51 protein-coding genes (2 of these 51 cut by a window edge) are annotated in these 57061 nt (G+C 63.9%); 31 read left to right on the top strand and 20 right to left on the bottom strand.

Annotated elements, in window-relative coordinates:
* A protein-coding gene (locus tag ACIGJE_RS35195; protein WP_311932890.1) for an MFS transporter crosses the window boundary here: on the bottom strand, positions 1-1216 show its 5' portion. It extends 92 nt beyond the left edge of the window; only the first 1216 of its 1308 coding nucleotides appear in the window; it begins with the start codon at positions 1214-1216; its stop codon lies beyond the left edge, outside the window.
* Between the two features lie 25 nt (positions 1217-1241).
* Positions 1242-2300 (bottom strand): histone deacetylase family protein, encoded by a 1059-nt coding sequence (locus ACIGJE_RS35190; protein ID WP_483681321.1) that lies wholly within the window; start codon positions 2298-2300, stop codon positions 1242-1244.
* Between the two features lie 348 nt (positions 2301-2648).
* On the opposite strand from ACIGJE_RS35190, the gene ACIGJE_RS35185 reads away from it, so the two are divergent.
* The gene (locus ACIGJE_RS35185; RefSeq protein WP_483681319.1) at positions 2649-3230 is read left to right on the top strand and encodes a dienelactone hydrolase family protein; all 582 of its coding nucleotides are present in this window, start codon (positions 2649-2651) and stop codon (positions 3228-3230) included.
* A gap of 54 nt (positions 3231-3284) precedes the next feature.
* Here ACIGJE_RS35185 and ACIGJE_RS35180 read toward each other — a convergent pair whose 3' ends face one another.
* On the bottom strand, positions 3285-3764 hold the full coding sequence (locus tag ACIGJE_RS35180) for an SRPBCC family protein (protein WP_483681317.1): 480 nt from the start codon (positions 3762-3764) through the stop codon (positions 3285-3287).
* Between the two features lie 545 nt (positions 3765-4309).
* Between ACIGJE_RS35180 and rpsU (ACIGJE_RS35175) the strand changes: the two genes are divergently transcribed.
* The 4 genes from rpsU (ACIGJE_RS35175) to rpsU (ACIGJE_RS35160) all read left to right on the top strand — a co-directional run bounded on the left by rpsU (ACIGJE_RS35175) (position 4310) and on the right by rpsU (ACIGJE_RS35160) (position 7144).
* Entirely contained in the window at positions 4310-4594 is a 285-nt protein-coding gene (gene rpsU / locus ACIGJE_RS35175) for a 30S ribosomal protein S21 (RefSeq protein WP_483681315.1), read from the top strand.
* Between the two features lie 595 nt (positions 4595-5189).
* A complete protein-coding gene (locus ACIGJE_RS35170; protein ID WP_311932896.1) occupies positions 5190-6095 on the top strand; it encodes a lysophospholipid acyltransferase family protein in 906 nt (301 codons plus the stop codon).
* Between the two features lie 152 nt (positions 6096-6247).
* Positions 6248-6733, top strand: a complete 486-nt coding sequence (locus ACIGJE_RS35165) for a hypothetical protein (RefSeq protein ID WP_311932897.1) — start codon at positions 6248-6250, stop codon at positions 6731-6733.
* Between the two features lie 120 nt (positions 6734-6853).
* Complete coding sequence (rpsU, locus tag ACIGJE_RS35160) at positions 6854-7144, top strand: 30S ribosomal protein S21 (protein ID WP_311932898.1); 291 nt, start codon at positions 6854-6856, stop codon at positions 7142-7144.
* Positions 7145-7732: 588 nt separating this feature from the next.
* On the opposite strand, the gene ACIGJE_RS35155 is transcribed toward rpsU (ACIGJE_RS35160), so the two are convergent.
* The gene (locus ACIGJE_RS35155) at positions 7733-7942 is read right to left on the bottom strand and encodes a cold-shock protein (RefSeq protein WP_311932900.1); all 210 of its coding nucleotides are present in this window, start codon (positions 7940-7942) and stop codon (positions 7733-7735) included.
* Between the two features lie 1132 nt (positions 7943-9074).
* A complete protein-coding gene (locus ACIGJE_RS35150) occupies positions 9075-9284 on the bottom strand; it encodes a cold-shock protein (protein WP_149250444.1) in 210 nt (69 codons plus the stop codon).
* 299 nt (positions 9285-9583) lie between these two features.
* Between ACIGJE_RS35150 and ACIGJE_RS35145 the strand changes: the two genes are divergently transcribed.
* Entirely contained in the window at positions 9584-10045 is a 462-nt protein-coding gene (locus tag ACIGJE_RS35145; RefSeq protein ID WP_367625048.1) for a cupin domain-containing protein, read from the top strand.
* Between the two features lie 25 nt (positions 10046-10070).
* Here ACIGJE_RS35145 and ACIGJE_RS35140 read toward each other — a convergent pair whose 3' ends face one another.
* The 4 genes from ACIGJE_RS35140 to ACIGJE_RS35125 all read right to left on the bottom strand — a co-directional run bounded on the left by ACIGJE_RS35140 (position 10071) and on the right by ACIGJE_RS35125 (position 12939).
* On the bottom strand, positions 10071-10562 hold the full coding sequence (locus ACIGJE_RS35140) for a GFA family protein (protein WP_311932903.1): 492 nt from the start codon (positions 10560-10562) through the stop codon (positions 10071-10073).
* 31 nt (positions 10563-10593) lie between these two features.
* Positions 10594-11157: a GNAT family N-acetyltransferase gene (locus ACIGJE_RS35135; protein ID WP_415083148.1), complete on the bottom strand. Its 564-nt coding sequence runs from the start codon at positions 11155-11157 to the stop codon at positions 10594-10596.
* A 64-nt stretch (positions 11158-11221) separates the two neighbouring features.
* Positions 11222-11989 (bottom strand): ABC transporter permease, encoded by a 768-nt coding sequence (locus ACIGJE_RS35130; protein WP_311932908.1) that lies wholly within the window; start codon positions 11987-11989, stop codon positions 11222-11224.
* Positions 11989-12939, bottom strand: coding sequence for an ABC transporter ATP-binding protein (locus tag ACIGJE_RS35125; protein ID WP_367625045.1), 951 nt, complete (start codon positions 12937-12939; stop codon positions 11989-11991). Before ACIGJE_RS35125 ends, ACIGJE_RS35130 begins: the two co-directional genes overlap by 1 nt.
* 99 nt (positions 12940-13038) lie before the next feature.
* Between ACIGJE_RS35125 and ACIGJE_RS35120 the strand changes: the two genes are divergently transcribed.
* From ACIGJE_RS35120 to ACIGJE_RS35070, 11 genes are all read left to right on the top strand, one after another.
* A complete protein-coding gene (locus ACIGJE_RS35120) occupies positions 13039-14844 on the top strand; it encodes an amidohydrolase (protein WP_483681311.1) in 1806 nt (601 codons plus the stop codon).
* A gap of 221 nt (positions 14845-15065) precedes the next feature.
* Positions 15066-16127, top strand: coding sequence for an ABC transporter ATP-binding protein (locus ACIGJE_RS35115; protein ID WP_311932912.1), 1062 nt, complete (start codon positions 15066-15068; stop codon positions 16125-16127).
* Between the two features lie 237 nt (positions 16128-16364).
* Positions 16365-18035 (top strand): type 2 periplasmic-binding domain-containing protein, encoded by a 1671-nt coding sequence (locus tag ACIGJE_RS35110; protein ID WP_415083142.1) that lies wholly within the window; start codon positions 16365-16367, stop codon positions 18033-18035.
* Between the two features lie 208 nt (positions 18036-18243).
* Positions 18244-19350, top strand: coding sequence for a carbohydrate ABC transporter permease (locus ACIGJE_RS35105; protein ID WP_415083140.1), 1107 nt, complete (start codon positions 18244-18246; stop codon positions 19348-19350).
* Between the two features lie 16 nt (positions 19351-19366).
* On the top strand, positions 19367-20287 hold the full coding sequence (locus ACIGJE_RS35100; protein WP_311932916.1) for a carbohydrate ABC transporter permease: 921 nt from the start codon (positions 19367-19369) through the stop codon (positions 20285-20287).
* A gap of 182 nt (positions 20288-20469) precedes the next feature.
* On the top strand, positions 20470-21636 hold the full coding sequence (locus ACIGJE_RS35095) for a phosphoserine transaminase (protein WP_311932917.1): 1167 nt from the start codon (positions 20470-20472) through the stop codon (positions 21634-21636).
* A gap of 157 nt (positions 21637-21793) precedes the next feature.
* Positions 21794-23383 carry a phosphoglycerate dehydrogenase gene (gene serA, locus ACIGJE_RS35090; protein ID WP_311932918.1) on the top strand — a complete coding sequence of 530 codons (1590 nt, stop codon included), beginning with the start codon at positions 21794-21796 and terminating at the stop codon, positions 23381-23383.
* A gap of 73 nt (positions 23384-23456) precedes the next feature.
* Positions 23457-23798, top strand: coding sequence for an ADP-ribosylation/crystallin J1 (locus ACIGJE_RS35085; RefSeq protein ID WP_311932919.1), 342 nt, complete (start codon positions 23457-23459; stop codon positions 23796-23798).
* A 172-nt stretch (positions 23799-23970) separates the two neighbouring features.
* Complete coding sequence (locus ACIGJE_RS35080) at positions 23971-24828, top strand: type 1 glutamine amidotransferase (protein WP_311932921.1); 858 nt, start codon at positions 23971-23973, stop codon at positions 24826-24828.
* Positions 24829-25013: 185 nt separating this feature from the next.
* On the top strand, positions 25014-26645 hold the full coding sequence (locus ACIGJE_RS35075; protein WP_483681307.1) for a mucoidy inhibitor MuiA family protein: 1632 nt from the start codon (positions 25014-25016) through the stop codon (positions 26643-26645).
* Positions 26646-26739: 94 nt separating this feature from the next.
* The gene (locus ACIGJE_RS35070; protein ID WP_415083163.1) at positions 26740-27471 is read left to right on the top strand and encodes a phosphotransferase enzyme family protein; all 732 of its coding nucleotides are present in this window, start codon (positions 26740-26742) and stop codon (positions 27469-27471) included.
* Positions 27472-27596: 125 nt separating this feature from the next.
* Here the strand turns inward: ACIGJE_RS35070 and ACIGJE_RS35065 are convergent, their stop codons facing one another.
* The gene (locus ACIGJE_RS35065) at positions 27597-29081 is read right to left on the bottom strand and encodes a mannitol dehydrogenase family protein (RefSeq protein WP_483681305.1); all 1485 of its coding nucleotides are present in this window, start codon (positions 29079-29081) and stop codon (positions 27597-27599) included.
* 637 nt (positions 29082-29718) lie between these two features.
* On the opposite strand from ACIGJE_RS35065, the gene ACIGJE_RS35060 reads away from it, so the two are divergent.
* The 8 genes from ACIGJE_RS35060 to ACIGJE_RS35025 all read left to right on the top strand — a co-directional run bounded on the left by ACIGJE_RS35060 (position 29719) and on the right by ACIGJE_RS35025 (position 37859).
* On the top strand, positions 29719-30492 hold the full coding sequence (locus ACIGJE_RS35060) for a ferredoxin--NADP reductase (RefSeq protein ID WP_311944756.1): 774 nt from the start codon (positions 29719-29721) through the stop codon (positions 30490-30492).
* Positions 30493-30646: 154 nt separating this feature from the next.
* Complete coding sequence (locus ACIGJE_RS35055) at positions 30647-31060, top strand: MarR family winged helix-turn-helix transcriptional regulator (protein WP_311944758.1); 414 nt, start codon at positions 30647-30649, stop codon at positions 31058-31060.
* A gap of 180 nt (positions 31061-31240) precedes the next feature.
* Positions 31241-32191: a sugar-binding transcriptional regulator gene (locus tag ACIGJE_RS35050; protein ID WP_311944759.1), complete on the top strand. Its 951-nt coding sequence runs from the start codon at positions 31241-31243 to the stop codon at positions 32189-32191.
* Positions 32192-32417: 226 nt separating this feature from the next.
* Positions 32418-33725 carry an ABC transporter substrate-binding protein gene (locus ACIGJE_RS35045; protein WP_376717795.1) on the top strand — a complete coding sequence of 436 codons (1308 nt, stop codon included), beginning with the start codon at positions 32418-32420 and terminating at the stop codon, positions 33723-33725.
* Between the two features lie 235 nt (positions 33726-33960).
* Entirely contained in the window at positions 33961-34827 is an 867-nt protein-coding gene (locus ACIGJE_RS35040; protein WP_311944760.1) for a carbohydrate ABC transporter permease, read from the top strand.
* A 3-nt stretch (positions 34828-34830) separates the two neighbouring features.
* On the top strand, positions 34831-35661 hold the full coding sequence (locus ACIGJE_RS35035; protein WP_311944762.1) for a carbohydrate ABC transporter permease: 831 nt from the start codon (positions 34831-34833) through the stop codon (positions 35659-35661).
* Positions 35662-35696: 35 nt separating this feature from the next.
* The gene (locus tag ACIGJE_RS35030; protein WP_311944764.1) at positions 35697-36698 is read left to right on the top strand and encodes an ABC transporter ATP-binding protein; all 1002 of its coding nucleotides are present in this window, start codon (positions 35697-35699) and stop codon (positions 36696-36698) included.
* Positions 36699-37076: 378 nt separating this feature from the next.
* The gene (locus ACIGJE_RS35025; protein WP_311944767.1) at positions 37077-37859 is read left to right on the top strand and encodes an SDR family NAD(P)-dependent oxidoreductase; all 783 of its coding nucleotides are present in this window, start codon (positions 37077-37079) and stop codon (positions 37857-37859) included.
* Positions 37860-38052: 193 nt separating this feature from the next.
* Here ACIGJE_RS35025 and ACIGJE_RS35020 read toward each other — a convergent pair whose 3' ends face one another.
* From ACIGJE_RS35020 to ACIGJE_RS34990, 7 genes are all read right to left on the bottom strand, one after another.
* Complete coding sequence (locus tag ACIGJE_RS35020; RefSeq protein WP_311944768.1) at positions 38053-39474, bottom strand: mannose-1-phosphate guanylyltransferase/mannose-6-phosphate isomerase; 1422 nt, start codon at positions 39472-39474, stop codon at positions 38053-38055.
* Between the two features lie 188 nt (positions 39475-39662).
* Entirely contained in the window at positions 39663-41180 is a 1518-nt protein-coding gene (locus ACIGJE_RS35015) for a helicase HerA domain-containing protein (RefSeq protein ID WP_415083130.1), read from the bottom strand.
* A 197-nt stretch (positions 41181-41377) separates the two neighbouring features.
* Positions 41378-42271 (bottom strand): SIS domain-containing protein, encoded by an 894-nt coding sequence (locus ACIGJE_RS35010; RefSeq protein WP_415083128.1) that lies wholly within the window; start codon positions 42269-42271, stop codon positions 41378-41380.
* A 41-nt stretch (positions 42272-42312) separates the two neighbouring features.
* Positions 42313-43185 (bottom strand): MBL fold metallo-hydrolase, encoded by an 873-nt coding sequence (locus ACIGJE_RS35005; RefSeq protein ID WP_415083126.1) that lies wholly within the window; start codon positions 43183-43185, stop codon positions 42313-42315.
* A gap of 4 nt (positions 43186-43189) precedes the next feature.
* Positions 43190-44122: an NAD(P)-dependent oxidoreductase gene (locus ACIGJE_RS35000; protein ID WP_311944773.1), complete on the bottom strand. Its 933-nt coding sequence runs from the start codon at positions 44120-44122 to the stop codon at positions 43190-43192.
* Between the two features lie 4 nt (positions 44123-44126).
* Complete coding sequence (locus ACIGJE_RS34995; RefSeq protein WP_415083124.1) at positions 44127-45080, bottom strand: shikimate dehydrogenase family protein; 954 nt, start codon at positions 45078-45080, stop codon at positions 44127-44129.
* Positions 45077-45733, bottom strand: a complete 657-nt coding sequence (locus ACIGJE_RS34990) for a bifunctional 4-hydroxy-2-oxoglutarate aldolase/2-dehydro-3-deoxy-phosphogluconate aldolase (RefSeq protein ID WP_311944775.1) — start codon at positions 45731-45733, stop codon at positions 45077-45079. The genes ACIGJE_RS34995 and ACIGJE_RS34990 overlap by 4 nt, the downstream gene beginning before the upstream one ends.
* 232 nt (positions 45734-45965) lie before the next feature.
* Here ACIGJE_RS34990 and ACIGJE_RS34985 point away from each other — a divergent pair, with 232 nt between their 5' ends.
* The gene (locus tag ACIGJE_RS34985) at positions 45966-47474 is read left to right on the top strand and encodes a xylulokinase (protein WP_415083121.1); all 1509 of its coding nucleotides are present in this window, start codon (positions 45966-45968) and stop codon (positions 47472-47474) included.
* Between the two features lie 42 nt (positions 47475-47516).
* Positions 47517-48275: an SDR family NAD(P)-dependent oxidoreductase gene (locus ACIGJE_RS34980; RefSeq protein WP_311944777.1), complete on the top strand. Its 759-nt coding sequence runs from the start codon at positions 47517-47519 to the stop codon at positions 48273-48275.
* Positions 48276-48344: 69 nt separating this feature from the next.
* On the opposite strand, the gene ACIGJE_RS34975 is transcribed toward ACIGJE_RS34980, so the two are convergent.
* Together ACIGJE_RS34975 and ACIGJE_RS34970 are read right to left on the bottom strand one after the other, a co-directional pair.
* Positions 48345-51245, bottom strand: coding sequence for a caspase family protein (locus ACIGJE_RS34975; RefSeq protein ID WP_415083119.1), 2901 nt, complete (start codon positions 51243-51245; stop codon positions 48345-48347).
* Between the two features lie 289 nt (positions 51246-51534).
* A complete protein-coding gene (locus ACIGJE_RS34970; RefSeq protein ID WP_311944779.1) occupies positions 51535-51897 on the bottom strand; it encodes a hypothetical protein in 363 nt (120 codons plus the stop codon).
* 100 nt (positions 51898-51997) lie between these two features.
* Here ACIGJE_RS34970 and ACIGJE_RS34965 point away from each other — a divergent pair, with 100 nt between their 5' ends.
* The 4 genes from ACIGJE_RS34965 to ACIGJE_RS34950 all read left to right on the top strand — a co-directional run bounded on the left by ACIGJE_RS34965 (position 51998) and on the right by ACIGJE_RS34950 (position 56176).
* Positions 51998-52462: a MarR family winged helix-turn-helix transcriptional regulator gene (locus ACIGJE_RS34965; RefSeq protein ID WP_311944780.1), complete on the top strand. Its 465-nt coding sequence runs from the start codon at positions 51998-52000 to the stop codon at positions 52460-52462.
* Positions 52455-53639: an HlyD family secretion protein gene (locus tag ACIGJE_RS34960; protein ID WP_415083116.1), complete on the top strand. Its 1185-nt coding sequence runs from the start codon at positions 52455-52457 to the stop codon at positions 53637-53639. Before ACIGJE_RS34965 ends, ACIGJE_RS34960 begins: the two co-directional genes overlap by 8 nt.
* Positions 53640-53735: 96 nt before the next feature.
* The gene (locus tag ACIGJE_RS34955) at positions 53736-55310 is read left to right on the top strand and encodes a DHA2 family efflux MFS transporter permease subunit (RefSeq protein ID WP_311944782.1); all 1575 of its coding nucleotides are present in this window, start codon (positions 53736-53738) and stop codon (positions 55308-55310) included.
* 113 nt (positions 55311-55423) lie between these two features.
* The gene (locus tag ACIGJE_RS34950; RefSeq protein WP_311944783.1) at positions 55424-56176 is read left to right on the top strand and encodes a helix-turn-helix transcriptional regulator; all 753 of its coding nucleotides are present in this window, start codon (positions 55424-55426) and stop codon (positions 56174-56176) included.
* 20 nt (positions 56177-56196) lie between these two features.
* On the opposite strand, the gene ACIGJE_RS34945 is transcribed toward ACIGJE_RS34950, so the two are convergent.
* Positions 56197-57061 carry the 3' portion of a polyamine ABC transporter substrate-binding protein gene (locus ACIGJE_RS34945; RefSeq protein ID WP_415083112.1) on the bottom strand. Its footprint extends 239 nt past the window's final position, so the window shows 865 of its 1104 coding nt (coding positions 240-1104); the start codon falls outside the window, past its right edge — the gene reads right to left on this strand; its stop codon occupies positions 56197-56199.

Below are 57061 nucleotides of genomic sequence, written 5' to 3'. Positions count from 1 at the left end.
GCCACTGCACGCCATAGGTCTTGACCAGCCAGACCCCGACGACGGGCGTCAGGCCGCTGAAGATGGCACCGCTCAGCGACGAACTCAGGGAAATGCCGGTATAGCGCAGATGCACCGGGAAGGCGCGTGTCAGGAAAGGCGCCATCACGGCATAATGGGCGGCGACGAAGAAGGTGCCGACCAGGATGCCGATGCGAATATTGCCGAGATCGCCGGTGACGATCAGCATCATCATCGGGATGGCGAAGACGAAGGCAGCGGCCGACATCGCCACCAGCAAAAAGCGTTCGTTGAACCGGGTGGCGATCCAGGAGCCGAACGGAAAGGCGATGAGCTCGAGCACGCCGACCCAGAAGATCACGTTCAGGATGTCGGATTTGGAGATGCCGAGCGACTCGGTGGTGAAGGTCGTCATCAGCGTGGTCAGGAAGTAGAAGCCGGCGACCCCGAGCAGGCACAGGCCCATGCCGAGCAGGAGCGTATAACCGCGCGTGCGGAAGATCTCCTTGGCCGGCACGATGTCGTCCTGCGGTGCTTCCTGCAGCCGCTTGATCAGTTCCGGGCTCTCCTTGATGCCGGCGCGGATGGCGAAGGCCACGATGATCAGCACGGCGCTGGCCAGGAAGGGAATGCGCCAGCCCCAGGCGAGAAAATCCTCGCGCGGCAGATCCGAGACCGTGCGAAAGGCGAGCGCGGCCAGCATCAGGCCGATCGGGCTGCCATATTGCGGGGCCGAGGCCAGGAAAGTCTTCCACTTCGGCGGGGCATGCTCGGCGGCGATCAGCACCGCACCGCCCCATTCGCCGCCGACCGCAACGCCCTGGATCAGGCGCAGCGCGATGAGCAGGATGGCGGCGCTGATGCCGATCGAATTATAGCCCGGCAAGAGGCCGATCAGCACGGTTGCCCCGCCCATGAGCAGGAGCGTGATGATCAGCGAGTTCTTGCGCCCGACCTTGTCGCCGAAATGGCCGAACAGCAGGGCGCCGACAGGACGGGCCACGAAGCCGATGGCGAAGGTGCCGAGCGAGGCGATGATGCCCATGAAGCGATCTTCGGACTTGAAGAAGACATCGCCGAAGACCAGCGCCGCCGCCGTGCCGTAGACGTAGAAATCGTACCATTCGATCATGGTGCCGACGAAGGCGCCGAGTGCGGCACGGATCGGCTGGCGCTCGGGCGCCTGTTGGGCGCCGGCTGTCACAGTCTGTGTCATGATGGTCCTCGTCTCGATTTCTGGATCAGCGTGACGGCCGGGCCGTGCGGAATGCCGAGACGAAGCGCGGCGCAGCTTCCGACACCGCGCTGAGCGAATAGCCGCCCTCCTGTACGATCACGACGGGAAGGGGCAGCGCACCCCAGACGGAACCGATCGCCTCATAGGCGGCGGTGGTCACGGCCAGCTTGGACAGCGGATCCTCGCGATGGGCATCCCAGCCGGCGGACACCACCAGCGCCTCGGCCCCGAACGCCGTCACGGCAGCAGCCAGCGCCCGGTTGGCTTCGACGAAGGCCTCGTCGCCGCTGCCTTCGGCCAAGGGCAGGTTGAGGTTGGTTCCCACGCCCGCGCCCTCGCCCGTCTCGTCGGCATAGCCGGTGTAATGGGGGTAGTAGCTGGATGGGTCCGTATGGGTCGAGCCGAAGAAGACGTCGCCGCGGCTGTAGAAGATCGCCTGCGTGCCATCGCCATGATGGGTATCGAAATCGATGACGGCCACGCGCTGATAGCGGGCGCGCAGCCGCTCGGCGACGATGGCGGCATTGTTGAAGAAACAGAATCCAGCCGCGCGATCGACGTAGGCGTGATGCCCCGGCGGGCGGCAAAGCGCGAAGCTGTCGAAGGCGCCGGCGATGAGATCGTCGGCGGCCGCCACGGCGCTCTGGGCCGACAGATAGGCGGAGGAGAAGGTGTGCTCCGTCATCGCATTGGACAGGCCGTTGATGTACCAGCCCGTCCGCCCGAGAATGCCCTTCGGGCGCGGGGCAGGACGCGGGCGGAAGGCCGCGTCGGCGCCCTGATAGGGGCTGACGGCCGGCAGGACTTCGGGCCCGGCATTGGGCAGTTCCTGGAAGCGCCGATAGGCCGTCTCCAGGAAGTCGACATAATGGCCGGCATGTACGGCCTCGATCGGCGCCCGACCCGCATCTTTCGGCTCCTCGAGCGTCAGACCGAGCGCCGTGAGAGACCCGACCAGGGTTTGCGCGCGCTCGGGATTTTCAAGGGCGCTGCCGATACGACCATTGATCATGTATTGGGTCGGCCGATGGGCCATCTGCCTGTCGGAAAAGAACAATTTCATCGAGCAACACTCCGGGCAACGAATGCGAGGCCCCAAAGCATTTTCCAGAAAAGCCGGCCGATCTTTCGGCTGAGAAAATGCGTCAGAACAATAAGTCAGAGGAAAAATGCGATTCGGATGAATCGAACTTTGCCCCAATCTTGCAGAAGCTGGCGAGAATGCCACCCATCCGGCTGCCGGTCCTGTGAATTGGACTGATGAAAGGAATATGCCGGAATTGCAGTCGGTGGTTCCACATTCACCGACGCCCTCGTGAATGCTGCGTGAGGGGAGCGCTTTTCTGCAGGACCTTCAATTTGCAACATTGGCGTGGTTAGCTGGCGGCGTCACAGGCAGCGGGGAACGACGATGGCCGAGATTCTGCTGTTTCACCATGCCCAGGGCCTGACCGCTGGCGTGCGGGCATTCGCCGACGCATTGCGTGCCGCCGGCCATCGCGTGCATGCACCGGACCTGTTCGGCGGGCGCATCTTCGCCAGCATCGAGGAAGGCCTCGCTCATATCAATGAGGTCGGCTTCGACGCCATGCGGGTTCGTGCCGAGCATTGCGCCGACGGCCTGCCTTCGGACCTGGTCTATGCCGGCTTTTCCTTCGGCGTGGTGCCGGCCCAGAAGCTCGCGCAGACGCGCCCGGGCGCCCGCGGCGCCCTGTTCTTCTATTCCTGCCTGCCGATCAGCGGCGAATGGGCGTTCGGCCCCTGGCCGCAGGGCGTTCCGGTACAGATCCACGGCATGGACCGGGATCCCATCTTCGTCGGCGAAGGCGACATCCAGGCGGCGCGCGAGATCGTCGGGAAAGCCGAGGATGCGGAACTGTTCCTCTATGCGGGGGACCAGCATTACTTCGCCGACAATTCGCTGCCATCCTTCGACGCGGATGCAACGCGGCTGCTCACTCGGCGGGTGCTCGATTTCCTCGACCGCATCTAGAGCAAGGCGCGCCAATGGGAACGCGCCCTGCTCCAGAACCGGCCAAACCGCATCTCAGCGGGTCAGCAGTTGCTCGCTTTCCGTGATGGCCTCGCCGACATTGGGGCGACCCGCGCCGGTGGCAATCAGGTCCCGCAGGCTGCCACTGACATAAGTGTGCCAGCCGTCCGAACAGGCGTCATAGCATTCATAGTCGGGCACGAGCCCCAGATGAGTGAAGGTGACCTCGGTCTGCTCGCCCTTCCTGGCGATCTCGAAAAGGATGTCGGTGCCTTTCCACTCGGACCTGTCCTGCGTGAAGCTGAAATAATTGTCGAGGACGTGCCAGACGACCCTGCGGTTCGGGATCAACTCTCGTATCTGGATCTCGCAGCGATGCAGATCCTCGTAGCGGTACTTGAATTTCTCGCCGATCCGGCTGGTCTCGCCTTCGATGGTCTCCGACCACCAGCCGCGCACATTGCTGATGGCGGCGAATGTCTGCGCCGGCGTCTGGTCGACCGTGAAACTGGTGGTGTAGCTGCGATCCGTCATGGCTGTCTCCCGTTGCTTGGTTCGATGACGGGATTGTAGGAAGGCCCGGCGAACGGCGTGAGTTACAAGCATGGCGGGATTCGGCGCGTTTCAGCCCACACCCCTTCCAACGCCATGCCCGCCATTCAGGATCGGCCTGTGAAGCCCGGGTCAATCCTGGACGGCCAGCGGACAAGATGTATCGAACCGTGCGGTCATCCGATCCTAGCTATCCCACAGTGAATGGTGTACAACTCCAAAAATTGGAGCGGAGCCAGTGCGTGAGATGCTGGCCTGATTGAGACACGCTCCACGATCGGCGGATTGACCGAAGCTCTTGCAGCATCCTGCCTGCAGGCTGCGATTTTTCCAGGAAACTGCAACTCTTCTCCCGGCCCCGCCGTAGCGCGCCGTGGGATGGGTAAGTCCGTGGCTGGCAATAGGGAAAGGTGCCCGCCGCCTTCAGTCCCGACCGATCAGAACGGTTGATTGGTGCAAGACGGTTACGATTCATCTTTGGGCCGGCGATGCGTTCGGCCCTTTTGTTTTTGGTATTTGGAGTTCGTATGCTGATACTCGTTCGTGAGAACAATATTGAACAGGCGCTCAAGGCCCTGAAGCGTAAGCTGGCGCGCGAAGGCGTCCTTCGTGAGCTGAAGCTGCGCAGGGCTTATGAAAAGCCGTCCGAGCGCAAGGTGCGCGAGAAGGCGGAGGCAGTCCGCCGCGCGCGCAAGCTCGCGCGCAAGCAAGCCCAGCGCGAGGGCCTTCTGCCAGCCCCCAAGCCCAGGGCTCAGTCGCGAGGACGGGGAGGCCCACCCAGGAGTGCACCCCCGACCGTCACCAGGACCTGATTGTCGCCGGCTCGACGCGTCGCGGATCGCGATATTGGCGGCACGGCGAGCGCCTCCCGACACCTCCAGAACATCCAAGGAGGAGTGAGTGATGAAGCATGCGTTTGAGGTCGGCGATATCGTCACCCTTCATTCGTCCATCTCAAGGCACGAGGAAGGCCCCTATCAAGTAACCCGGCAAATGCCCGCAGACGGCCCCGAGCCCGCTTACAGGCTCAAGGGCGTGGCGGATTCCCGCGAAAGAGTGGCTCGGGAACATGAACTGCGGGCTTCCAGGCAAGGCGCGGGTGCGATGGCGGAGCCGGGTCAAAGTTCCTTGAGGCCCACGCGGACGAGGCCGACACGGCGATCGCCATGAGGTAGGCTGGGACGGGTGCAAATCTCGGATGGTCCTCCGGGTGGAGGGCTGGCCGTCTGTGGTCTGGGCGCCGGGTCCGCGCCGAGTCCCCGAAAGAACAGGCATCGGGCGCAGATGCCGGTATAGGCAAGGTTGGTGGCCTCACAATCCTCCACAGCCGAGATTCGGGCCCACGACCTTGATGCATCGCCGCGACATTCGGTCGAACCGGCGATATCGGTTACGATGATGGTAAATTTGTCAGATATATCCAACGTGATCCCGTCGGAAACAGGGCGCAGCTGGCGCAACACCAAGCACGCCGCCGAATATATCCTGCTGCGCGGCCTTGTGGGCCTGCTTCACCTCTTGCCACTCGATTTCGGTTCCTGGGCCATGGGGTCCCTATGGCGCCTGGTCGCGCCGCGACTGCGCCGCCACGAGCGCGCCTTGCAGCACCTCGCCGCGGCGTATCCGGCAAAGAGCGCCGCCGAGATCGACGCATTGGCGCGTGCCATGTGGATGGATCTGGGACGAACATTCGCCGAAAGCCTGATGGTGGATCGCATCGTCAAGGCCGGACGGGTCGAGGATGCGAGCGGCCCGTTGATCGAGGCGGTGAAGGCCAGCGGCAAGGGCGTGGTTTTCGTCTCGCTCCATACCGGCAATTGGGAACTCGTGGTCATCCCGACGGTGACGAATGGCATCAAGGTCGCCGGCGTCTATCAGCGCATGAAAAATCCGAAAGTCGACGATTATGTCGCGCTGGTGCGCCGCGACCGCTATCCGCGCGGGCTTTTCGTCAAGGGCGCGGATACCGGCAAGAAGCTGCTGCGCATCGTGCGTGGCGGGGGTGCCATCGCATTGCTGGCCGATCTGCGCGACCGCAATGGGCTCTCCGTGCCATTCTTCGATCGGCCCGCCCCTTCGACCACCTTTCCGGCCTTGCTTGCCAGGGGAAGCGATGCGCTGCTCGTCGCGGCCCGCGTCATCCGCACGCGCGGCGTGCGCTTTCGGATCGAGGCCGAGATTCTCGACATGCCCCGCACCGCCGATCGGAATGCCGATATCGACGCGGCAACGCACCAGATTCATCGGCTCTTCGAAAAATGGGTGCGTGAATATCCCGAGCAATGGATGTGGGCGCACCGCCGCTGGGGCTAGACACCTGGCGCTCCTTCATCGAGGGCGGTCGCAATTGGTAGGATGGTGCAGACGCTCAATATTTCAAAGAAACCGTAAATTTATCCCGCCGCCATTCTATCTTAATTTTAGATATATAATGACAAATCTGGAATTTAGTGATAGTTTGCCATATGTCAAAATTGGATTTTTGCATTCCTTCTGAGCTTTTTGTAAAATCAAAGTCCGCTGGATGGACTCGAAATTCTGTAAAATATCGCCGGTTTGACAGCCTCGCCTCTGCCGTAAAATTTGCCGTGGACGAGTATGGGGCCAATCTTAACGGGGTCTCTATTCACACAGACACGAGCGAATACACAGGCTCCGCCATTCGCTCTCTCTATGACGATGAACACTATCCTCTGAAGGGAAAGCATGCCGTTCAAGCCGGTGCCAAAAACACCTCGCGTTCGGCTAGTGGGGAGCCCGGCCCGACATGTCACAAATTCGGGATCGGTGACACCGTCGTCTATTTGCGTCCCGGCCTGGTGGGGCAGAGTGGGTATTACGAGATCGTCAATATCCTTCCCGTTGAAAATGCCGAGCCGGCCTATCGCATCAGGAGCAAGAGTGAGCGGCATCTGCGCGCAGTCAAAGAGCATGAGATAGCGCGCGCCTGACGGCTTGATTCTGAACGGCCAAATCCGATCGACACAACACCGAATAGATCGAGCTTTTGGAGCAATGAACGATGTTCGAGATTGCTCCCATGTCTACCCAACCAAAAAGGAGATGACTCATTGCAGGTGCTGGTGCGGGACAACAACGTCGAACAGGCCTTACGCGTACTCAAAAAGAAGCTGCAGCGAGAGGGCCTCTTTCGCGAGATGAAGCGCCGCCGGGCCTATGAGAAACCGTCCGAAAGGAAGACTCGGGAAAAGGCCGAAGCGGTGCGCCGGGCTCGCAAGCTCGCGCGCAAACAAGCTCAGCGCGAGGGGCTTCTCCCGCCTCCGAAACCGCGTGAAAATGCGGCTAAGCGCAGCGGTCCAGCGAGAGCCCCTTCACCGGCGAAGCCCGCTCAGGTTTCCTGACATCTTTCAGTTTCCCCCTTGCGATGAACCGCGCTGTCATTGCAAGGGAATGTTTCGCAACGATTATATCGCTTTGGGCAAGTGGATCGCAGATGGCTGTTCCACTTCCCAATTCAGGCAACGCCCAGGGAAAGGCGACGGCGAGGCCTGTTACCCCCTGTCGCGTGTATTGGCCATGCCCGCCGCTATCGTGCCAACTGGAAGACTGGTCCTTTGATGGCAGCCTGATCCGGGAATCCTATCGGAGCGAAGCGATGGTGATCTTATGGGCTCTCGAGGAGAGAGACTGGCCGCCGGTCGGGCTCGTGGTGAGGAACGATGATCGCTACTCGATCCAATGCCCTTGCACGGGCAATGAAGCGAGCATGCACTTGGCCAAGCTCAAAGTACCCGTGACGACCGACATTCTGCTTGGCGTGGCTTATGACCAAACCAATGATGCTACCGGATGGCGGATGAGGCGCCGAGGGAGTTGATGGTCATTTTACTGGCCGATGCAAAAAAGGCCGGGTGTGAACCCGGCCTCTTCAGAGCGCCTCAACAGACCATGCCGGTACATCCGTGGTCAAAAGACTGCAGACGCTGGTTCTACACGGTCTGCAGGTTGTCTGCAGAGGCCTTGCCGCTGCGGCTGTCCGTGACGACGTCGAAACTGACTTTCTGGCCTTCGCGAAGGTCCGACATGCCAGCCCGCTCGACGGCGCTGATATGGACGAAAATGTCCCGGCTGCCATCTTCAGGAGCGATGAAGCCATATCCCTTCTGGGAGTTGAACCATTTGACAGTACCCGTGCTCACGACGATTTCCTTTCAATTGACATAGATAAACCTGCCGCGTTGATGCAGCAGACGCTAAATTTCTACCGAAATTGTCGGAGGGAATCGTCAAAGGCAATTTGAAATTGCCTGGGAATTCATCAGCAAGATCGATAATTCTCTATATATATTGTAAATTTTCAAAAAAATATAGGCGTAAATTTATTTTTTTATTGAAAGGCCGCATGAAGGAATTATCTTGCTTTTTCGGCATGATCATCTGATTGCGGTGATCGGGCGCCCTCGCGCTATTCACCTGCCCTGCGGAAGGCAGCAAAGGCCGGCAGCCCTGCGATGTCCTTGCCAGGATTACCGCGCATGTTCGCGATAAAGCCCCAAGCACTTTTGGCATTGAAACTGGAAGGCCGATACAGGGAATGACCGCCATACAAGGGTAGCTCCGGCCAGAGGCTCAGTGGTTCGCATCCCCCTGGCCGGCTCCCACCGGGAGAGAGCGAATCCCTGCGACCAGTCCGAGTACATCCATCGGATATGCGGCAGCGCGTCCGATAAATCGAGGGATTCGCTGAATGGCATTGAAATGCCCCCAGCCGGTCTATTTGGCGCGGCTGGCCCAATGGATCAGGGGGACGGCAATACGCTGAGTCGATTGACGATCTTCATGGCGCTCAATTCGGACTCCCGGACCCTCCGCTCAAAAGGCTCCCCTATGCTCTTGATCCTGTAGATGGGCTCCGATCCATCAGCTGGTAACAGCCGGATAATTTCATAAGCCTTGTCTTGCTGACGGATGGGAGCAAGCTTCAAGATAACAAGATCGCCAATTCCGAAAGTGTGTATACCCATCCCCTGTCCTTTGTTTCGGTCGTGTTCTGGAATGGATTCGACGCTGACGCCCCATCTTCTCTTGAATCGGATTTCGGCGTGCGACGAAGTAGGTCAGGAAAGTGGAATGCCTTGAGTTTTGGGGTAGAAAGACTTGCGGACGAGCTTAAGGCCCGCCGCATCATGTCTGCCTCTATTTTGATACTTTCATGCGGCCGACATTCCTCGTCGCCAATGACGATGAGCAAGAATTCTCACTTGGGATGCTAGGCCTGATGAGCAATTGTCGAAGGCAATGTCATCAAGCACCCGCAGCAACCTACCGGGTTCAGCCTACCCTGAGGTCGCCGGCCGAAGATTTTCCCGTCTTGCGGTCACGAACCAACTCGAAGCTAATCTTTTGGCCTTCCGCCAATTCCCGCAAACCCGCACGCTCCACAGCGCTCACATGTACGAAAACGTCTGGTGTTCCGTCGTCCGGCTGGATAAATCCATATCCCTTGGTGGAATTGAACCACTTCACAGTACCTGTGCTCATATCGTGCCCTTCTTAACTTCCTTCGCACCTTCCAGGTGGAAGACCATGCCAAATCACGTCGGTGAAAGGCTGGCTGATTCAAGGGCTTATTGGCCGCTGAAGATCGAGGTCACCGGCCATAATCGACTTCATCAGTGTGCGCCGCACGTCGGAGCCCGTCAAGCCGCAAGTGACAATGGCTTCTCACCGCGCCTGAACCTGCGGCATCCATGCCCCCTTTGATCAAGAGCCTGGAAAAGGCAAGATGGCCGCCCTGCTGCCGTCGTCGCCCCGACGGCCGTGACACCCGGGAGTTTGCCATGCCCAAGGTCGACCTTGCCACCGTCCCCAAGCACCAAGGCTCAGGCTATCCGTCGCCCTTCGATGCTCCCTGCGCGGAACGGGTCCGCCAACGCCTCGGCAATGCCGGCGGTCTCCAGGACTTCGGCATCAACCTCATGCAGCTGCCGCCGGGCAACTGGTCGAGCCAGCGCCACTGGCACACGGCCGAGGACGAATTCGTCTATGTGCTGCAAGGCGAGTTGACTCTCGTCGAGGATGGCGGCGAGACGATCCTGCGTGCCGGCGATTGCGCCGCCTTTCCCAAGGACTCGGGCAATGGCCATCACATGATCAACAGATCCGGTGCCATGGCGCACTATCTCGAAATCGGCTCCCGCTCGCCCGCCGACGTGATCCATTGCTCCGACATCGACATGACGAGCCCCAGTTCGGACGGTCGCTTCCTGCACAAGGACGGCACGCCCTATGCTGAGACCTGAAAGCAATCCCAGCCGCCGGTATCGATCAACGCCCTGTGGCGGGCGCCTCATCCGCCTGACGCAAGGCGATATGCTCGGCAAATTCGGCGATCAGGGGTTGGTACATCTCGGGCGCCGGATAGTGCTCGAAACTATGACGGGCCGGCGTCGAGGCCCAGGACAGCTTCTCCGCAGTGAAGGTTTCGATGAACGGCTCCGTCCATACCGCTTCGGCCAGCATGGTCGGGCGGACATTGACGAAGAAATCCATGCCCTCGGGCCTGGTGAACAACCAGCTCTTGCAGTGGCCGCAGTAGAAATGCCTCGTCGGTCCATGCAGGGCGCCGATCACGGGCTCGCCGCGGGTGACCCGAAAGCCTTCAGAAGGAATTGCCGCGCTGAGGGAATAGGCGCTCCCGGTCATCTTCTGGCAGCCGCGGCAATGGCAGGCCATGGTCATCAAAGGCGCAGCAGCAACCTCGAACTCGACCTGCCCGCAGCGGCAGCTTCCCGTCATCGGTGTCGGTTGATTCGGCATGCTTGCACCTTCCCGGCCGTGGCTGTGATCGTTACGCCCCTGCTACTGCGCCGCCGTTGGAATGTCGAGCCGGGGTATCGGTCTCACCCAGCCAGCCCTCGAACAGCGTAACGACGGAATTATGATAGGTGACGTCCGGGCCGGCCTCGAGACCGAGCTTTTGGGCGATCCGGATCGAAGCAGTGTTCTCAGGCGCAATGATCGCCGTGACCCTGCGGCCGGGATGCATGCCGCGCGCCCAGTCGAAGGCGGCCTGGCCTGCCTCGAAAGCGATGCCCCGGCCATGGGCGTGGGAGGCGAACACCCAGCCCGCCTCCAGCGAGCCTACCAGGCTTGGCTCGATGTCGCGCATGGCATCCTGGAAGCCGGTCATGCCGAGATAGCGCCCGCTCGCCTTCTCGATCACCGAGAAATAGCCGAAGCCGAAGAAATGCCAGGTGCCATGGGCCTGGAGAAAACGCTGCCACATGTCCTCGCGGCTGCGCCTACTGCCCGAGATGTGCCTGTAGACTTCCGGCTCCGCCCACATCGCGGCATGGGGCTCGAAATCGTCGAGAATGGGTTTGCGCAGGAGAAGGCGCGGTGTTTCGATCATTATTTCAAATCTCGCTTTGCCATGAAATCGCCGCCCGCTGCGAGACGGCTCCTGGAAGCTTCGCTTACACCTTGATCCGCCAACCCGTGCGGAAGATCAGCGCGATCACGGCCAGGCACAGCAGCATGAAGACCAGCGTCATGCCCAGGCTCTGCCCGAAATCGACATCGGAAGCGGAGGCCCCATAGAAGGCCCAGCGAAAGCCGCTCACCAGATAGAGAACCGGGTTGACGTAGCTGACGCCCTGCCAGAAGTCGGGCAGCATCTTGATCGAATAGAAGCTGCCGCCCAGGAAGGTCAGCGGCGTGATGATCAGGGTCGGCACGATCTGCAGTTTTTCCCAGCCATCGGCCCAGATGCCGATCAGAAACCCGAACAGGCTGAAGGTCACCGAAGTGAGTACCAGGAAAGCCAGCATCCAGAACGGATGCTCGATGGAATAATGCGAAAAGGGCCAGGCGGTGATGAGGATGATGAACCCGAGCAATATGGATTTGGAGGCGGCCGCGCCGACATAGCCGATGACGATCTCCACCACCGAGACCGGAGCCGACAGCACTTCGTAGATGGTGCCGATGAATTTCGGCATGTAGATGCCGAAGGAGGCATTGGAAATGCTCTCGGTCAGGATCGCCAGCATGACCAGGCCGGGCACGATGAAGGCGCCGTAGTTCACGCCGCCGACCGTGGGCATGTGGTTGCCGATGGCCGAGCCGAACACGATGAAATAGAGCGAGGTCGAGATCACCGGCGAGGCGATCGACTGCAGGAGCGTGCGGAAGGTCCGCGACATCTCGAAGACGTAGATCGCGCGAATGGCGTGGATGTTCATCAATGCGCCCCTACCAGGCTGACGAAGATGTCCTCGAGCGAGGATTGGCTGGTCTGCAGGTCCTTGAAGCCGATACCGGCTTCGCCGACATCGTGGAGCAGGCGCGAGAGCACTTCCGGATCGTCCTTGGCATCGAAGGTGTAGACGAGCTGGTTGCCGTTGTCGGCGATATCCAGCCGATAAGCGGCAAGCGCCGTCGGCACCGCTTCGAGGGGCTGCTGCAGGCTGAGCGTGAGCTGCTTCTTGCCGAGCTTGCGCATCAGCTCGGTCTTGTCCTCGACCAGGATGATCTCACCCTTGTTGATCACGCCGATGCGGTCGGCCATCTCCTCGGCTTCCTCGATATAGTGGGTGGTGAGGATAATGGTCACGCCGTTCTCGCGCAGCCCGCGCACCATCTCCCACATGTCGCGACGCAATTCGACGTCGACGCCCGCCGTCGGCTCGTCGAGGAAGAGAATGGTCGGCTCGTGCGACAAGGCCTTGGCGATCATCACGCGGCGCTTCATGCCGCCCGACAGCGCCATGATCTTCGAGTCCCGCTTCTCCCAAAGCGAGAGGTCGCGCAGGATCTTTTCGAGAAAGGCCGGATTGGGCGGCTTGCCGAACAGGCCGCGCGAGAAATTCACCGTCGCCCATACCGTCTCGAAGGCATCGGTCGACAATTCCTGCGGCACCAGCCCGATCTTGGTGCGGGCGGCCCGGTAATCCCTGACGATGTCGGAGCCGTCGGCACGGATCGTACCGCTGGAGGGATTGACGATGCCGCAGATGATCGAGATCAGCGTGGTCTTGCCGGCCCCGTTCGGCCCGAGCAAAGCGAAGATCTCGCCGCGACGCAGGGTGAGATCGATCTGTTTCAGGGCCTGGAAGCCCGTCTTGTAGGTCTTGCTGACGCCGGACACCGCGACGATGACGTCCTCGGCGGACGGTGAATTGTTGGCTTTCATGCGTGCCTCCCTGCGGGGAAATGGCGTCTTTCCAAACCAAGTGCAACCATGTTTCTTCAAAGACGCTGGAGACCGGGAGGGGTCTTAGGGGGAATGAAGATGATTAGCCACAGCCTGAAGGCAGGCTTGTTCTGTATGGCCTTCACCGCAATCTCGGCACTCGGTTCAGCCGGCACCAATGCCCAGGAGAGCGGACCTGCCGATACGGTTTACCTCAACGGCCCGATCTATACGGCCGACAGCAAGGACAGCATGGCCGAAGCCCTGGCCGTGCGCGAAGGACGGATCGTCTTCGTCGGTACGGGCGCGGATGCCAAGTCCCATATCGGCCCCAAGACCAAGGTGGTCGATCTCGGCGGCCGCATGGCCATGCCCGGCCTCATCGACGGCCATATGCACCCCCTCGGCGGCGGCAAGAGCCTGACGGGATGCAATCTCAACTATGCGGCCCTGACCCTCGACCAAACCCTGGCCGCCATCCAGGCCTGTCTCGACGCGGAGCCGAACGCCTCCGCCGACGCCTTCCTGATCGTGAACAACTGGTTCCGCCAGAAGATGCTGCCGGCGGGCACCGACATGGCCCGCGGCGAGCTCGACAAGCTCAAGACCAAGCGCCCCATCCTGGTGATCAATTTCGACTACCACTCCAAGCTCGCCAACAGCCGGGCCCTGGCACTCGCGGGTGTCACCAGGGACACGTCCGATCCCAAGGACGGCAAGATCGTGCGCGACACCGCTGGCGAGCCGACCGGCATGCTGGAGGATGGCGGTGACGCACTGGTGATGGCGGCGATGCCCAAGCTCTCGCCCGAACAGGAGGCCGAGCAGAACCTCACCTTCGGGCGCACTGCGCTGGAGGCGCTGCGCAAGGGCGGCATCACCAGCTTCCTCGAAGCGGCCGCCGACGAGGGCGAGATGACCGCCTGGGCGACCCTGCAAAAGCGAGGCGAGTTGACGGCGCGTGCCCATCTGGCGCCGAAGCTGGCCACCGACACCGACCAGAGTGCCGACGCCCACGTCCAGCGGGTCCGTACGCTCGCCGCCCGCTTCGATCAGGGGCCGCTGCGGGCCGAACCCGGCATCACGCTGCGCAACGCCAAGATCTTCATGGACGGCGTCATCCAGGCGCCGGCGCAGACCGGCTATACGCTGGCTCCCTATTTCGTCAACAAGGGCAGTGTCGACAAGCCGGACTGGCAGCCGGGCACGGAGCGCGGCGCGCTCTACGTCCAGCCCGACCGCCTCGCCCCGCTGCTGATCGGGCTCGCCGAGGCGGGCATCGATCCCCATCTGCACACGGATGGCGACGGTGCCGTCCATGTCACGCTCGATGCGATCGAGGCCATGCGCTCAAAGGTACCGGGCAAGGACATCCGGCCCGCGCTGGCGCATAACGAGATGGTGGATCCGGCCGACCTGCCGCGCTTCGCCAAGCTTGGCGCCATTCCCGTGCTCTCCTTCCAATGGGGCGCGGCCTCGCCCGACCAGGTGGCGGCCATCAAGGAGCAGGCCGGACCGAAGCGCCTGCCCTTCGTCGAGCCCTATGGCCAGATCTTCAAGGCTGGCGCGCGAGTGGCTTTCGGCAGCGACTGGCCGGTGGATCCGCTCAACGAATGGTATGCCTTCCAGATCGCCGTCACCCGCAGCGACCCGAGCAATCCGGGCAAGCTCAACGCCGATCCCGGCCTGACCATCAGCCAGGCGCTCAGGGCCGCCACAATCGACGCCGCCTATGAGCTGCATCAGGACGAGGTCACCGGTTCGCTGGAGCCCGGCAAATTCGCCGATCTGATCGTGCTGGACCGCAACCCGCTCAAGATCCCCGTGGAGGAGGTTTCCAAGACCGAGGTGCTGCTGACGGTGGTGGGCGGCAAGGAGGTCTACCGCGCCGAAGGGTTCAAATAGGAGAAGTCATCCCGCACGCATTGCAGCGCGAAGCGATGTGATGCAGATGCGGGACCGCCCTCAAGAGAAGGCGCCTTTCTCCTCTCGCGGTCCCGTGTCTGCGCCGCACCGCTTCGCTCTGCAGCGCGCACGGGATGACCATAGCCCTACCCTTGCCGAACAGCGAAGCATTCGGCTACCAATCCTCGTCCGACAAATCCAGTCAGAGGGAACCTCGCCGCATGGCCTCAGTCGATGTCGTCGACGTCAAGAAATCCTATGGCGCCCAGAAGGTGATTCATGGCGTGTCGATCAATATCGAGGATGGCGAGTTCGTCACGCTGGTCGGGCCTTCGGGCTGCGGCAAGTCCACACTGCTACGCATGATCGCCGGTCTGGAACCGATCACCGAGGGAACCCTCAAGATCGGCGACCGCCTCGTCAACGACCTGCCGCCGCGCGATCGCGACATCGCCATGGTGTTCCAGAGCTACGCGCTCTATCCGCACAAGACCGTGGCCGAGAACATGGGCTTCGCGCTCAAGATCCGGAAGACGCCGAAGGCCGAGATCGACGAGCGGGTAAAGCGGGCGGCCGAGATCCTCGACCTCGGCCCCTATCTGGCGCGCTATCCCCGCCAGCTTTCCGGTGGCCAGCGCCAGCGCGTCGCCATGGGCCGGGCCATCGTGCGGGCGCCGCAGGTGTTCCTGTTCGACGAACCGCTCTCCAATCTCGACGCCAAGCTGCGCGTGCAGATGCGTGCCGAGATCAAGGAACTGCATCAGCGCCTGAAGACCACCACCATCTATGTCACCCACGACCAGATCGAGGCCATGACCATGGCCGATCGCATCGTGGTGCTGCATGACGGCATCATCGAGCAGATCGGCTCGCCGCTGCAGCTCTACGACCGCCCGGCCAATCTGTTCGTCGCGGGCTTCATCGGTTCGCCGGCCATGAATTTCATCAAGGGCCGGCTGGAAACCAGCCCCGCGCCGCGTTTCGTCACCGATGACGGCGTGGAATTGCCTGTCCCTTCAGCGCCGGCCGGCAGCGAGGGCCGGCGCGTCGTCTACGGTATCCGCCCCGAGCACTTTTCCCTCGGCGGCAACCTGCAGGCCAGGATCACCGTGGTGGAACCCACCGGGGCCGAAACCCAGGTCTTCGCCCAGCTCGGCGAGCAGAGGGTGCTGGGCGTCTTCCGCGAGCGGGTTACCGCCGGCTCGGGCGAGACCCTGGCGCTTCAGCCCGATCTTGCCGCCGTGCATCTTTTCGATGCCGAGACGGGTTTGCGGTTGAACTGAGATTTCCGGATGCACGGACGTCCCGTTCGTTCTTGGAATCATCGCGCGCGTTGCAAAAAGAACCGCCAGGATGCCCGTGCACCGGAATGGTCTGACCTTTTTGTTGACGGGAAAACAAGGCCTTCCTAGCATCCTGCCGCTCCGCCACAACCACGCGTTGTCGGAGCGGTTCGAAGAAACATCCCTGCTGCCAGACAGCCAAGAACAAGACGAGCCATCCAGACCGGGAGAATCGACGTGAAAACGGAAGACTACAACCATCTTCTCGCCCTGCAGGCGAGCCGCCGCGGGCTGCTCAAGAGCGCCGCAAGCGTCGGTGCATTGGCCGCGATGGGCAGCCTGGGCGTCACCGCCACCATCGAGCCGGCCATGGCGGACGAAGCCAGCGACCTCAGGGCCAAAATCCTGCAGATCCCCGGCGTCGGCAAGGGTTCGCCCACCGATGCGGACTGGCAGAAGGTCGGCGAACTCTGCCTCGGCGCCACCAAGGCCTCCATCAAGGAAGGCGAGTTCAAGGGCGTCGAACTCTCCTTCATGGGGCTCAACAACCAGAACCTGCACAACCTGCTGTTCCGCGGCTTCCTCAAACCCTGGGAGGCCTATACCGGCGCCAAGATCAACTGGATCGATCTCGCCCAGGCCGACTACAATCCCCGCCTGCAGCAAGCCATCGCCACCGGCACGGTCGATTTCGACCTGCTCGAGATGGGCGCCCCCTTCGAGGGCGACGTCTGCGGCAAGGGTCTGGCGTCGGAAATGCCGGACTGGGTCAAGAAGCAGATCGACATGGACGATCTGGTCTCCTACCTCAAGCCGCCCGTCGGCACCTGGGACGGCAAGCAGTATCGCGTCACCATCGACGGCGACACCCACAATTTCAACTACCGCACCGACTATTTCAAGGACGAGGTCCTGGCCAAAGCCTGGAAGGAAGCCGGCAACAGCACCGAATGGGCGGTGCCGCGCACCTGGCAGCAGGTGCAGGCGGTGACCAAATTCCTCAAGGGCAAGCAGGTCGACGGCCAGGACGCCTATGGCTATCTCGACGCCTGCAAGGCCTGGGGCGGTTTCGGCTTCTACTTCCTCGGCAGCCGCGCCACCGCCTATGCCAAGCATCCCGACGACAAGGCCTGGCTGTTCGACGTCGACACCATGAAGCCGCGCATCAACAACCCGGCCTGGGTGCGCGCCATCCAGGACGTGCTCGACGCCCTGCCCTCCGAGCCCGCCGACCAGCTCAACGCCGACCCCAACACCACCGGCTTCCAGCAATTCCTCGGCGGCACCGGCTCGATGTGCGTGTGGTGGGGCGACATCGGTTCCAACGCCAAGACCAACGACTCCTCGGTCATCGGCGACAAATGCGGCTTCGACATCCTGCCCGGCTCCGACGACGTCTACAATTCGAAGACCGGCAAGTGGGACAAGCTCGCCAGCGGCCCGAACTTCGCGCCGAATCTGGCCTATCTCGGCTGGGGCGTCTATGTGATGGCCCGCGTCGACAAGGACGAGAAGAAACACAAAGCCGCCTGGAGTGCCGCCGCCCATCTCGGTGGCAAGGACCTGGCGCTGTGGACGGCGGTCTATCCCTCAGGCTTCCAGTGCTATCGCAACAGCCAGCACAATATCGACGAGTGGGTGGCGGCCGGCTACGACAAGGCCTTCATCTCCAACTATCTCGACTCGCAGTTCAACTCCTACAACCACCCCAACGGAGCGATCGAGCCGCGTATCCCCGGCATCTTCCAATATTACAGCCTGGCCGAGGACATCCTCGCCAAGATCTATGCGGGCCAGCTCAAGGCCCAGGAAGGCGCCGACCAGATCGCCGCCGCCTGGGAGAAGCTGACCGACCAGATCGGCCGCGAGAAGCAGATCAAGCTCTACAAGGCCTCGCTGGGGCTGTAGTCTAGTCCAGTCGAAAACACGTTCCCTTGCTAGGAGAATCTCCTTCTCCCCTTGCGGGAGAAGGTCCCGGCAGGGGGATGAGGGGTCTTGCGACCTATCCTGAGTCTGCCGCAGCCACCCCTCATCCGGCGCTTCGCGCCACCTTCTCCCACAAGGGGAGAAGGCGGGCGCCGCGCTTTTCAATCCTGTTTCGCGTCCTGGGGACCAGATGCCGCCGACCTCGTCTGCAACCGCTACACACATCCCAAGCTCCGTCCCGAGCGGCCGCATCCTCCTGGGCCGCGTCCTGATCGGCCTGGCCTCCGTACTCCTCGTCGTTGCCGCCCTGGTGCAGTTCCTGCACGAGAACCAGGGCCTGGCCCTCGGCTTCGACAATTGGCGTCCCGTGCTCTACGCCTTCGTGCTGTGGTCGGTGGCGCTCGGCGTCGGGCAGGTGCTGATGCGCGGGGAAGCGGGCGAGCGGGCGCTGTTCATCCTGCCGGCCGTGCTGTTCACCGTGGCGATGGTGATCTTCCCCACCATTTTCGGCTTCTATATCGCCCTGACCGACTGGAATCTCTCCTCCTTCGCCGGCCAGCGCTTCAACGGGCTCGACAACCTCGTCGCGCTCTTCCACGACCCCGATTTCTGGAACGCCCTCGCCAACATGGTGTTCTACGTGCTGATGGTGCTGGTGGAATACGCCATCGCCTTCGGCCTCGCCCTCCTGCTCAACGCCGAGATCAGGGCCCGCAAATTCTTCCGCGTCGCCTTCCTCCTGCCCTTCATGCTCAGCCCCGTGGCGGTGAGCTGGATGGTCGGCAAATCGATGATGGAATATCGCTACGGGCCGGTGGCGCGGCTGATGCGGGAGCTGGGCTGGTCGCAGCCGACCTTCTTTACCCAGCCCTGGATCGCCCGCCTCTCGATCGAAGCGATGGATGCCTGGGTCTCGATCCCCTTCCTGATGATCCTGCTGCTCGCCGGCCTGCAAGCTTTGCCCAAGGAGGTGATGGAAGCCTCCAAGATCGACGGCGCCTCGGGCTGGCAGCAGTTCAAGGAGATGATCTTCCCCCTGATGCTGCCCGTCTCGATCACGGCGATCGTGCTGCGCATCATCTTCAAGCTCAAGCTCGCAGACATCGTGATCAACACCACCTCCGGCGGCCCGGGCGGGGCGACGGACACCGTGTCGAGCTTCATCTATCGCGAGTATAGGGACCGCTCGAATGTCGGCTACGGCACCATGCTGGCGATGTTCTATCTGGTGGCGATCATCGTCTTCGTCACAGTGCTCCTGAACATCGCCAACCGCTTCATGCAGCGCAGCAGCTGATCGGGAAGGGATCGACATGACGACGACAACCATCCCGACCGCCGTGCCCCGCGACACCGCCTTTCGCCTGACCACCGTGCTGAGCCGCGTGCTGATCTATGGCGCGCTGGTCGCCTGGGCCTTCATCTGCCTGTTTCCGATCTACTGGACACTGACCACCTCGATGAAATCGGCGGTCGACGTCACCCAGGGCCATCTCATTCCGTGGCTCGACTTCCAGCCCGACTGGAAGGGCTGGCGCTCGCTCGGCCTGTCGCCCGATACGCTCGGCTCGACCTCGACGGTGCGCTCGGAATTCCTGTCGCGCTTCCTGAACAGCGTGATCACCTCGCTCGGTTCCTCGCTGCTCGCCGTGGTGATCGGCTCGCTCGCCGCCTATGGCCTCAGCCGCTTCCAGTACAAATTCGGCTGGATGCGCAACCGCGACATCTCCTTCTTCTTCCTGTCGCAGTTGATCCTGCCACCGGTGGTGCTGGCTTTGCCCTTCCTGGTGCTCTACCGCGAGCTCGCTTTGCTCGACACCCGCATCGGCCTGATCCTACTCTACACCCTCACCGTGCTGCCGATCGTGATCTGGATCATGCGCGACCAGTTCGACACCATCCCCACCGAGCTCGACGAGGCCGCTTTGGTCGACGGATTGTCACTCTGGGGCGCCTTCTGGCACATCATCCTGCCGATCGCCCTGCCCGGCATGGTCGCGGCCTTCATCCTGGCGCTGGTGCTGACCTGGAACGAATATTTCTTCGCTGCCCTGCTGACCTCCTCGGATGCCAAGACGTTGCCGGTGATGGTGGCCAGCCAGACCGGCTCGCAGGGCATCAACTGGTGGTCGATGGCGGCGCTCGCCACCACGGCGATCGCCCCGCTCGCTCTGATCGGCATCTTCCTGGAGCGCTACATCGTCAAGGGCCTGACGGCCGGCTCGGTGAAGTGACGGGGAGTACCAGGGTGGCCGTGGCGTTTCTGCCACGGCCGCGCGATCGAAAGGCTTACGCCAAAGTTTCCTCTATCCGACCATCAAAAGTCTCTTGACGCCATCCCCGCCGCAGCGCATACGGGCTGCGGGACATTCCTCCCCAACGAGGAACGCCCATCTGCGAGGATGGAGACATCGCGATGACACTGCCAATGCCAGCGGCCAAGCCCGCTGTTGTCAACTTTTCGTCCGGCCCCTGCGCCAAGCGCCCCGGATGGACCCCCGAAGCCCTGAAATCCGCCGCCCTCGGCCGCTCGCATCGTGCGAAGCTTGGCAAGACCAAGCTTGAGCAGGCAATCGAGCTGACCCGTGACGTGCTGGGCGTGCCGGCGGACTACCGCATCGGCATCGTGCCGGCTTCCGACACGGGCGCCGTCGAGATGGCGCTGTGGTCGCTGCTCGGCGCCCGCGGCGTCGACGTGCTGGCCTGGGAATCCTTCGGCGCCGAATGGGTCACCGACGTCGTCAAGCAGCTGAAGCTCACCGATGCCCGCATCTTCAAGGCCGGCTATGGCGACATCGTCGATATCAGCGAGATCGACGCCAAGAACCGCGACATCGTCTTCACCTGGAACGGCACCACTTCCGGCGTGCGCGTGCCCAACGCCGACTGGATCCCGGCCGATCGCGAAGGCCTGACCATCTGCGATGCCACCTCGGCCGCCTTCGCCCAGCGTCTCGACTGGGCCAAGCTCGACGTCACGACCTTCTCCTGGCAGAAGGCCCTCGGCGGCGAAGCGGCCCATGGCATGCTCGTCCTTTCCCCTCGCGCCGTCGCCCGGCTGGAAAGCTATACGCCGGCCTGGCCGTTGCCCAAGATCTTCCGTCTGACCAAGGGCGGCAAGCTGATCGAAGGCATCTTCAAGGGCGAGACCATCAACACGCCGTCGATGCTCTGCGTGGAGGACTATCTCGACGCGCTGAACTGGGCCAAGGCCACGGGCAGCCTCGACGGGCTGATCGCCCGCGCCGACGCCAATCTCGCCGCCATCGAGCGCTTCGTCGAGAAGACGCCCTGGATCGACTTCCTGGCCAAGGATCCGGCGACCCGCTCCAACACCTCGGTCTGCCTGAAGGTGGTGGACGAGAGGGTGGCGGCCCTTGCTCCCGACGGGCAGGCTGCCTTCGCCAAGGCGCTCTCCTCCGCCATCGAGGCTGAGAAGGCGGGGCTCGACATCGGTTCCTATCGCGATGCCCCTCCGGGCCTGCGCATCTGGTGCGGCGCCACGGTGGAGACCGCCGATGTCGAGGCCCTGATGCCCTGGCTCGACTGGTCGTTCCACAAGGCGATCGCCACGCTCGGCTGAATTCTTCCCTGGGACCGCCGGCATCCTGCCGGCTCTTCGGAAACACGACGTTTCCGGAATGAGGCCGACAAGAGATCGGCGGCCCCAGCAGCATCATCTTCTGCAAAGAATCCCGTTTCCATAAGCGGGCAGATGCCCGCGCTCCAGGAGAGCTTCCATGACTGCTCCCAAAGTCCTGATTTCCGACGCCCTCTCCCCCGCCGCCGTCCAGATCTTCAAGGATCGCGGCATCGAGGTCGATTTCCAGCCTGCCCTCGGCAAGGACAAGGACAAGCTCGCCGAGATCATCGGCAATTATGACGGCCTTGCCATCCGCTCGGCCACCAAAGTCACCTCTGCCATCCTCGCCAAGGCCACCAACCTCAAGGTGATCGGCCGTGCCGGCATCGGCGTCGACAATGTCGACATCCCGGCCGCCACCGCCCGCGGCGTGATCGTGATGAACACGCCCTTCGGCAATTCCATCACCACGGCCGAGCACGCCATCGCCATGATGTTCGCGCTGGCCCGCGAGATCCCCGCCGCCGACGCCTCCACCCAGGCCGGCAAGTGGGAGAAGAACCGCTTCATGGGCGTCGAGATCACCGGCAAGGTGCTCGGCATCATCGGCTGCGGCAATATCGGCTCGATCGTCGCCGACCGCGCGGTGGGGCTGAAGATGCGCGTCATCGCCTTCGACCCGTTCCTGAGCGCCGAACGCGCGCTGGAACTCGGCGTCGAGAAGGTCGAACTCGACGATTTGCTCGCCCGGGCCGAGATCATCACCCTGCACACGCCGATGACGCCGCAGACCCGCAACATCCTGTCGCGCGAGGCGCTGGCCAAGACGCGCCCGGGCGTGCGCATCATCAACTGCGCCCGCGGCGGCCTGGTCGACGAGGAAGCCCTCGCCGAGCTCCTGAGATCCGGACATGTCGCCGGCGCCGCCCTCGATGTCTTCGTCGAGGAGCCGGCGACGGCGAACCCGCTATTCGGCCTGCCCAATGTCGTCTGCACGCCGCATCTGGGTGCCTCGACCACGGAAGCCCAGGAGAACGTCGCCCTGCAGGTCGCCGAGCAGATGTCGGACTACCTCCTGCGCGGCGCCATCTCCAATGCCGTCAACTTCCCCTCGATCACGGCGGAAGAGGCCCCGCGCCTCAAGCCCTATATCTCGCTTGCCGAGAAGCTCGGCTCCTTTGCCGGCCAGCTCACCGAGACCGACATCAAGACCATCCGCATCGTCTATGAGGGCGATGTCGCCCACATGAAGATCAAGGCACTGACGTCGGCCGCGGTGGCGGGCCTGCTGCGCCCGGCCCTGGCCGACATCAACATCGTGGCCGCCCCCAGCGTCGCGCGCGAGCGCGGCATCGTCATCGAGGAGACCACGCGCGAGAAGACGGGCGACCACGACAGCCTGATCACGCTGGAGGTCGAGACCGAGAACCTGACCCGGGCCGTGGCCGGCACCATCATCGCCGGCACCAAGCCGCGTATCGTGCAGATCAAGGGCATCAATGTGGAGGCGGACCTGCTGCCACGCATGCTCTACATCACCAACCACGATCGCCCCGGCTTCATCGGCCGCATCGGCACGCTGCTCGGCGAGAACGGCATCAACATCGCCCATATGCAGTTCGGCCGCGATTTCGAAGGCGGCAATGCCATCGCCCTGGTCGGCATCGACCAGGTGGTGGGCGAAACCCTGCTCAAGGAAATCAACACCATCCCGAACGTGGTGCAGGTGAAGGCGCTGACTTTCTGAGACAGCGATCATCATTGACAAGGCGCCGGTGCCTGCTGTCGTCGACAGGGCGCCGGCAAAGGGAGGATGTGATATGGACGGCGTAACACTCTGGCGTCCAGTCGGTCCGGCGGAGTTGGCGCTGATCCAAGCGAGCGGAATGAAGGCGTTTCCGCCACGCCTGCCGGACCAGCCCATCTTCTACCCCGTCACGACGCACGCTTACGCGGTGAAGATTGCGCGAGACTGGAATGTACCGGCCAGCGGCTCCGGTTTCGTGACCCGTTTTGACGTCGATCAGGCCTTCCTTGAGCGCTATGCGGTCCAGGATGCCGGTGGCAAGGATCACCAGGAATACTGGATCCCGGCCGAAGATCTTCCCGCCTTCAATGCCGCGATCATCGGCGAGATAAAGATCGTCGATTCATTTCCCTGAGCGGAACCTTGCTCCGGCGGGTTTGCGCCGAAAAATCTCCCAAGGGCGCATACCAAACGCTTCATTTTGCCGCCCCGGCCCCCATCTTGTACGGATCGTTACTCTTCACCCTTTCCCGCCGGCTCGCGGACTGCTAAACCCGGTCGCGGCAAAATGTGATCACAGGTGAGCAATGCGTCTCCTCGTCGTCGAAGGCAATGTCCGTGCAGCGCGTGAACGTCACCGCGCGACCTACGGCCTCACGCCGTCGGAATCCTATGCGGCGGTACTGAAGAGCCTGGCGCCGGATGCGATCTGCGACATCGCCCTGCCCGCCGACGAAGGTGCCAACCTGCCGGATGCCGCCGGCCTCGAAAGCTATGACGGTGTCGTCATCACCGGCTCCGGCCTCAACATCTGGAAGGCCGAGCCCGAATCGATGCGCCAGGTCGAGCTGGCCCGCGAGGTCTACAAGTCCGGCACGCCCTTCTTCGGTTCCTGCTGGGGCCTGCAGGTGGCGACCGTGGCCGCCGGCGGCTCGGTACGATCAAATCCCAAGGGCCGCGAAGTTGGCATCGCGCGCGACATCACGCTGACGGCCGAGGGACGCGACCACCCGCTCTACGCTGGCAAGGCGCCCATCTTCACCAGCCCTTGCGTGCATGGCGACGAGGTCGAGGCGCTGCCGGAAGGTGCCATCGTGCTTGCCAGCAACACGGTGAGCGACGTACAGGCGGTCGATATCAGCCATGATGGCGGACGTTTCTGGGGCATCCAGTACCATCCCGAATTCTCGCTCAACGAGTTGACGGTGATCATGCGGCGCTACAAGCCGACCTTGCTCGCCGAAGGCTTCTTCCGCGAAGAAAGGGCTGCCGATGGCTGGATTGCCGACCTCGAGGCGCTGGTCGCCGACGTCAGGCGCACCGACATCTCCTGGCGCTACGGCATCGGTCCCGACATCCTCGACGCCCGCCGCCGGCTGAGGGAAATCGAGAATTTCATCGAGCTGCGCGTGAAGCCGGTGATTTCCGAACGCGGGCGCGGCTGATCCCAAATTGCCCCATGCGATCGGCGCCACCCCGCCGGTCGCAATGCGGTTTTGACGTGCCGATCTTCCGGCCCCCTCGCCGGCAAGGCCGGCGCTCTCTGTTCCCCCCGATACAGCTCGAGGTTGCGGTCGCCATCACGCCGCAATCCTGCCTTCCCATGGCGGTCCCGCAACGGAGATCCGTCATGTCCCCCGTCCCTCGCCTCGCTCTTACTGCCTTTCTGCTCCTGGGTACCACGCCGGTCTTTGCAGCGGATCTGGGGGTGCAGTCGAAGATCGATGCCGTTTCTGTCTATCCCGACGGCGCCACGGTCACCCGGGTGATCGAATTCGACATACCGGCGGGCGAGAATGTGCTGGTCGCCAAGGATCTGCCCGCAGGTCTCGACGCAGCCTCGATCCGGGTCGACATGCGTGAGGCCTCTGGCGTCTCCCTGGCGGGAACCGACATCGCCAATGCCCTGAGCGACGGCCCCGTACCCGATGCTGCGGCGAACAAGACCCTGCAGGATCTCAAGGATCAGCGCGACGGCCTGGCCGGGATCGGCAAGGCCCTGCTCGCCAAGCGCGGTCTGATCGAACGCTTCGCCAATGGCGCCACCTTCAACGCGGCCAAGGAGGGCAGCAACGTCGCCGCCCTGCGCGGCGCCTGGAACGCCGTCGGCGACGACATGGCAGAGGTCAATGAGGCACTGCGCCAGAATGCGCTCAAGATTCGCGATCTCGACGAGGACATCGCCAGGCTGCAGAGCCAGCGCGATGGTCGGCCCGAGGGCCAGAAGCGCACGCAGCTCCGCCTCTCCGTCAATGCCGAGCAGGCCGTGAAAGGCCGCATCGCCGTCTCCTACCTGATCGGCAATGCCGGCTGGTCACCGCTCTACGATGCCCGCCTCGACAGCGAGAAGGGTGAACTCGAACTCGTACGGCGGGCCAAGATCACGCAAGCGACCGGCGAGGACTGGAGCGACGTCGCCCTCACCATCTCGACCGCCCGCGCCACCACGGGCGCCGCGCCTCCCAAGCTTGCCAGCTATGTCCTCAATTTCCAGCCCGACTATGACGTGCTGCCGGCCGATGCTCTGGCGCGCAGCCGTGCCGAAGAGAGCGCAGCGCCCCCGGCACCGAAAGCTTCCGCAGCGGCGCAGGCCCAGCCAAGGCCGGGGCGAGAGACCGAGGCAAAGCTCAACACGGCCGGCTACCAGAGCGTGTGGGCCCTTCCGGCCCGCGCCAGCGTGCCCTCGGGGCCGGGTTCCAAGGCATTGCGCCTCGCCTCGGCCACGCTCACGCCGGAAATCGTGGCGCGTGCCGTCCCCTCCCTGCAGCAGACGGCCTTCCTCGAGGCCAGCTTCAGCAATGGCGGGGATACGCCGCTTTTTCCGGGTTCCGTCTCGATCTATCGTGACGGCCTCTATGCCGGCCAGACCGCCATGCCGCTCGCCACCAGGGGAGAACCCGTGCGCCTCGGCTTCGGCGCCGATGATCGCATCAAGGTGGAACGGGCAGTGACGCGCAAGCTGGAAAGCAACACCGGCATCGCTCGCCCCACCACCAGCGAAAGGCGCGACTACAAGATCAGCCTGCGCAATGGCCGCGCCAATGCCATCAAGCTGTCGATCGAGGAAGCCCTGCCGGTCGCCGAGAACAAGGACATCAAAGTGGAATCCTCCGCCCAGATGACCCCACCGACCCAGCGCGACGCCGACAATCGCCGTGGCGTGCTGGTCTGGACGGTGGATCTCGCCCCCGGCGCCAGCAAGGACATCAATTTCGGCTACAAGGTCACCTGGCCGGGCGCCGAGACGATCAACCTGGATTGAGGCTTGTCAGGATGGAGGGCGACGGCCTTCTCCCTTGCGGTGCCACGCGCCTGAGCTAGAGTTGGGAACCGGTGGTTGGTCGAAAGGGTCGCCAGTGGGATGGGAGGCACTCAGCCAGTGGGGTGCGGACGTCGCTCGCATCGAACCGCTTTCCGGCGGCGTTGCCAATGATGTGTGGAGCGTACGTGTCCGCGGGCACCTTGCAGTCGGTCGTTTGGGTACCAGGAGCGATGCCGATCTGGCTTGGGAGACCGAACTCCTCTGCTACCTCGACCGTGAAGGTCTGACCGTGCCGGTGCCGATTCCCACGACAGACGGCCGTCTGTTCGCAGATGGTCTGGTGGTGATGACCCATGTGGAAGGCGGACCGCCGGAGACGCAGGCCGAGTGGCGTCGCGTCGCCGACGTGCTTCGCCGGTTGCATCGGGTGACACAGGGGTGGCCGCAGCGTCCAGGCTGGCGATCGTCGATCGACCTCCTGAGCGCCGAGACCGGGACGAGGATCGATCTCACCGCGATGCCGTCGGAGGGCGTTGCCCGATGCCGGGCTGCATGGGCACGGCTGATCGGGTGTGGGACCTGCGTCGTCCATGGTGATCCCAATCCGCGCAACATCCGCATGACCGCGGATCGGGTCGCGCTGATCGACTGGGACGAGTCGCATGTCGACGTCCCCGACCTCGACCTGGCTCTGCCTCACAACGCCGCCGGCCTCGACGGCAACGCCTATGACATCGCTGCGCAGGCGTCCGCCGCATGGGAAGCCGCCGTCTGCTGGGATGACGAGCATGCCGTCAGGCGGCTTACCGAAGTTCGGGCAGTCTGAGCAACGGCCATGAAACGGGAGGCCGATCGAATGCCGGATTCTCCGGCGCTACTACTCCATCGGCTCATGCCGCCCGCAAGGTGACCTCCCCCCGAGGGGAAGGGAGCGCGCTGCACCCCCGCTCCTCACGCCGTCTCGACCAGCAGCGCCGCCAGGGTCTGGCCCGCCGAGGTCGCCTGGATGGAGGCGACATAGCCGGCATAGAACTTGGCGAATTCCATATGCTCGGCGAGGCCGAGCTTGGCGAAGGGGCTGGTGCGCAGCAGGTCGAGTGGATTGCCGCCGCGGACGAGCTCCCAGTCTTGCTCGCTGAGGCGCGGCTCGACCACATCGAACGCCTCGCCCCTGTCGTCCTTGCCGGTCAGATAGGCGCCGAAACAGGCGAGGAAGAAGGCCTCGCGCCGAAGATCCCCACCGTCCGCCAGCAGCATTTCCAGGGTCTTGGAGTGGAAGACCGGGATCTTGGCCGTGGTGTCGAAGGCGATGCGCAGCAGCTGGTCGTTGATGGCCGGGTTCGAGAAGCGCTCGAGCACCGCGTTCTTGTACTCTTCCAGCGAAACACCCTTCGGCCCCTCGATGCGCGGAATGGCGTCGCGGTCGAGAAAGGTTTCCAGGAGCCGATGCAGGCGGGTGTCGGCGAGCGCCTCGTGCACGATGCGGTAGCCCATGAGAATACCGGGCATGGCCAGCAGGATGTGGGAGGCATTGAGCATGCGCCCCTTCATGAACTCGAAGGCCGGCACGTCGTCGCGCATCTCGACCCCGACCTCTTCGAAGGGCGGGCGCCCGGTCCGGAAATCGTCCTCCAGCACCCATTGGCTGAAGGTTTCGCCCAAAGCGGGCACGGCGTCATCGACGTCGCTGCGCTTGTTGAGGCGCTCCTTCACCTCGGGCGGAATCTGCGGCGCGATGCGGTCGACCATTGAATTGGGGAAATCGACCTCGGCTTCGATCCAGGCCGCAAGCCCCGCGTCGCGGGCGCGGGCAAAGGAGACGATGGCCTTGCGCGCCGTGCCGCCATTGTGACGGAGATTGTCGCAGGACATCACCGTGAACGGTTTCGTGCCCTGTTCGCGTCGGCGCCGCAGCGCCTCGACGATGTAGCCGAAGGCCGTGCGCGGCGGACCGCCGGCCAGATCGAGCGCCACCTCCGGCGTATCGAGCTTGAACACGCCAGTGGTCTCGTCGAGATTGTAGCCGCCTTCGGTGATCGTCAGGGAGACGATGCGGGTATCGGCGTGGCTGAGGCGGGCCAGCACGGCTTCCGGATCGTCGGGCGCATGCAGATAATCCACCATGGCGCCGATCACCCGCGTGCTGGCCGCACCATCCGGCGCATATTCGGTGACGGTGTAGAGGCAATCCTGGGCGCGGTAGGCCTGGGCCTTGGCCCGGGTGGCGGGGACGTCGATCAGTTCGACGCCGCAGATGCCCCAGCCTTCGTTACCGGGCTTGTGCAGGCAGCGATCGACATAGACGGCCTGGTGAACGCGATGGAAATTGCCGAGGCCGAAATGCACGATGCCAGGGCGCACGGCGGAACGATCATACCCGGGAACGGCGATGGCAGCGCCGAGGCTTCCGAGGGTCTTCGAGGAAAGCTTCTTCAAGATCGTCTCCATGATGGTAGCGGCAGCGGCGATCCGGCGCCGTCGGTCGCGAAAGCGTTTTGCAATCTGACGCATCATCAAGAATCGCAAAGACGCGTCAAAACAAGGAGTTAGAGCAATCGAGCGTTTACGTTCAAACGCGTTTTGCTCTAGCTCGAGCCGGCAGAACGGGCCTGCCCGAGCCTCCATGCCTGGGTGATGGATGCCGGACCGGGAACGGGGCTGCCCCTCCTGTTCTCGTCCGGCTGAAAGCGGCGACGCCTGACCGCAATTCGAAGGCGTGCCTGCAATAGCTGCATACTTGGCCCTGCTTCCGACATTTTGGCAAGGACTTGTTGCAGAGGGTCATTTTTTGGCAGGCAAAATTCGTTTGCACACTAACGAATTTTGCCTAAAATCAGGACGTCCACCGTGGATCGGTTCTAATTCACGCAATTCCTTGTTTATTTATTTGATTGCCAGATTATTTGCGGATATCTCCTCGGTGAGAATGAGTGACGACCTGAACGGAGTGTCCTGGCGAGGCTCATGGACGAGCCTCGCCAGGACACTCTGGAAAGTTTGATATCCTGCAGGTTCCTCCTGATCGGACCGCGGCCCGATCAGGAGGAACCTGCCTAGTGGCAAGGCGGCCAGCATGAGCAATTTCAACGAGGAACGGGTTCTGAGCGTCCATCATTGGACCGACAGGCTGTTCAGTTTCACCACCACGCGTGATCCGGGCTTCCGCTTCGAGAACGGCCAGTTCACCATGATCGGCCTGCCGGTCAATGGCCGCCCCCTGCTGCGTGCCTACAGCCTAGTCAGCGCCAATCACGAAGAGACGCTCGAATTCTTCTCCATCAAGGTGCAGGATGGGCCGCTGACCTCGCGGCTGCAGCATCTGAAGGAAGGCGATGCCATCATCGTCGGGCGCAAGGCCACCGGCACGCTGCTGCTCGACAACCTCAAGCCCGGCCGCTACCTCTACCTGGTCGGTACCGGTACGGGCCTGGCTCCCTTCCTCAGCCTGATCAAGGATCCGGAGACCTATGCCCGCTTCGAGAAGATCGTGCTGATCCATGGTTGCCGCCAGGTCCAGGAACTGGCCTATGGCGAGCGCATCACCCACGAGCTTCCCGCCCATGAATTCCTGGGCGAGGCCGTGCGCGAGCAGCTCATCTATTATCCGACGGTGACGCGCGAGGCCTTCCGCAACACCGGCCGCATCACTGACCTGATCAAGTCCGAGAAGCTGTTCGAGGATATCGGCCTGCCGCCGCTCGACATCGAGCAGGATCGCGTGATGATCTGCGGCAGCCCCGAAATGCTGCGCGACCTCAAGGCCCTTTTGGAGGAACGTGGGGCCGTCGAGGGCAATCATGGTGAGCCGGGCGATTTCGTGATCGAAAAGGCCTTCGTGGACAAGTAGGCTCGGCGTCCACGTCTCGATTCGCCTCCAGGCAGATTCCTCCCGATCGAACCACGGGCTCGATCGGGAGGAATCTGCAGAATTTCAAACGCTTGCAGAATTTCTCGATATCGCCCATTCGTGGGCAATATCGAGAAATCCTGCTTGGAATGCCATGACCGATTACAGACTGGACGATCAGATTGGCTTCATTCTGAGGCAGGTCTATCAGCGGCATGCCGTCCTGTTCTCCGACGGGCTCGGCGAGGACCTGACGCCGATGCAATGGGCGGTGCTGGCCAAGCTTGCCGAACTCGGCACCTCCTCCCAGAATCTCTTGGGCCGGCTCACGGCCATGGACGTCGCCACCGTCAAGGGCGTGGTCGAGCGGCTGTCGCGCCGCGGCCTGATCGAAACCCGGCCCGATGCCGAGGATCGTCGCCGCCTCGTCGTCTCCCTCTCCGCCTCGGGCGAAGCGCTTTACGTCCAATTGGTGGCCAAGGCTTCCGCCGTCACGGACCTGACCCTGGCGCCGCTGAGCGAGACAGAGCGCGGCACGCTGCGGGCGCTGCTGGACAAGCTGCGCTGACGCCGTCCTGACAACAATGCCGGAATTGTCCCCAACGAGGCCTGTCCCGAGCGCCGCAAGACTAAAATCGTACCGTCGCTCGATGCTGAGGCTTGCGCCGCTACCCGATGAATGCATTCTAGGTTATAAAACTGGGCGTTCGCAACCAGCCTGGGCAAATACTCAGAGGGATGGGATATCATGAGCGACCTCGCAGACCTGCAGAACCGCAAGCTCGATCTCGCCACCCGCGCCGCCTGGCTCTACTACATCGACGGGGCGACCCAGGATGAGATCGCCGCCCAGTTCGATATTTCGCGCCAGAGCGTGCAGCGCCTGGTCGCTCTGGCCGTCTCGGAACGCGTGATCGAGTTCCGCATCCAGAGCCCCATCGCCGAATGCACGGCCCTGGCCAAGCAATTGCGCGACAGCTACGGCCTGACCATCTGCGAAGTCGTACCGAACGGCCTGCACGACCCGCTCGCAGCCGTGGGACTGGCCGCCGCGCAGATCCTCGAGACCCAGTTCGGCCAGCGTGGCTCGGGCGTGTTCGGCTTTTCGACCGGACGCACCCTGCTGCGCATGGTCCGCGAGATCTCGGCCAAGCCGCGCCCCGACCTCAAGATGGTCTCGATCGTCGGCAATGCCGCACGCGACGGCTGCGTCAGCCCCTTCGAGATCGCGATGCGCCTGGCCGACAAGCTCGACGCCAAATGCTACCCGCTGCAAATGCCGGTGCTCGCCGACACCGTCGAGCATTGCCAGGCTCTGAGAAGCCAGCCGGTACACACTTTGCTGCAGGATCTGGTGGAGACGGCACGGGCCGTCTATGTCGGCGTCAGCGACGTCAGCTACGGCTCTCCGATCCACCAGGACGGCTTCGTGCTGGAGCAGGAAATGCATTATCTCATCGAGAATGGCGCCATCGGCGAGATCGCCGCCTGGCCCTTCGACCGCAACGGCCGCATCCTGCAGAACGATTATACCGAGCGCCTGCCCGGCTTCCGCCCGGACCGGCTGGCGCGTCTCGTGCCTGTGGTCGGCGTCGCCGCCGGCCAGCGCAAGATCGCCCCGATCCGCGCCGCCCTGAAGGGCGACCTGCTTTCCGGTCTGATCACCGACGAACAGACGGCCATCGCTCTGCTCGAATAGACCCACCCCTGCCCAGAACCGAAAATCGCCCGACGCGCGGCCCCTCTTCCGCGCGCGCTGGTGCTTGCCTGCCCAGCAGGCGCAATCCCGGCGCATGACTCAGCTTGACATTAAGCCGCGCCGCTGAGAATATGCTCTCGTATTGGGCGTCTGCCCACGCCCACAAGCCGTGACAAGCGGTGCGCATTTTTGACGGGAGGTTCTGGTGCAAACGGCAAAATCACTGATTTCGCTTGCAGGCGCGCTTGCCTGCGGCGTTTCCCTCGCCTGGTCTACGGTGGCCGGAGCCGCCGAGACACTGACGATCGCCACGGTGAACAATGGCGACATGGTCCGGATGCAGAAGCTTTCGGAGGATTTCACCAAGGCCAATCCGGACATCACGCTGAACTGGGTCACCCTCGAGGAGAATGCCCTGCGCGAGAAGGTGACGACCGACATCGCCACCAAGGCCGGCCAGTTCGACATCCTCACCATCGGTACCTATGAAGTGCCGATCTGGGCCAAGAAGGGTTGGCTGGTCTCGCTCGACAAGCTCGGCGACAACTATGACACCAATGACCTGATCAAGCCGATCCGCGACGGCCTGACCTATGAAGGCAAGCTCTACGCCGCTCCGTTCTACGGCGAGTCCTCGATGATCATGTATCGCAAGGACCTGTTCGAGAAGGCCGGGCTGAAGATGCCCGACAGCCCGACCTGGGACTTCGTGGCGGATGCCGCCAAGAAGCTGAAGACCGCCGACACCTATGGCATCTGCCTGCGCGGCAAGGCCGGCTGGGGCGAGAACATGGCCTTCCTCACCGCCATGTCGAACTCGTTCGGCGCCCGCTGGTTCGACGAAAGCTGGAAGCCCCAGTTCGACCAGCCCGAATGGAAGGCCACGCTCACCTTCTATGTGAACCTGCTCAAGGAAGCCGGCCCGCCGGATGCTTCCTCCAACGGCTTCAACGAGAACCTCACCCTGTTCAACCAGGGCAAATGCGCCATGTGGATCGACGCTACGGTAGCGGCCGGCTTCGTGACCGACCCCAAGCAGTCGACTGTGTCCGACAAGGTCGGCTTCGCCCTCGCCCCCAATACCGGCCAGGGCAAGAACGCCAACTGGCTGTGGGCCTGGTCGCTCGCGGTCCCCGCCGGCTCGCAGAAGGTGGAAGCCGCCGAGAAGTTCATCGCCTGGGCCACCAGCAAGGACTATTCGGCCCTGGTGGCCAAGACCGAGGGCAACTGGGCTGCGGCACCTCCCGGGACCCGCACCTCGCTCTACAACAATCCCGACTACCAGAAGGCTGCGCCCTTCGCCAAGCTGACGCTGGATTCGATCATGTCAGCTGATCCGACCCATCCCACCGTCAAGCCGGTGCCCTATGTCGGCGTGCAGTTCGTCGCCATTCCCGAGTTCCAGGGCATGGGCACCTCGGTGGGCCAGCAATTCTCCTCGGCCCTGGCCGGCTCGGCTTCGATCGACGATGCCCTGGCCGCATCGCAGAAGCTGGTGACCCGCACCATGACCAAGGCCGGCTACATCAAGTGACCCCTTCCTCCCGGGACGGGGCTCATCGCCCCTCCTGAAACTTGGCTGTCCCGGCTCTTCATCACCGGGGCAGCCCCCTTTCGAAGACTTGAACGAACGCTTTTTGGGGATTCGAAGGGGTCGTCAAAGAAGCCAAGACGCGTCGAAGCAAAGATTGGGCTCACATACGGGGTTCGAGCCTGAACGCGCTTTGCTCGGAAACATTCAAGATTTGGTCTGTGGGGAGGACCTCAAGATGGCAACGCAGCAGACGCGTGTGCTCGCCAGGGTGGCCGTCGCGCCCTCGGTCATCATGCTCTTCATCTGGATGATCGTTCCGCTCGTTCTGACGATCTATTATTCGTTGAACAACTATACGCTCGACGATCCGACGAATTTCTACTGGAACAGCTTCGGGAACTATACCTACTTTCTGACGGACCCCACCTTCTTCAAGTCGCTGGGCGTCTCGCTGCTGATCGTGGGCTCCGTGCTTGCCATCACCATCGTCGGGGGCATCCTGATCGCCCTGCTGATGGATCAGCCCTTCGCCGGCCAGGGCATCGTGCGCCTGATGGTGTTGGCGCCGTTCTTCGTGATGCCGACAGTGGCCGCGCTGATCTGGAAGAACCTGTTCATGAATGCCGACGGCGGCATGCTGACCTGGGTCTCGCAGGTGCTCCACCTGCCGGTGGTCGTCTGGTTCACCAACTGGCCGCTGCTGTCGATCATCATCATCGTAGCCTGGCAATGGCTGCCCTTCGCCACCCTGATCCTGCTCACCGCCATCCAGTCGCTGGACGAGGAACAGAAGGAAGCCTCCCAGCTCGACGGCGCCAAGCCGATCTCCTACTTCTTCTACATCGTGCTGCCGCATCTCTCGCGCGCCATCACGGTGGTGATCCTGATCGAGACCATCTTCCTCCTCAACATCTTCGCCGAGATCAAGGTCACGACCAATGGCAGCTTGAACACGGCCAATCTGCCCTTCCTGGTCTATCTCACCGAAGCGGGCGACCACGATATCGGAGCGGCCTCGGCCGGCGCGCTGGTCGCCGTGGTGCTGGCCAATATCGTCGCCTTCTTCCTCGTCCGCATGATCGGCAAGAATCTGGAGGCCTGAGCCATGGCACGCGCAGTTTCCACCCGGCGCAAGGTCGTCGTGACAGCCGCCGCCTGGATCGTCGGCTTCCTGATCTTCTTCCCGATCCTCTGGATGGTGATCACCAGCTTCAAGACGGAAGGCGAGGCAGGCATCCTGCCGCCAAAATTCGTCTTCTTCGAATGGACGCTGGAGAACTATCGCAACATCTTTACGGAATCCAACTATGGCAGGGCCGCGCTCAACTCGATCTTCCTGTCGGTCGGCTCCACCCTGCTCGGCCTGATCTTCGCGGTTCCGGCCGCCTGGGCCATGGCCTTCGCGCCCGGCAAGCGCACCAAGGATCTCTTGATGTGGATGCTCTCCACCAAGATGATGCCGGCGGTGGGCGCCCTGATGCCGATCTTCCTGCTCTTCAACCGCTGGGGCCTGCTCGACAGCCGCTGGAGCGTGATGGTCGTCCTGTTCCTACTGAACCTGCCGATCGTGGTGTGGATGCTCTACACCTATTTCAAGGAGATCCCCGGCGAGATCCTGGAAGCGGCCCGCATGGACGGCGCCTCGCTCTGGCGCGAGATCGTCTATGTGCTGACGCCGATGGCCGTCCCCGGCATCGCCTCCACGCTTTTGCTCAACACGATCCTGGCCTGGAACGAGGCGTTCTGGACCCTGAACCTGACCACTTTCGACGCCGCGCCGCTGCCGCAGTTCATCGCGGGCTACTCGGCCAAGATGGGGTTGTTCTGGGCCACGTTGTCGGCCGCCTCGACCCTCGCCATCCTGCCGATCGTGGTGCTCGGCTGGTTCTCGCAAAAACAACTCGTCCGCGGCCTGACCTTCGGCGCCGTGAAATGACGAACAACAACATGTCAGAATGGGGAGCTGCGTAAATGGGCCGCTTCAATCTTCGCAATGTGCGCAAGGCCTTCGGTGAAGTCGTGATCATTCCCGATCTCGACCTCGACATCGAGGATGGCGAGTTCGTGGTCTTCGTCGGTCCGTCGGGCTGCGGCAAGTCCACTTTGCTGCGCCTGATCGCCGGCCTGGAGGACACCACCTCGGGCGAGATCAAGATCGACGGCGTCGACATGGCACAGGCCCCGCCGTCCAAGCGAGGGCTGGCCATGGTGTTCCAGTCCTACGCGCTCTACCCGCATATGAGCGTGCGCAACAACATCGCCTTCGCCTTGAAGATGGCGGGCGAGAGCAAGGACGTCATCGACCAGAAGGTCGCCAAGGCCGCCGCCTCGCTCAACCTCACCAATTATCTCGACCGCAAGCCGCGCCAGCTCTCGGGCGGCCAGCGCCAGCGCGTCGCCATCGGCCGCGCCATCGTGCGTTCGCCCAAGGCCTTCCTGTTCGACGAGCCCTTGTCGAACCTCGACGCGGCGCTGCGCGTCAACATGCGCATCGAGATCTCGCAGCTCCACAAGGATCTGAAGACCACGATGATCTACGTCACCCACGACCAGGTCGAGGCCATGACCATGGCCGACAAGATCGTGGTGCTCAATGCCGGCAATGTCGAGCAGGTCGGCTCGCCGCTCCAGCTCTACAACAAGCCCAGGAACCTGTTCGTCGCCGGCTTCATCGGTTCGCCCAAGATGAACTTCCTCAAGGATGGCGCGGCGGCAAACTACAACGCCACCACCATCGGCATCCGTCCCGAGCATCTCAACCTGTCCCCGAGCGAGGGGCAATGGAAGGGCAAGATCTCGATCTCCGAGCATCTGGGCTCGGACACCTTCTTCTATGTCGATCTCGACGAGGGCACCCGCGTCACCGCGCGAGCACCCGGCGAGTTCAGCCTCACCACCGGCGATACCATCTATCTCACGCCGCAGCCCGACCGCCTGCATCGCTTCGACGACAAGGGCCTGTCCCTCGCCTGATTCTGGAGGGCAGGTCTCCAGAGACGGACTCAAAATTCGCGACGGAACCGGAAAGGGCTCCAACTTTTGTCATGCCCGGGGCTTGTCCCGGGCATCCGGCTTGGCGCAACCCGTCGAGATTGTGGCCCCTGGATCTACACCGGACACCTCGTCCGGTGGAGGACGAGATGTCCGGTGATGACGAAGGTCGAGCTTCCTGTGACGTTCGATTCGGCTTTGAAGACAGCCCACGAAATGCCCGTCCAATTGTAGGGCCAATGCAGGATTGACTTCGTCGAATCGGCATGCCGCATTAGATTGATCCGTAGCTGCACGGGCTTTTGTCCCGTTTGCAAAATCGATGCAGCAAACGGGAGCGACGCATGGAAAGGATCCGCGATGTATAAGAAGAAACTCGATCTCACTGGCCGGCATGCCCTCGTCACGGGCGGCGGGCGTGGCATAGGCCTGGCCTGCGCCGAAGCCCTGGCCGAGTTCGGGGCCGAAGTGGTCATCGCCGATTTCGACATGAAGGTCGCGGCAGAGGGGCAGGCCGCCCTCGCAGCCAAGGGCTACAAGGCCGAGACGGTGAAGATGGACGTCACCAATTCGGCGGAAGTGACCGCCGTGGCCGACGACCTCGCCGCCAAGGGCCGCACCGTCGAGATCCTGGTCAACAATGCCGGCATCGCCCGCTCGATGACCCCGGCCGAGGACGTCGCCGACGAGCATTGGCTCAACGTGCTCGACGTCAATCTGAATGGCGTGTTCTGGTGCTGCCGCGCCTTCGGCAAGCACATGCTGGCCGCCAGAAAGGGCTCGATCATCAATATCGGCTCGATGTCCGGCATCATCGTCAACAAACCGCAGGAGCAGTCCTACTACAACGCCTCCAAGGCCGGTGTGCATCACCTCACCAAGTCCCTGGCGGCGGAATGGGGCCTGCGCGGCGTACGCGTCAACTCGGTGGCGCCGACCTATATCAACACGCCGCTGACTGCCTATGCCGCGACGGACCCGGCCAATGCGGCAATGTTCAAGACCTGGTTGGAGATGACACCGCAGGGGCGGATGGGCGAGCCGGAGGAAATCGCCTCCGCCGTGCAGTTCCTGGCTTCCGATGCCGCCAGCCTGATGACCGGCTCGATCGTCACCGTCGATGGCGGCTACACCTGCTGGTAGGGGCAGCACGCAAAGGCGCTACCCTAACCTTCTCCCCTTGCGGGAGAAGGTGTCCCGAAGGGACGGATGAGGGGTTTTGCGACCCATCTAGGTCACCTCCGGAGAGGTCACCAAGAATTGTTAGGTTCCATCAACCCCTCATCCGGCGCTGCGCGCCACCTTCTCCCACAAGGGGAGAAGGTTTATTGGCGCCTCAGGACGCGGCGCGATTGTAGATGTCCTCGATGCGGATGATGTCGTCCTCGCCGAGATAGGAACCGGTCTGCACTTCGATCAGTTCGAGCTCGATCTTGCCGGGATTCTCCAGCCGATGGGTCGAGCCGATCGGGATATAGATCGACTCGTTCTCATGCAGCGTCTTGATCTGGCCGTTGATGCTGACATTGGCGACGCCGCGCACCACGATCCAGTGCTCGGAACGGTGATGGTGCTTCTGCAGGGAGAGCTGGCCGCCGGGCTTGACCACGATGCGCTTGACCTGGTGGCGCGCACCGAGATCGAGCGACTTGTAGTGCCCCCACGGACGGTAGGACTGCAGATGGTCCTGGGTCAGGCCGTTATGGCTCTGCTTGAGCTTCTCGACCAGCGCCTTGATGCCGGCGGCATCGTCGCGGCGGGCCACCAGCACGGCATCGCCGGTGGTGATGACGGCAAGGTCGTCCAGGCCGACGACGCAGACGAGCTGGCGCTCCGAAGACACCAGATTGTTGCGGGCATTGACGAACAGCGCTTCGCCCAGCTTGGCGTTGCCGGCCTCGTCCTGCGGCGAGAGCTCGCGCACCGCCCCCCAGGAGCCGACATCCGACCAGTCGAAGCTCGCCGGCACCACGGCGGCGGCCTGGGTCTTCTCCATCACGGCATAGTCGACCGAGCGCTTGCCGCAACGGGCAAAGGCCTCGGCATCGAGGCGCAGGAAGCCGAGGTCGAGCTTGGCCTTGGCGACCGCCTCGTTCACCGCCTCGATGGTATCGGGCTCGCAGCGGGCATATTCAGAGAGGAAGAAACCGGCCTCGAACAGGAAATTGCCGGAGTTCCACAGATAGCCTTCGCGCACATAGCGCGTGGCGGTCTCGGCATCGGGCTTTTCGACGAAGCGGCGCACCTTCATGACGCCGTCGACCAGGGGCTCGCCGGCCTCGATATAGCCATAGCCGGTGGCGGGCTGGTTGGGCACCACGCCGAAAGTGACGATGCTCTTCTTGGCAGCACCACGACGCGCCGCCACGCAGGCGGCGCGGAAGCCTTCGATATCGCGCACGCGGTGGTCGGCGGCCAGCGTCAGAACCGGGGTCTTGGCGCCGTCGCGCGCAGCGATGAAAGCCGCGCCGGCAGCAATGGCCGGGCCGGAATCGCGCGCCTCGGGCTCGAGCACGATATCGGCCTCGACGCCGATGGACAGCAACTGGTCGGCCACCAGGAAGCGGTGGTCCTGGTTGGTGACGATGACGGGCCGGCCGAACAGCTCGGCGCCGCTTACACGCCGCATCGTTTCCTGGAAGGTCGAGAGATCACCGAATAAAGGCAGGAACTGCTTGGGTCGGCTGGCCCGCGAGGCCGGCCACAACCGCGTTCCGGAGCCGCCGCAAACGATCAGGGGAACGATCTGGGTAGACATCATCCGCTCATATTTGAATTGGAGGAGCCATCAACCGATTAGCTCTATGCCACGATTATATCGACAGAGTCAGATGAATTTCAGGCCTGCTTTGGTTTATTACGCTCATCCTAGGGGGCTTTTGGTCATCGCCACACTAATGCTTCCGGATAGTACGAGGTCTCCTGCGGCTGATGCAGGAGCCGTCGTCACTCGGCGGCGGCTAGGCCATCCCTGTCGAGCGCAGGGCCATTGGGATCGCCGGGCGCAGTCTCCCAGCCAAGATCGGGAATCACGGCGATGCGCGCGCCACGCATGTCGACGCGAGTCATCACGAAGTCCGCATTCTGCAGATGGCGGATCTGGCTGCGGGCACGGCCCGCCGAATGGCTGCCGCAGCGCCTGGCGATTTCGGCGTCCGGAGGGCATGGCAGCCCCGTCATCGCCGCCGCCGCGAGAATCAGGAACACGGCCTGGAGGTCAGCCGGCACAAGGCGGGCGTGATCGAGCGCACGCTGCCATTGCTCCTGGTCGATACCGTCGGGATCGAGACCGGCGCGGGCTGCGCTGAGCAGGAATTTGAACTCGGCCATGGCGGGCGGCGAGCCGCCAAGCCGCTCGATGCGGCAGCGCACGATGAAATCCTGATAGAGCACGGCATCGGTGCGGAAACTCGCATCCGGCTCCTGCATGATCGCAAAGGCGATGCGGGCATGGGCCTGCTGCAGCTCGGCAGGCAGCATGGCAGGCAAGGCTTCCTCGCCGATGGCTTCCGCAGGCCTCTCGCGCACGAGCTGCTCGAGGATCTCGGTGGTCGACATCGGCGGCGGTGTCACCACGCGGCGCTCGGGGCGCGGACGCGGCGCCGCCATCGGCACGGGCGCCAGGATGAGATCGCGCGCCGCCTCGCCCCCTTCCGGCAGCGGCGTCAGCTTGGGCGTCGCCACCTTGGGGCGCGTCTCCACCGGGCCGACCTTGATGGGAAGCGGACGGCGTGACAAGGCCGGGCCGAGCGCCACGAACTGGCCGCGCTGCAGTTCCCGGAAAGTCTCGGCCTGGCGCCGATCGAGGCCGAGCAGGTCGGCGGCGCGCGCCATGTCGATGTCGAGAAAGGTGCGCCCCATCAGGAAGTTGGACGCCTCGGCGGCGACGTTCTTGGCCAGCTTGGCTAGGCGCTGGGTGGCGATGATGCCGGCAAGGCCGCGCTTGCGGCCGCGGCACATCAGGTTGGTCATGGCGCCGAGCGAGACCTTGCGCGCCTCCTCCCCGACATCGCCGGAAGCGGCGGGCGCAAAAAGCTGGGCCTCGTCGACGACCACCAGCATCGGGAACCAGAAGTCGCGCTCGGCGTCGAACAGGGCGTTGAGGAAGGCGGCGGCCGCCTTCATCTGCATCTCGGCGTCGAGGCTCTCCAAGACCAGCACCGCCGAGACCCGGTGCTGGCGCACGCGCTGGGCGATGTGCTCGAGTTCGGCCAGGCTGCGTTCGCCGTCGATGACGACATGGCCGTAGCGATCCGACAGGCTGGCGAACTCGCCCTCGGGGTCGATGATGACCTGCTGGACATGCGGAGCGCTCTGCTCGAGCAGCCGGCGCAGGAGATGCGATTTGCCGGAACCCGAATTGCCCTGCACGAGCAGGCGCGTGGCCAGCAATTCCTCGATGTCGAGCATTGCAGGCGCACTGCCGGCGGCAGACGCGACGCCCATCTCGATTTCGATCTTCATCTCAAGCAGTGATTCCGGTTTCGTCCTAGAGCAAAGCGCGTTTACACGTAACCGCCGCTTTACTCTAACTCATTGTTTTGACGCGTCTTTGCGATTCTTGGTGATTCCGTCAAATCGCAAAACGCCATAGCCATAGCGCCCCTGAGGGGCTGCTCACAACCCCCGGCCGCCTTCGTCCGCCGGTTTCCACATCTCCCTTATTCACCGATGCGGTATTCGGCGAGCTTGCGCTTCATCGCCTGGAAGCGCCGGACATGGGCCTCGTCGCGGCGTAGTGCCACCGCGGTCGACAGCACGTCGATCACCACCAGGGCGGCGATGCGCGAGGTGGTGGGGGTGTAGATGTTCGTGTTGTCGAGCGTCTCCACCAGCAAGGCCACGTCGCAATGGCTGGCGAGCGAGGTCTCGAACCCGGTCAGGCCGATGACCTTGGCCCCGTTCTCGCGCGCAGTGCGGGCTACCTCGATGATCGAGCGCGAACGCCCGGTGTGGGAGATCACCACCGCCACATCGCCCGGCTTCATCATCGAGGCGACCATGATCTGCTGGTGGGTATCGTGCTGGGCCCCGCAGGGCACACCGAACAGCGGGAATTTCTGCTGGGCATCGCGCGCCACCACGCCCGAAGCGCCCAGGCCGAAGAATTCGATGGCCGTCGCCTTCTCCAGGATGTCGATCGCCCGGGCCAAAGCCGCCTTGTCGAGATGATGGCGCGCCCAATCCAGGCTGGTGATGGTGTAGTCGAAGATCTTCTCGACCACGGTTTCCGGCGTATCGGTGCCGAGCAGCACCGAATGGGTGGCCGGCGTGCCCAACGCCAGGCTCTGGGCCAGGCGCAGCTTGAAATCCTGGAAGCCGTTGCAGCCGATGGCGGCACAGAAACGGATGACCGTGGGCTCGCTCACCCCGGCGGCGAGCGCCGTCTCCGCCACCGTGGCGTTGAGGATGCGCTGGGGATCGGCCAGGATGAGGTCGGCGACCTTGCGGTCGGACTTGCGCAGTTCGCCCAAGGTCAGCCGGATCACCTCCAGCACGTTCTGGATCGTGGTCCGGGGTCCGGGCTGCGATGAGGTCTGATCCGGCAAGGTCATGAACGGCTTCCCTTTCTGGCTCCCTCTTCGGATCGGAGGGCTCAATCCGTCGTCTCGGACGGAGCTGTCAGCCTATACTCGATTCCAATCCCGGCTCGAAGCAGCCGGGGCGGCCCCGTCATCGCGGCGGCCTTCGCGTCGATCCGCTCTGGCGCAAGCGTATTGAAGGCAAAGAGGCCGTAATGATGGGCGAGCACGGCCCCGATGCCTCCGGACGAGGCCAGTTCGACCGCCTCATCCAGGGTAAGATTGCCGGCGATGCCGGCAGCGGCAAGCTCCGGTGAGCGGCCGTTCACCGGCAGCAGCGCCAGGTCGGGCGCCAGGGCCCTCACCTCATCCACCTGCCCGGCAAAGGGGATCGTATCGCCGGAATGGAAGACACACACACCGTTCAGCGCGAGGCCATAGCCCAGAAACAGGTGATGGCCCTGCTCGTCCCGCTGCAGCGCTTCATGGGCAGCCCGCACCGCGCGCACCTCGATGTCCTGGTCGAGCATGAGGGTTTCGCCGGCATCCAGGCCGATGAAGCGCTCCGCATCGAGCCCGGTTCTCTCCTGCGCCAGTTTCAGCGAGGCCTTGGGCACCACCAGGCGCAGCCGCGGAAAGCGCCGGGCGAGCGGGGTCAATGTCGCCGCATCGAGGTGATCGGTGTGGTGGTGAGTGCAGAGGATGAAATCGAGCGGCGGCATGTCCTCGATCTCGATCGGTGCCGGCATCATGCGTTCATGCGAGGGGCCGCGATCGCGATATTTCTGCGCCAGCGAATCCGAGAGATAGGGGTCGATCAGCAGGCGGCGCCGGCCGCTGTCGAGAAGGAAACCGGCCTGCCCGAGCCAGTAGAGCGAGAGGCCGGCCTGCGGACGGTTCGCGAGCTGTCCGGCCAGCGGGCCGGCAAAGGGCAGGACTTCCAGCATTCCCTCACGCCCTCCCCTGCAGCGCATCCATCAGATTGGCGATGGCGACCTCGGTGGCCCTGTCGACGCTCTCCTGGGTGAAGCCGCCGATATGGCTGGTGGCGATCACTCCGGCGTGGCCGGCGAGAGCGAGGCTCGCCGGCGGCTCCTCTTCGAAAACATCGGTGGCGTAACAGCCGAGACGCCCGTCTTCGAGGGCCTCCAGCAGAGCCGCTTCATCGACCAGCGACGACCGCGCCGTGTTGATCACCACCGCGCCACGCCGCATGGCCGCGAATTCGGTCGCGCCCAGCAGGGGACGACCATCGGCCGGCGCCGGACAATGAAGCGTGACGACATCGGCTTCCGCCAGCATGCCTGAAATCTCCACCCAGCGCAGGCTGCTTGCCTCGACATTGACGGCAGGACGTTGCGGATCATAGGCGAGAATCTCGGCCCCGAGCGCGGCAGCCAGGCGCGCGACCTCGGCGCCAATGGCGCCACAGCCGACCACGCCGACCTTGCGGCCCCGGATCTCGGCACCGATCCGGCGCGGCCAGCTCCCCTGCTTGATGCCGGCATCACAAAGGGGAATCTGGCGGAGCGCCGCGAAGATCAGGCCGATGGCAAGCTCCGCCACACCCGCCGCATTAGCGCCTGCGGCGATGCGCACGGCGATCTTGCGCGCGAGCAGCGTATCGACCGGCAGATTGTCGGTCCCGGTGCCGTTGCGGCTGATCGCCCGCAGCGAGCTCGCCGCGGCGATGACACGCGGCGAGATCTTCTCCACCCCCGCCAGCCAGCCGGTCACGCCCGGCACGAGTGCGAGCAGGTCCGCCTCATCCGGCAATTTGCCGGGCGCCGGCATGACGATCTCGTGGCCCTCGGCCCGGAGGCGTTCGACCAGGGGATGGGTCGCCGATGTCAGCGAGCGCGGCGTGACCAGGATACGTTCCACGGCATCACCCCTTGGAAGCGGCGATGGCGATCTCGCCCAGCCGCTCGAAGGAGGGGCCGGCGGTTGGGATCTCGATGTCGAAGACCTCGGCGATCACCTGAGTCCAGCCATGCAGGAAATAGGTCCAGCCATCCTCGATCTGCAGATGACGTGCCGCCTGCTGGCGCCGGGCCTGGTCGAGGAAGACGAGGTCGCCGCGATAGTTGAGATCCCACACGATCGCCTGTTCCGGAAAGACCACCGCATCGGTGAGCGGCGAACCGGGCGCATCCTTGCCGAGCCCGGTGGCATTGATCACCACAGAACCTGGCTTCAGGGCAGCGGTGACCGCGTCATTGTCCGTCGGGTGGGGTGCGAGCACGTAATCGACCGGCACCGGCATGCCGATCTCTTCGTGAATGCGCCGGATCTCGTCGAGGCGGGGCTGGCTGCGATTGGAGACCACGATGCGCGACGGCCGGTCGGCGCCGCGTGCCTCTCGCACCATGTGCCAGGTCAGGGCAATGGTGGAACCGCCTGCCCCCATCGAAAAGAGCTCGGCGCCGGTCCGTTCGAAATGGCCCCTGGGAATGAAATTGTCGAGGGCGAGCCCGGAGGAGATCGGGTCCTTGGCGTGGCAGATCAGGCGTCCGTCCCGCTTGGACAGGCAGCTGGTCTCCTCCATGCGCAGGGCGAAATCGTCGACCTCGTCGAACAGGTCCCGGCAGGCCTTGTAGAGGTCGATCTTGTGGGTGGTGACCAGTGCCCCCAACGAGAGGGGATCGGCCTTGATGAAGGCGACCGCCTCGCGATAGGCGGCCGGATCGGCATGGAGAGGAAAGTCGATGCCCTTGATCACCGCATCCTTCAGGCCCAGATGTTCGGCCCAGGCTGGGAAGACCCGCATGATCGAGCTTTTGGTGGTGGTCACACCGATGAAATAGAGAGTCGGCCGGGTCGCCGGCTGATAGTTGCTCATGCCGCGCCCGCCCGGATCGCCTTGACACGCTCGACGGCGGCCTTTGCCTTGGCGGTGATCTCGGCGAACTTGCCGCCGCTGATATCTTCGGGCTTGGCGATCCAGGTGCCGCCGACAGCCGCGACGAAGCGATGCTTGAGCCAGTCGCCCATCGTCTCCAGCGTGACGCCACCGGTCGGGATGAAGCGAACGCCCAGGTGATTGAAGGGCGCGGCGATGCCTTCCAGGGCCTTCGGCCCACCGGCGACACCGGCCGGGAAGAACTTGCACAGGCGCAGGCCGGCGCGCGTGGCCGCGGTAAGGTCCGTCGGCGTCATGATGCCCGGCGCGAAGGGCAGTCCGATCGCCTTGGCGGCAGCGACGATCTCCGCATCGAAACCGGGGGAGAGGGCGAAGCTCGCGCCATTGTCCTTGCAGGCCTGCACCGATTCCAGATCCAGTACCGTTCCGGCACCGGCCAGGAACTCCGGCCTCTGGTCGTGCAGGATGGCCAGGACTTCGGCGGCCGCCTTGGTGCGGAAGGTGATCTCGGCGATCGGCAGGCCGCCGGCCGTCAAGGCATCGGCCAACGCGACTGCGTCCGCGGGATTGTCGATCGCGATGACCGGCACCACGCCAATCGCCTCGATCCGCTCAATGGGGTTGATGGCCATGTCTGCGCTCTCCTCAGGGCTTGCCGATGATATCGGCCTGGGCGTCAATTTTGTAGCAATGCTACATATTCCATGTCGCCCCGGCAAGATAGTTCGGTGATTTTATTGCGATGCAGCATGAATATGTCGGAATTTTCAGTTGACCGCCTGGAAAACGTGTAGCATCACTCCCAAAAATGCAGAGGCAATGGCTGCACGCCCATTCTTCAAAGAGCGAGCCGAGGACACACCCATGACGCAGGATCTCATCCTGGCCATCGATGTCGGAACCGGCAGCGCCCGGGCAGCCCTGGTCGAGGCCGGCAAAGGCGCCATTCTGGAGATTGCCGCCAGCGAATATGACCAGATCGTACCTGCTTTCGGCTGGGCCGAACAGCGCCCGAGCGACTGGTGGTCCGGCACCGTGGCGGCCATCCGCACCGTGCTCGCCCGGCAGGAGAATGCCGCCGCCCGGATCCAGGCCGTCGCCGCCTGCGGCCAGATGCACGGCACCGTGCTGGTCGATGGTCACGGCAATCCCACCCGCGATACCGCCCCCCTGTGGAACGATAAGCGCACGGCGGGCCTGGTGGCGGCCTTCGAGCGCGACAACCCGCCTGGCTCCTACCTTTCCGAGAGCGGCAACCCGCCGACGCCCGCCTGGCCCGGCTTCAAGCTCGCCTGGCTGCGTGACAACGACCCCGAGGCCTATCGAGCCGCCAGCACGGTGCTGATGCCGAAGGACTACATCAACCTGCGGCTGACCGGCGAGATCGCCATGGACGAGGGCGATGCCTCCTGCAGCTTCCTGATGAATCCGGCGAGCGGAACCTGGTCTACCGCGATGATCGATCGTCTCGGCCTCGATGCCGCCAAACTGCCGCCGATCCGCTCGCCGCTCGACATTCTCGGCTATGTCACCGCAGGCGCCGCCCTGGAGACCGGCCTTGCCCAGGGCACGCCCGTCCTGGTGGGCGGAGCCGACTATCCGGTGGCGGTGCTCGGATCGGGCGTCGTCCACCCCGGGACGGCCTCGGATGTGATGGGCACCTCCTCCATCATCACCCTGGTGACGAACGAACCGCTGCTCGATCCCGAGATCTGCAACGTGCGCACCGTCGAGGGGCACTGGGGCCCGTTCACCCTGCTGGAAACCGGGGGCGACGCCATGCGCTGGGCCCGCCGCGCCTTCCATGAGAAGGCGCTCTCCTATGGCGACATCGTCGCCAAGGCCGCCGAGGCCCCGGCCGGCGCCGAAGGCCTGTTCTTCCTGCCCTTCCTGGCCGGCGAGCGGCTCGGCGCCCATCGCAATGCCCGCGCCCAGTTCTTCGGCATCGGCGCCAAGCATGGCCTCGCCCATCTCCATCGCGCCACGCTGGAAGGGGTGGCCTTCGCGGTCAACCGCCATATCCGCGTGATGGAAGCCTCCACCGGCCAGAAGCTCGAGCGTGTGGTCGCCTCCGGCGGCGGCGCCAAGACCGAGCTCTGGCTCAAGATCAAGGCCAGCGCCTACAACGTGCCCATCCTGGTGCCCGAGGAGACCGAATGCGGCCTTGTCGGCTGCGCCGCGATGGCGGCAACGGCCCTGGGGCGTTTCGGCAAGGTCGAGGATGCCGTCCGCCATTTCGTGCGCTATGGCGCCGAGATCCTGCCCGACTCGGCCTGGGCCGAGACCTATGCCCGCATGCAGCCGGTGTTCGACCGGCTCTACCGCCATTCCCAGGCGCTCTACGACGATCTCGACCGGCTGCAGCAAGGCTGAACCGCCGTCTGGTCCTCTCTCATCCAATCGAAGGAAATCTCCATGCAGGACGTCCTATCCGCCTTTCGCCCCGGCCTGTTCGAAGGCAAGACCGTCGTGGTCTCCGGCGGTTCCAGCGGCATCGGCCTCGCCATCGCCCAGGGTTTTGCCGATCTCGGCGCCGATGTCATCGCAACGGGCTCCACCGAAGCGCGCCTGGCCGCAGCCAAGGCCGCCAATGGTGGCCGGTCCATCCGTTTCGAGCAGCTCGACGTTCGCGACAAGGCAGCAGTCGAGCGCTTCTTTGCGGCCTTGCCGGCCCTCGACGTGCTGGTCAACGCCCAGGGCATCGCCCGGCCCGATGCCGAATGGACCGAGGAAACCTATCTCGAAGTCGTCGACGTCAACATGAACAGCGCCATGCGCCTTGCCATGGCGGCCCACCCCCTGCTGGTGAAATCGCAAGGGTCCATCATCAACTTCGCCTCGATGTTGAGCTATCTCGCCGATGACAGCGTGCCGGCCTATTGCGCCAGCAAAACCGGCATCATGGGGCTCACCCGGGCCCTTGCCCACAAATTCGGGCCCGAGGGAATCCGCGTCAACGCGATCGCGCCCGGCTATCACCGCACCGACATGACCAAGCCCCTGTGGTCGGATCCGGTACCGGCCGGCAAGATCGCCAACAAGGCGGCGCTCAAGCGCTGGGGCAGCGTCGATGATCTCGTCGGCACCGCCCTGTTCTTCGCTTCGCCCGCCTCGATCTTCGTGACCGCCACCACGCTGCCCGTCGATGGCGGCTATGTCGTCAGCGGCTTCTGACCCGAAAAACTCCGGTAGAAGGCCTGAAGCAACACCGCCCGGCAAGCCGGGCGGTGTTTTCGTCACGTCTCATTCACAAGGCGGTGCGCCCTGGCCGCCACAGCGGCGCTGACGTCCGCCACCACCCGCGGCCGGACCACCCTCTTGCGCCGGCGGCCGCAGGCGTTGCATCGGCCGGGACGCCCCACCCTCGAGCTCTGGCTGCGCGCGCGGCTGCCGATTCTGACGCGGTGCATTCACGGCCGGTTCCATGTCCGGCGCGGGGGCCTGGTTCAAACGCTTCTGGCGCGGCGGGGGTGCCCCACCCTCGTCAGATCCACCACCCGGCTGGCCCTGCTGGACGCGCGGCCGGCGAGCGGACGGCTGGGCCGGCTCGTCCGGCTGAGCAAAACCGGCATCGGGCTGGCGCGGGCGACGACGGCCCGGCTGGGGCTGCGGCTGCCCGCTGCCGTCCGGAAGAGCTCGCCCGGCTGGTGGCAAGGGTTCGCCAAGGCCTTGCCCGTCCTGGGCCGGGCGACGCTTGCGGCCTGCCGGCTGCGACGGTGCTCCGGCATCAGGCAAGGCCTGTTCCTCAGGGGTAGCGCCAGGCCGCGGAGCCTGGATACCACCATCCTGGGGCTGACGGCCCTTTGGCCGTTTGCGGCCGGGAAGCGGCTGCGCCTCGTCGGCTCCCGGCAATGGCTTGCCGAGCTGCTGGCCGTTCTCGGCCGGAGGCTGAGTGGTGCCGTCCGGCTGCGGCTGCCCCGGCCTCAGGCGACCTTGGCCCTTCTGCCCCGGAAGGGGTTTTTGAGGCTGGGTCTGATCCGGCTGCCCCTCAGGCTGTGCTCCTGGCAGTGGCTGGCCGAGCTGACCCGGCTTGGCGGCTTTGCCACCAGGCTGCTTGCGTCCGGGAAGCGGGGTGTCACCCAATGGCGGCTTGCCGTTATCGAGCGGCAGAGCCTCGCCATTCATGCCCGGCAAGGCCTTGCCCGGCTGGCCTTGACCGGGCTTCAGGCCGGGTTGGCGCTGTCCCGGCTTGGCTTCATCAGGCTGGGCCGCCTGGCCCGGCGGGAGTTGTCCGGGCTGGGCTCGTCCCGGCTTGGTTTCATCCGGCTGGGCGGCCTGGCCTGGCTGGACCCGTCCCGGCAGCAGCCGACCGGGCTGACCCGGCTGAGCCTGCCCCGGTTTCAGCGTACCGGGCTGCACGGCCTGTCCTGGTTGACCTTCCTGCCCCGGCAGCAATCGGCCGGGCTGGCCTTCCTGACCGGGAAGAGCCTGGCCAGGAACAGCCTGTCCTGGCAGAAGGCGCCCCGGCTTTTGTGGTGCGCCGGGAGCCGGAGCCAGACCGGGCTCACCCGGCTGCGGCGCCACAGCCGGCTGCGTCATGCCGGGTTGGCCACCGCGCCCGCCGCGATTGCGCAGGAAGGGCGGCAAGGCGACGCGAGCGGCTGCAGCCGCCGCACCAACGGCAATCGCCGCACCGGCCGCCTTCTCTCCGGTCGTCAGGCCGCCCTCGCCTTCCTGGCGCGGCATGCGCTCGGGCGGGGCTTCCAGCGTCTCGTTGATGACGGTGGCGTTGTGGATGTTGTTGAAGATGAAGTTCTGCGGCGGCGGCTCGACGTAACGCGGCGGCCGCACCCATTCGGGCATCGCCACATAGCGCGGCGACGGCAGCACATACTCATCGACCGGCGGCGGCGGCGGCGGAAGTTCCACGAATTCCCGCGGCGGCGGCGGCAGGAAGATCACCGGCGGCGGCGGCGGCGGCGGCAGGTCGAATTCGGGATCGGAGAAGACGATTACCGGACGTTCGACATAGACGACCTCGACTTCCGGTGGCGGCGGCACGTCATATTCGATCACGTCGAAACGCGCCGGCGGCTCGATCTCGGCCGACAGATATCTCAGGCGGCGGCGGGCGTCCCAGGCATGGGGACCGCGCGGATAGCGCTTGAGATAGGACCAGTAGGCATTGGGCGTATCGCGCTTCCAGGTCTCGTGCCAGGTGATGGCCTCGCGCCGGGCAGCCACGATAGCGCGCACGCGCTTGGCCATGGGATCGCGCGGAAAGGCAGTCAGGAAGTCCTGATAGCCCTGCATGGTGTCCCGATCCACGGCGGCGACATAGGCATCACGCGCGTCGAAATCGGCGATGCGCTTGGATTGCATCGCCTTGTCTTCTTCCAGGGAAACCTGCGGAGCGGGCGCATCGGCGGCACGGTCGAAGAAGGCGAAGGGCTCGCCGAGCTTCGATGCGCTCCAGGGCAGCACCGCGCCATTGGTCCTCTCGCTCACCCGCAACCGGGTACGGTCGAACACATCGGCGATCGGCAACCCGCCCGTCCGCATCATTTCGGCGAGGGCCTGGGCATAGGCGCCATAAGGCCCCTGCTCGGCCGGCCCCACCGTACCGGGTGCCGCGTTGAAGGCGATCAGGGAGTTGGGCTCGGCATCGACGAGTGCCAGGCCGCCGGCGAGGGGCTGGTCGCCGCGGGCGAACTGGTTGGCGCGCGCGCCGTCGATCACCACGATGCTGGCCTTCAACTGCAAGGCGCCGAGCGGCCGAATGAAATCGGAGAGCCGTATCGCCTCTGCCGGCACGGCGGCTGGCGTCTGAATGGCGGCGTCGACGGGCACGAAGTAATTCTGCCCTTCCGATTGCAGGCCATAACCGGCCAGATAGACGAAAGCCACCGTGTCGGGTCCCGATGCGGAGGCCTTGTCGAGGAATTCACGGAACGCCTTGCGCAGCGAATCCTGATCCAGGTCGCGAGCGCCGGTGACGTCGAAACCGGCAGCCTGCAGGGTCTGGGCGATAAGGCCCGCATCATTGGCGCTGGTCGCCAATGGTCCGGCCTTGTAGTCGGCATTGCCGATGACGAGGGCAATGCGCTTTTCGCCCTGGCTCTGTGCCCGAGCTGGTTGCAGCGGCAAACTCGCCGCGATGAGGATGAACAAAAGCGCAAACGCGCTGCGAAAGGTCGCGGACATTGATCTGGCCCTCTTGGTTTCCACCCGGGGTGGGCCGAGCTCGAACGGCTCATGGCCTGTGAGTACAACCTAAGCGATAGCTTGGCCGACTTGTATGGCGTGTGAACCAAAAGGGGCTGTTTTGGGGCGTTGTAGCGGCAATAGAGAGGCTGGCCGCCGAAAGCGGACCGTGACGGTCATCCCGAGCTTCATCGAAAACGACTCCTGGCTCCGTCCGACGATACTCGCCAAACCCTTGATTTGGTGTCGAAAATCGTTGGGTTTTGAAGCCCCGGATGCGAGACTGGTCTTAATTCTGGTCCTGGCAGAGGATGATCGGTGACGCCAGGGCGGCGACATAGCCGGCCCCCTGATAGACCTGGGCGTTGTTGGCGCCCGGCGGCAGCAGGAAGGAACCGCTCACCACCTGCGGGACGTTACCGACCTGCAAGAGGCTCCAGCTGAAATTGCACAGCTGCGCCGGCTTGGTCGGTGCTAGGTGGGAGCAATTGAGCAGTGCAGCCCCCAGCATGGCGGCGCCGCCGCAACTGACGAAGCGCGGCGCGGCGACCGCAGGTTGCGTGCCAAGCGCCAGCCCGAACCAGGCCGCACACAGCAAGCCGGCCCCCGTCAGGACCGAACCCCGATCAAATCTCGCGTGATCAGCAGCCATTTTGCGGTCCGCACCATCTGGGCGATTGCATTTGAGGCATCCTTGTTATAATCATGGATAAAGATAAGCAAGCTTATAATTAGAACGGCATGTTCTAGATATGCTCAACCAGCCCACTCTCGGCTTCATCCTGCATGACGTCGCCCGCCTGATGCGGAAGCGCTTCGAGCAGCGCGCCGGTGATATCGGCTTGACGCGTTCGCAATGGCAGGCGCTCGCCTTCCTCTCGCGCAGCGAGGGGATCCATCAGAGCGGGCTGGCCGAACTGCTCGAAATCGAACCGATCACCCTGGTGCGCATTCTCGACAAGCTCGAAGCGCGCGGGCTGATCGAACGGCGCCAGCATGCGAGCGACCGTCGGGTCTGGCTGCTCTTCCTGACGCCGGCCGCCCATCCCATTCTCGCCGAGATGCGCGTTCTCGGCGACCGGACGCGGGCGGAGGCCCTGGCATCCATCCCGGACGAAGACCGCGTGAAACTACTCGACACCCTGACGCAGATGAAGGCCAACCTTCTCGAAGCCTGCCGCCAGCCGGTCGACGACAAGGAGGCAAAACATGGCTGATGGCAGCAACCAGGCCCAGAAACTCGAAAACCCCATCGAGATCGAGCGGCTTTCCGACGACAAGGCCGGTCAGGACGCGGTCACGCCGCAGCCGGCCAGGATGCGCAAGCGCTCGCTGACCCGCCCCCTGCTCTTTGCCCTGCTCCCCGTCGCCCTCGTTGCCGGCGGCTATTTCTATGTCACCGGCGGGCAGGTGATGGAGACGGACAACGCCTATGTGCAGGCGGCGATGGTCGGCATATCCACCGATGTCGCCGGCACGGTGGTGGAAATCGACGTCGTCGAGAACCAGACCGTCAAGAAGGGAGACGTGCTCTATCGCATCCGTCCCGGCAGCTACCGCACGGCCCTTGAAGGGGCGGAAGCGCAGCTCGGCACCGTGCGCAACCAGGTTCTGACCCTGCAGGCGAGTTACGCCCAGGCCGAAGCCCAGATCGAACAGGCCAAGGCGGACATTCCCTATTACGAGGCCCAGTTCAAGCGCCAGCAGGACCTGCAATCCTCCAGCGCCGCCTCCAAGCAGAGCTTCGACCAGGCCAAGCATGATCTCGATGCGGCGCGCCAGAAGGTCATCGTGGCCCAGGCCAATGCCCAGGCCATGCTGGCCCAGCTCGGCGGCGACGCCTCCCTGCCGGTGGAAAAGAACCCCTTCTACCTCCAGGCCCAATCGGCCGTCGACAATGCCAAGCGCGACCTCGGCGACACCGTGGTGCGGGCGCCCTTCGACGGCATCGTCACCAATGTCGATACCCTGCAGCGCGGCGCCTATCTCAACGCCTCCCAGCGCGCTTTCAACCTGGTCTCCACCACCAATATCTGGGTGGACGCGACCCCGAAGGAAACCGAGCTCACCTATGTCAAACCCGGCCAGCCGGTTGAGATTTCGGTCGACACCTATCCGGGCGTGACCTGGACCGGCAAGGTCGAGACCATCAGCCCGGCCTCCGCCTCGAGCTTCTCCCTGCTTCCGGCGCAGAACAGCTCGGGCAATTGGGTGAAGGTGGTCCAGCGCATTCCCATGCGCATCAGCATCGATCCCGCGCCCGACAAGCCGAACCTGCGGGTCGGCATGAGCGCGGTGGTCGGTGTCGATACCGGCCATGCCCGCGGCCTGCCCAGCTTCGTGACGAGCTGGTTCGGACAAGACAAGCCCCAAGGCAACCACCAGGCCGGCTGACGCCGTCGCCGTCGCGCTCCCGTGCGCCGGCCCGCTTTTTGAGCACCTGATTATTTCATCACCTATAGTCCCAGATCGTTGCGAACGAGGCCTGCCATGAGCGCATCCGCCACCGCGAGCGCCGGCCAAATCTCCAGCCCCGCCCTGCCCGCCCCCAAGGTCGCCAATCGCGGCGCCATCACCGCCTGCGTCATCCTGGCGGTGATCATGCAGGCGCTGGACACCACCATCGCCAATATCGCGCTGCCCCATATCCAGGGCAGCGTCGCCGCCAGCCAGGACCAGATCAACTGGGTGCTGACCTCCTATATCGTGGCGGCGGCGATCATGACCCCGCCTTCGGGCTTCCTGGCCGCGCGTTTCGGCCGCAAGCGCCTGCTGCTGGTCTCCATCATCGGCTTCGTGGTCGCCTCCATGCTGTGCGGCATGGCGCAATCCCTGGTGCAGATCGTCGGCTTTCGCCTGATGCAGGGCGTGTTCGGTGCCGCCTTGGTGCCGCTGGCCCAGGCGATCATGCTCGACATCTACACGCCCGAGGAACGCGGCGGGGCCATGGCCGTATTCGGGGTCGCCGTGATGGTCGGGCCGGTGCTTGGTCCCGTCATCGGCGGCTGGCTCACCGACCACATTTCCTGGCGCTGGATCTTCTACATCAACCTGCCGATCGGCCTCGTCGCCATGCTCGGCGTGATGGCCTTCGTCACCGAGACCCGCAGCAGCACGGCCGTGAAGCTCGACTGGCTTGGTTTCGGCATGCTCTCCATCGCCATCGGCGCGCTGCAGGTCTTCCTCGACCGGGGCGAGCAGCTCGACTGGTTCTCCTCCGGCGAGATCCAGCTCGAGGCGCTGATCTGCGCCGCCGCCTTCTACATCTTCCTGGTCCATACCTTCACGGGCAAGGATACCTTCGTGAAGCCGCGCCTGTTCGTGGACCGCAACTTCGCCGTCGGCGTGGTGCTGATATCAGCAGTCGGCCTGACCTATTACGCTGCTATGGCGCTGATGACGCCCTATCTGCAATCGCTGATGGGCTATCCGGTGGTGACCGCCGGCCTGGTAATGGGGCCGCGCGGCATCGGCACCATGGTCTGCATGTTCATCGTCGGCCGCATGGTCGGAAAGCTCGACACCCGCCTGCTCCTGCTGATCGGCTTCGGCCTGACGGCCTGGTCGCTCTACGACATGACCGGCTGGACCCCCGACATCTCGCAATGGCAGATCATCGTCACCGGCTTCGTGCAGGGGGCGGGCCTCGGCTTCCTGTTCGTGCCGCTGACCACGGTGACCTTCCAGACCCTCGATGCCAGCCTGCGCGGCGACGGCACCGGCCTCTACAACCTGTCGCGCAACATCGGCTCCAGCGTCGGCATCTCCATGACCTCGGCCCTGCTGATCGAGAGCACCCAGGCCAACCACGCCGATCTCGTCACCCACATCACGCCCTACAACCAGGCCCTGCAGGACATGACCCGGGCCAAGCTCATCGACCCGCTGAGCGCAGCGGGCCAGACCATGCTCGACGGCATGGTCGGCCAGCAGGCGACCATCATCGCCTATATCAATGATTTCAAGCTGATGATGCTGCTGACACTCGCTGCGATGCCGCTGGTCTTCTTCCTGCGAAAGGCCGCCAAGCCCCCGGAAATGGACCACAGCATGGCGATGGAGTGAGGGTCTGGCGGTTCGTTTGAGGGTGAAAGCACCGATTTGAGCCTCCCGGACTTTATGCCATGTTGTTCGAAAGCGGTGTCTGCCGCGCTCGAACAACATGCGATGGCCGTCCCATGGAACCAGGGCTCCCTTTGTCCCGCTTTGCGCAGTGGAATCGCGGCCTTGCCGAGGCGTTCGCCGCAACGTCCCCGGCGCAACTGGCGGAACGCTTTGCACCGAGCGCCCGCAACCTCCTGGCAGCGGACAGCTGCCATGTCGGCCTCTATCTGCGGGAAGGCGCCTGCGTCACCATCGACGGCGGGCGGCCCGATCGCTGGAACCGCCAATATGACGGGGGCCTCTTTCGCCAGGATCCCTTCTTCCAGAAATTCGCCGCCACGCGGCAGGATTTCCTGCTGCCCCTGTCCAGCTTCGACACCTTCCATTTCGAGAAGACGCCCTATTATCGGGACTTCTACCAGCCGTCGCAGACCATCGACGAAATCACCGGCGTGTTCAATCTTTCACCCGGCACCGCCGGCTACGTGACCTTCTTCCGCCATCGGGGAAGCCCCGGCTTCATCCATGCCGACCTCGTCCTCGCCGAAGGGGCCGGCGACGCCATCCGGCTGGTGCTGGAACGGCTGTGGCGACTGTGGCAGACGGGCCGCCAGGCTGGCCGTATCGGCGGCAAGACCGGGCTGAGCGCCCGGGAACGGCAGATCCTGGACCTCATGCTGGAGGGTGGCTGCGCCAAATCCATCGCCCGCAGGCTCGCCATATCGCCCGGCACCGTGCGCAACCACATCAAGAGCATCTATGCCAAGCTGGGCGTGCACTCCCAGGTCGAATTGCTCGCCGGCGGACGCGACGGGCGCTCGCTCTGAGGCGTCTTCTCACGGCAGGCTCACTGCCCCGTCAGGATCCGCGTCCAGGCCCTGGTCTGGCGGCGGAGGACCGCCACGTCGGAATTGGTCACCACGAACAGCCGTGCCTTCACGTCGTCCGGCGGATAGATGCCGGGGTCCTTGGCAATCGCCTCGGTGAGCAAAGGCCGCGCCGCCGGCACCGCATTGGCATAGGATATGAAATTGGAATTGGCCGCCGCGATGTCCGGCCGCAGATTGAAGTCGATCCAGCGCATGGCATTGTCGGGATGCGGCGCGTCCTTGGGCACGGCCATGGTGTCGAAATTCACCAGCGTGCCCTCCCGCGGGATGGCGTAGGCCACCTCGACCGGCTTGGCTGCCGCCGCTCCACGCGTCTTGGCCTGGAGGATGTCGCCCGACCAGCCCAGCGCCAGGCAGATGTCGCCATTGGCCAGATCGTTGATGTAGCGCGAGGAATGGAAATAGCGAATGGAGGGCCGCACCTTCTTCAGCAGGGCTTCGGCCTTGGCGAGATCGCCTGGGGCGGTCGAATGCGGATCGAGCTTGAGATAGGCCAGCGCCATGGGGATCACCTCGGTCGGCGCATCGATCATCGCAACGCCGCAATCGGCGAAGCGTTGGACGATCACCGGATCGAAGATCATGGCGAAGGAATCGACGGGCGCATCCGGCATGCGGCGCTTGATGGCCTCGACATTGTAACCGATGCCATCGGTCACGCCCATGTAAGGCATGGCGTGCTGGTTGCCGGGGTCTGCCTGAGCAATCAGGGCCAGCACCTGAGGGTCGACCTTGGCGGCATTGGGCATGGCATCGCGCCGCAAGGGCTGCAGGGTCTCGGCCTTGACCTGGTTCCTGAGGAAGGGAAAGGCGGAAGGATAC

The sequence above is a fragment of the Labrys sp. E2SS-1L genome, assembly GCF_057073705.1.
Note: the sequence above shows the minus strand (reverse complement) of the source record. Positions and strands in the feature narration are given on the sequence as shown.

What these genes read in the sequence shown, in the direction of transcription:
- ACIGJE_RS35145 (WP_367625048.1), top strand. Translation starts at nt 9,584, where the DNA reads ATGCCCAAGGTCGACCTTGCCACCGTCCCCAAGCACCAAGGCTCAGGC.
- serA (WP_311932918.1), top strand. Translation starts at nt 21,794, where the DNA reads ATGACTGCTCCCAAAGTCCTGATTTCCGACGCCCTCTCCCCCGCCGCC.
- ACIGJE_RS35115 (WP_311932912.1), top strand. Translation starts at nt 15,066, where the DNA reads ATGGCCTCAGTCGATGTCGTCGACGTCAAGAAATCCTATGGCGCCCAG.
- rpsU (WP_483681315.1), top strand. Translation starts at nt 4,310, where the DNA reads ATGCTGATACTCGTTCGTGAGAACAATATTGAACAGGCGCTCAAGGCC.
- ACIGJE_RS35180 (WP_483681317.1), bottom strand. Translation starts at nt 3,764, where the DNA reads ATGACGGATCGCAGCTACACCACCAGTTTCACGGTCGACCAGACGCCG.
- ACIGJE_RS35100 (WP_311932916.1), top strand. Translation starts at nt 19,367, where the DNA reads ATGACGACGACAACCATCCCGACCGCCGTGCCCCGCGACACCGCCTTT.
- ACIGJE_RS35140 (WP_311932903.1), bottom strand. Translation starts at nt 10,562, where the DNA reads ATGCCGAATCAACCGACACCGATGACGGGAAGCTGCCGCTGCGGGCAG.
- ACIGJE_RS35040 (WP_311944760.1), top strand. Translation starts at nt 33,961, where the DNA reads ATGGCAACGCAGCAGACGCGTGTGCTCGCCAGGGTGGCCGTCGCGCCC.
- ACIGJE_RS35080 (WP_311932921.1), top strand. Translation starts at nt 23,971, where the DNA reads ATGCGTCTCCTCGTCGTCGAAGGCAATGTCCGTGCAGCGCGTGAACGT.
- ACIGJE_RS34965 (WP_311944780.1), top strand. Translation starts at nt 51,998, where the DNA reads ATGCTCAACCAGCCCACTCTCGGCTTCATCCTGCATGACGTCGCCCGC.
- ACIGJE_RS34975 (WP_415083119.1), bottom strand. Translation starts at nt 51,245, where the DNA reads ATGTCCGCGACCTTTCGCAGCGCGTTTGCGCTTTTGTTCATCCTCATC.
- ACIGJE_RS35190 (WP_483681321.1), bottom strand. Translation starts at nt 2,300, where the DNA reads ATGAAATTGTTCTTTTCCGACAGGCAGATGGCCCATCGGCCGACCCAA.
- ACIGJE_RS35035 (WP_311944762.1), top strand. Translation starts at nt 34,831, where the DNA reads ATGGCACGCGCAGTTTCCACCCGGCGCAAGGTCGTCGTGACAGCCGCC.
- ACIGJE_RS35055 (WP_311944758.1), top strand. Translation starts at nt 30,647, where the DNA reads ATGACCGATTACAGACTGGACGATCAGATTGGCTTCATTCTGAGGCAG.
- ACIGJE_RS35125 (WP_367625045.1), bottom strand. Translation starts at nt 12,939, where the DNA reads ATGAAAGCCAACAATTCACCGTCCGCCGAGGACGTCATCGTCGCGGTG.
- ACIGJE_RS35120 (WP_483681311.1), top strand. Translation starts at nt 13,039, where the DNA reads ATGATTAGCCACAGCCTGAAGGCAGGCTTGTTCTGTATGGCCTTCACC.
- ACIGJE_RS35095 (WP_311932917.1), top strand. Translation starts at nt 20,470, where the DNA reads ATGACACTGCCAATGCCAGCGGCCAAGCCCGCTGTTGTCAACTTTTCG.
- ACIGJE_RS35010 (WP_415083128.1), bottom strand. Translation starts at nt 42,271, where the DNA reads ATGACCTTGCCGGATCAGACCTCATCGCAGCCCGGACCCCGGACCACG.
- ACIGJE_RS34955 (WP_311944782.1), top strand. Translation starts at nt 53,736, where the DNA reads ATGAGCGCATCCGCCACCGCGAGCGCCGGCCAAATCTCCAGCCCCGCC.
- ACIGJE_RS35135 (WP_415083148.1), bottom strand. Translation starts at nt 11,157, where the DNA reads ATGATCGAAACACCGCGCCTTCTCCTGCGCAAACCCATTCTCGACGAT.
- ACIGJE_RS34960 (WP_415083116.1), top strand. Translation starts at nt 52,455, where the DNA reads ATGGCTGATGGCAGCAACCAGGCCCAGAAACTCGAAAACCCCATCGAG.
- ACIGJE_RS34990 (WP_311944775.1), bottom strand. Translation starts at nt 45,733, where the DNA reads ATGGCCATCAACCCCATTGAGCGGATCGAGGCGATTGGCGTGGTGCCG.
- ACIGJE_RS35150 (WP_149250444.1), bottom strand. Translation starts at nt 9,284, where the DNA reads ATGAGCACAGGTACTGTGAAGTGGTTCAATTCCACCAAGGGATATGGA.
- ACIGJE_RS35085 (WP_311932919.1), top strand. Translation starts at nt 23,457, where the DNA reads ATGGACGGCGTAACACTCTGGCGTCCAGTCGGTCCGGCGGAGTTGGCG.
- ACIGJE_RS35130 (WP_311932908.1), bottom strand. Translation starts at nt 11,989, where the DNA reads ATGAACATCCACGCCATTCGCGCGATCTACGTCTTCGAGATGTCGCGG.
- ACIGJE_RS35020 (WP_311944768.1), bottom strand. Translation starts at nt 39,474, where the DNA reads ATGTCTACCCAGATCGTTCCCCTGATCGTTTGCGGCGGCTCCGGAACG.
- ACIGJE_RS34950 (WP_311944783.1), top strand. Translation starts at nt 55,424, where the DNA reads ATGGAACCAGGGCTCCCTTTGTCCCGCTTTGCGCAGTGGAATCGCGGC.
- ACIGJE_RS35060 (WP_311944756.1), top strand. Translation starts at nt 29,719, where the DNA reads ATGAGCAATTTCAACGAGGAACGGGTTCTGAGCGTCCATCATTGGACC.
- ACIGJE_RS35185 (WP_483681319.1), top strand. Translation starts at nt 2,649, where the DNA reads ATGGCCGAGATTCTGCTGTTTCACCATGCCCAGGGCCTGACCGCTGGC.
- ACIGJE_RS35075 (WP_483681307.1), top strand. Translation starts at nt 25,014, where the DNA reads ATGTCCCCCGTCCCTCGCCTCGCTCTTACTGCCTTTCTGCTCCTGGGT.
- ACIGJE_RS34995 (WP_415083124.1), bottom strand. Translation starts at nt 45,080, where the DNA reads ATGAGCAACTATCAGCCGGCGACCCGGCCGACTCTCTATTTCATCGGT.
- ACIGJE_RS35025 (WP_311944767.1), top strand. Translation starts at nt 37,077, where the DNA reads ATGTATAAGAAGAAACTCGATCTCACTGGCCGGCATGCCCTCGTCACG.
- ACIGJE_RS35015 (WP_415083130.1), bottom strand. Translation starts at nt 41,180, where the DNA reads ATGAAGATCGAAATCGAGATGGGCGTCGCGTCTGCCGCCGGCAGTGCG.
- ACIGJE_RS35050 (WP_311944759.1), top strand. Translation starts at nt 31,241, where the DNA reads ATGAGCGACCTCGCAGACCTGCAGAACCGCAAGCTCGATCTCGCCACC.
- ACIGJE_RS35105 (WP_415083140.1), top strand. Translation starts at nt 18,244, where the DNA reads ATGCCGCCGACCTCGTCTGCAACCGCTACACACATCCCAAGCTCCGTC.
- ACIGJE_RS34970 (WP_311944779.1), bottom strand. Translation starts at nt 51,897, where the DNA reads ATGGCTGCTGATCACGCGAGATTTGATCGGGGTTCGGTCCTGACGGGG.
- ACIGJE_RS35030 (WP_311944764.1), top strand. Translation starts at nt 35,697, where the DNA reads ATGGGCCGCTTCAATCTTCGCAATGTGCGCAAGGCCTTCGGTGAAGTC.
- ACIGJE_RS34985 (WP_415083121.1), top strand. Translation starts at nt 45,966, where the DNA reads ATGACGCAGGATCTCATCCTGGCCATCGATGTCGGAACCGGCAGCGCC.
- ACIGJE_RS34980 (WP_311944777.1), top strand. Translation starts at nt 47,517, where the DNA reads ATGCAGGACGTCCTATCCGCCTTTCGCCCCGGCCTGTTCGAAGGCAAG.
- ACIGJE_RS35005 (WP_415083126.1), bottom strand. Translation starts at nt 43,185, where the DNA reads ATGCTGGAAGTCCTGCCCTTTGCCGGCCCGCTGGCCGGACAGCTCGCG.
- ACIGJE_RS35165 (WP_311932897.1), top strand. Translation starts at nt 6,248, where the DNA reads ATGTCAAAATTGGATTTTTGCATTCCTTCTGAGCTTTTTGTAAAATCA.